This is a genomic window from Salibaculum halophilum (assembly GCF_002094885.1).
Lineage (GTDB): Bacteria > Pseudomonadota > Alphaproteobacteria > Rhodobacterales > Rhodobacteraceae > Salibaculum > Salibaculum halophilum.
In genome coordinates this window covers 1-55,865 of record NZ_MSIT01000010.1, presented here as the reverse complement: position 1 = coordinate 55,865, position 55,865 = coordinate 1, and the positions used below count along the sequence as shown (strand labels likewise).

The window sequence follows — 55,865 nt, the reverse complement described above, 5'->3', positions numbered from 1 at the left end:
CGCCGCCCGCGTGCGGCCCGAGCGCCGGGTGGCAGAATTCCGGAGACAGAAAACCCGGCGGCACCTGAGCGGTCCCGTCGGGCTTTCCATGCAAATCTCGGGTCAACACTTTCGCAGCATCGCAGTTTTTATAGCACAAAAATGCACCCAGCGGAAGTGCCGCGGCGCAGCATGCCGTTGGGCGGATTTTTCAATTTGAATTCAACGCTCTGAACGCACGCCGGGCCCGCGAATCGCGGGTCAGCCGCCCTCGCCCGGCTTTTCCGAGAAAAGCTCGATCTTGCCGGGTTTGCCGTCCATCTCCTCGGCTGTGGGCAGCGGGTCCTTCTTGGTGATGATGACCGGCCAGGCCTCGGAATACTTGCGGTTGAACTCCACCCATTTTTCCATTTCCGGCTCGGTATCGGGGCGGATCGCGTCGGCGGGGCACTCGGGCTCGCAGACGCCGCAATCGATACATTCGTCGGGGTGGATCACCAGCATGTTCTCGCCCTCGTAGAAACAGTCGACGGGGCAGACTTCGACGCAGTCGGTGTATTTGCAGGCGATGCAGTTGTCGTTGACGATATAGGTCATGGGTATCCCGAAACGTTCCTGCGGTGTAGCTAGTCCACCCCGGGGTCGTCTGCAAGCGGGCCGGCCCCGATCGCGCGTAGGAAAGCCGCGCGGTTTTCGCGGTCGCGCCGCGAGGGGCGCCCCGTTCCGCGCGGGCGGTCGGCACCGGACGCGCGTTCCGGCGCCGGGGCCGGGCTGAGGTCGTCGTAGAGCGCCTGCGCCTCAGGCGCGGGGCCGCGCCGCGTGCCGGCTGCCACGATGCGCACCACGCGCACCCGCTCGCCCTGGGCAAAGGTCAGCACCGCGCCGGGTCCAACCAGTCGGGCCGGTTTCGACACCGGCGTGCCGTCGACCCGCACCTTGCCGGCTTGTACCTGCCGGGCCGCCAGGCTGCGGGTCTTGAAAAACCGCGCCTGCCAGAGCCACTTGTCCAGCCGGATCGGCGACACGGCCGTCACTTGGTCTTGAGGCCCGACAGCGCCTGGGCAAAAGGATTGTCGGGGTCGATCTGCGTGTCTTTGCCCGCGGGTTTGGCGGCGGTTTTCTGCGCGCCCTTGCCCGCCGGCGTGCTGCCGGTCTGCGGTTTGCCGCGCTTGCCCTTGGGCGCGCCCTTGCGGCCCCCCGGCTTGCGGGGCTGCTGGCCGCGCCGCGTGCCCGCCCAGGTGAAGGTGTAATAGACCTCGACCTCCGCGGGGGCAGCCTCGGCGGCCGGCTGCTCGCCCGGCGGGGTCTCTTCCTCCGGAGCGGCGGGTATGTCCGGGGCGACCTCGGGGGCCTCGGGGGCGGTCTCGGCCACGGGCGCCACGCCCTCATCGGGGAGTTGCTCGGCCGCCGCTTCGGCCGTCTCGGGCCCGGGTTCGGCCGTGGCCTCGGTCCCCGTCCCGCTGCGCGGGTCCGGGGCCTCGGCGAGGGCGGCATCCACCGGCTTGACCTTCTCGCGCTCGCCCCGCTCGGCGCGGTAGCCCAGCCCCTCCATCAGGCCCGCGAACTGCTCCAGCGTCATGCCCGTGATCGAGAGCATGTCGGCGGTGGCCTCGAAGCCGCCGCGGGTGTCCTGGTCGCGCAGCATGTCGGCCAGCCGTTCCAGCATGTCGATGCGGATCGCGCGATCCCCGGCCGCGCGATAGCCCGACATGGCGTAGGTTCCCGGCACCGCGCCCGCGACCGTCGGCACCGTGACAAGCCCCGGTGGCGGCGCCTCGGGGAAGGTCTCCAGCCCCTTGGACAGCGACCACAGCACCAGCCGCAGCCGGGTCGGCGCGGGTTTCAGCAGCAGCGGCATGAAGATCGTGAACTGTCCAAAGCGCACCCCGTGCTTGCGCAGCGCGCCGCGCGCCTCCTGGTCGAGTGCCTTGACCTCGTCGGCGACCTCGCCGCGCGGGACCACGCCGAAGCCCTCGATCAGGCGGAAGGCAAAGCCCTTGGCCCGACCCTGCAGCGTGTCGTCCTTCTGCATCGCCAGCATCGGCTCGAACTGGGCGGCGATCTTGCGGTCGATGAAATGCTGCAGACGGCGCTGAACTTTCCCGGCCACCTCCTCGCCGGCCTCTTCATCAACGAATGGCGCCACCCGCGGCTTGAGCGCATCGTCGCCTGCCACCAGCTTGCCCACGGCCTGCTCGCCCCACATCAGCCCGCCCTGCTCGGTGAAATCGAGCGCGGTGTCGGGGGCGTTGTAGAACCGATCCGCGCGCAGGCTGAACTGCGGCTGCAGCGCCTGCAACGAGGCCTGCCGCAGGGTCTTGGCCGCGTCGGGGCTGGCGCTCTTGTCCTGGCGGAACCGAAATCCCTCGAGCCGGCCCGCGAACTGCCCCTCGACGGTGACTTCGCCCTGATCGTTAACCTCGGCCACGAGGCCCTCCTTCTGCTTGAGCCGGCGCAACAGCACGCTGGTCCGCCGGTCCACAAATCTTTGCGTCAGTGCGTCGTGCAACGCATCCGACAACCGGTCTTCTACCGCGCGCGTAACGCCGCGCCAATGCGATTCGTCCGCTACCCAGCCCTTGCGCTGCGCCACATACGTCCAGGTGCGGACATGCGCCAGCCGCTTGGACAGGGTGTCGATGTCGCCGTCGACCCGGTCGATGCGCTTGACCTGCCGCGCCAGCCAGTCGTCGGGCACCCGGCCGCCCGCGTGCAGATAGCCGTAGATGCGGGCCAGCATCTGGGCGTGTTCGCTGTGCGAGATGCCGCGGAAATCGGGGATGCGGCAGACATCCCAGAGCAGGCGCACCGATTTTCCGTCGCCGGCGCGGGCGCGCACCTCGGGGTCGTCGGCCAGCGATTTCAGCGCCAGCAGGTCGTCGCTGTCGCGCACCCGGGTCAGCCAGTCGTCCTCGGTGCGCGTCTCCAGCGACCGGATCAGCCGCTCGGGCGTGCCGAAGTCCAGCCGCGCGTTGCGCCATTGCAGCTTCCTGACGGGCCGGAACTGGTGGCTGGTGATGGCTTCGGCCACCGGGTCCTCGATGGCCGGGGCCTCGCCGGTGACGCCGAAGGTGCCGTGGTTCATGTGCCGGCCGGCGCGGCCGGCGATCTGGGCCAGCTCGTCGGGCAGCAACTGCCGCATGCGGCGGCCGTCGAACTTGGACAGCGCCGAAAAGGCGACATGGTCGATGTCCAGGTTCAGCCCCATGCCGATGGCATCCGTGGCGACCAGATAATCGACGTCGCCGTTCTGGTACATCGCCACCTGCGCGTTGCGCGTGCGCGGGCTGAGCGCCCCCATCACGACCGCCGCGCCGCCCTTCTGGCGCCGCAGCAATTCGGCTATGGCATAGACATTATCAACCGAGAAGCCGACGATGGCGGACCTTCCAGGCATCCGGCTTATCTTTTTCGAACCTGAATAGGTCAGCTCGGAAAACCGCTCGCGGCGCAGGACCTGCACGCCGGGCACCATCGCGGCGATGGCGCCGCGCATGGTCTCGGAGCCCATGAAAAGCGTCTCGTGCAGCCCGCGGGCGCGCAGCAGCCGGTCGGTGAAGACATGGCCGCGTTCGGGGTCGGCGGCCAGCTGGATCTCGTCCACCGCGAGGAAGTCGCAGCCCATCCCCTCGGGCATGGCCTCGACCGTGCAGACCCAGTACTGCGTCCGGTCGGGCACGATGCGTTCCTCGCCGGTGATCAGCGCCACCACCGAGGGGCCGCGCACCGCGACGATGCGGTCGTAGACCTCGCGCGCGAGCAGCCGCAGCGGCAGGCCGATGATGCCGGTGCGATGCGCGAGCATCCGCTCGATGGCGTAATGCGTCTTGCCGGTGTTGGTCGGGCCAAGGACCGCCGTGATCCGGGCAGGCTCGGGCATGGGTGGCCCCCTTGAGGGGAAGGGTCAGATCGTGGACCCTTCCAGCTGCACTTGCAGACGTTCGATGGCTTGCGCCAGGTCGGGCGAATTTGGGCTTATCTGTTCGATTTCGCGGTAAACCTCAAGCGCGTCCACGGGGCGGTCAAGCTCCTGCAGGATGCGCCCGAGGCCCCTCATCGCCCCGAAGTGGCGCGGGTTGAGCACCAGCGCCCGGCGCAGGTCCTCCAGCGCGGGGCCGTAGAGGTCCTGCGCGAAATAGGCGGTGGCCCGCGTGTGATAGGCTTCGGCGAAGTCGGGCGCGTGGTCGATCAGGGCCGTAAGGTGGTCGGCGGCGATCTTGGCCTCGCCGGCCTCCAGCGCCTCGCGCCCGCGGCGCAGCAGCAGGTCCATCGCCGGCGAGCCGCTTTTCGACCAGGCCTCGCGAATCTGTGCCTCGATCCGGGCGGCCTCGTCGGCTTCGGCGGTGGCGAGATCGGCAAAAAGGCCATCCAACCGGTCGGTCTGCGCCCCGGCAGGTGCGGAAAACCACACTGCCAGGCCAAATGCCGCGACGATATGTTTGAAGCCGTGCCGATCCGTGCGCATATCTGTCAATGTAACGCAGCGCGCGCCCGATGCCAGAGGCGGGCGGTCACATTCCAGCAAGAGGACCGACAGACATGAGCGACGTAATCTCCGAAGCCGTCACCGCCCTGAACGCCAAGATGGAGGGCGCCGATTTCGACGGCACCGCCAAGTTCGTCATCGAGGACGCGGGCGCGGTCATGATCGACGGCGACGGTGCGCGGGCCGCCGACGACGACGCCGACGTGACGCTGACCGCCAATGCCGAGACCTTCAAGGCGATCCTCGATGGCACCGAAAACCCCACCGCCGCATTCATGTCCGGCAAGCTGTCGGTGGACGGTGACATGGGGCTGGCCATGAAGCTGGCCGGCGTACTCGGTTGACACGACCTTGGCGCAGGCCCCCTACAACGCCCGCACGGCCCGCAACGCGACCGGCATCGCCCATTGGGTGACAGCCGTGGACGGGGTGCGCCTGCGCATCGCCCACTGGCCGCTCGAGGCGGCGCGCGGCACGGTCCTGATCTTTCCCGGCCGCACCGAGTATGTCGAGAAATACGGCCCCGCCGCCGCCGATTTCGCCGCCCGCGGCTATACCGCGCTGGCCATCGACTGGCGCGGGCAGGGACTTGCCGACCGGCTGCACGACGATCCGGGCGTGGGCCATGTGGCGCGATTCACCGACTACCAGCATGACGTGCGCGCCGCGCTGGACCACGCCCGCGCCCTGGGCCTGCCCGAGCCCTTTCACCTGCTGGCCCATTCCATGGGCGGTGCGATCGGCCTGCGCGCGGTGATGGACGGCGACCCGGTCGCGTCGGCCGTCTTTTCGGCGCCGATGTGGGGGATTTCGATCGCGCCGCCGCTGCGCCCCCTGGCCTGGGGGCTGAGCGCGCTCAGCCGGCCGCTGGGCCTGTCCGCGGCCGTGGTTCCCGGGCAAGAGGCCGAGACCTATGTCCTGCGCGCGGGCTTCTCGGGCAACACCCTGACCACCGACCCCGAGATGTTCGCCCTGTTGGCCGAGCAATTGCAGGCCGACCCGGCCCTAGGCCTCGGCGGGCCCTCGCTGCACTGGCTGAACGAGGCCCTGGGCGAGACGCGCGCCCTGTCGCGGCGGGCATCGCCCGACCTGCCCTGCCTGTGTTTCCTCGGAACCCGGGAACAGATCGTCGACACCGCCCGCATCCGCGACCGCATGGCCCGCTGGCCCGGCGGCGAGCTGGTGATGCTGGAGGGGGGCAAGCACGAGGTCATCCTCGAGAAACCCGACCTGCGCAACGCCTTGTTCGACCGCAGCGTCGCGCTGTTCGATGATCTCCGGCACCGCCCGGCCTGACCCTGCTTTACCGGGGCCGGCCCGGCGCTAGAACTGCCCCATGAGCGGGGTTCTGACCTTTACCGAGGCGGGCATCTACTGCCCGGCGGGCGATTTCTGGATCGACCCCTGGCGGCCGGTGCCCCGCGCCCTGATAACCCATGGCCATGCCGACCACGCGCGCGAGGGGATGGGCCGCTACCTGGCGACAGACGCCGCCGCGCCGGTGATGCGCCACCGGCTGGGCACGGAGATCGACCTGCAGACAACGCCCTACGCCGCCTCGACCCGGATCAAGGATGCGACCGTCTCCTTCCATCCGGCCGGCCACGTGCCCGGCTCGGCGCAGATCCGCGTCGAGGTGGGCGGCGAGGTCTGGGTCGTCTCGGGCGATTACAAGACCGTCGACGACGGGCTGTCCGAGGCCTTCGAGCCGGTGCCCTGCCACGCCTTCATCACCGAGTGCACCTTTGGCTTGCCGGTCTTCAACTGGACGCCGCAGGACGTTCTGGCCGACCAGATCAACGCCTGGTGGGGCGACAATGCCGCCGCCGGGCGGTTTTCCCTGCTGGGGGCCTACGCCCTGGGCAAGGCGCAGCGGCTGCTGCGGCTGGTCGACCCCGGAACCGGCCCGATCCTGACCCACGGCGCGGTCGAGAACACCAACGCCGTGCTGCGCAGCCAGGGCATCGCGCTGCCTGCGACAGAACAGGTCACCCCCGAGACCGACGCCAAGGCGCGCGCCGGGGCGCTGGTGATCGCGCCGCCCTCGGCGCTGGGATCGGCCTGGGCGCGGCGGTTCAAACCGCAGGCCAGCGCGTTTGCCAGCGGCTGGATGGCCCTGCGCGGGGTGCGCCGGCGGCGGGCGGCCGACCGGGGCTTCATCGTCTCGGACCATGCCGACTGGCAGGGCCTGAACGACGCCATCCGCGCCACCGGGGCCGAGCGCGTCTTCGTCACCCACGGCTACACCGGCCAGTTTCGCCGCTGGCTGGCCGACCAGGGCTATGACGCGCAGGTGGTCCGCACCGAGTTCGACGGCGAATCGCTCGACGGGAGCCAGGTCGAATGAAGGATTTCGCCCGGCTGTTCACCACGCTGGACCAGACCACCAGGACCACTGTCAAGGTCGCCGCCATGGCCACCTTCTTCGAGACGGCACAGGATGCCGACAAGCTGTGGTGCGTGGCGCTGTTCTCGGGCCGCCGCCCGCGGCGGGTCATCACCACGACGCGGCTGCGCGAATGGGCGGCCGAACAGGCGGGCATCCCGCTGTGGCTGTTCGAGGAAAGCTACCCGGTGGTGGGCGACCTGGCCGAGACCATCGCGCTGGTCCTGCCCCCGCCCGCCAGCGAAAGCGACTGGCCGCTGCACCACTGGATCGGCGAATTGCAGCGCCTGTCGAAACTGGACGAGGCCGCGCAGAAGGCCGGTATCCTCGCCGCCTGGGACAGCCTTGACCGGACGGAGCGGTTCCTTTTCACCAAATTGCTGACGGGCGGCTTTCGCATCGGGGTCAGCCAGAAACTGATGACCCGCGCGCTGGCACAGGCCACGGGCCAGGACGAGGCCGACCTGACGCACAAGCTGATGGGCGCCTGGACGCCCGAGACCACGACCTGGGCCGCCCTGATCGAGGCGCACGACCCCGGCGCCGACCTGTCGCGCCCCTACCCGTTCTACCTGGCCTACCAGCTGGAGGATGCGGACACGCTAGGCGCGCCCGCCGACTGGCTGATCGACCGCAAGTGGGACGGCATCCGCGGGCAACTGGTGCTGCGCGGCGGCACACACCACCTGTGGTCGCGCGGCGAGGAACTGATGACCGACCGCTTCCCCGAGCTGGGCCAACTGGTCGATTACCTGCCGCCGGGCACGGTGATCGACGGCGAGGTTCTGGCCTGGCGCGACGGCCCCCTGCCCTTCAACGCGCTGCAAAAGCGCATCGGCCGCAAGAGCGTGCCGAAAAAGCTGCTGGCGCAGGTGCCCGTGGTGCTGATGGCCTACGACCTGCTGGAACAGGACGGCGCCGATATCCGCGACCGGCCGCTGGACCAGCGCCGCGCGGCGCTCGAAGCGCTCACCGCCGATTTGCCCGGGGCGGCGCCGCTGCGCCTCTCGCCCGAGGTGACGGGCGAAAGCTGGGAGGCCCTTGCCGCGGTCCGCGCCGACTCGCGCGCGCACAATGCCGAGGGGCTTATGCTGAAACGGCGCGACTCGCCCTATCTGTCGGGGCGCAAGAAGGGCGACTGGTGGAAATGGAAGGTGGACCCGCTGACCGTGGACGCGGTGATGATCTACGCGCAATCAGGATCGGGCCGGCGGGCCAACCTTTTCACCGATTTCACCTTCGCGGTGCGCGACGGCGAGGGGTTCACCCCCTTCACCAAGGCCTATTCCGGGCTGACCGATGCAGAGTTCCGCGAGATCACCCAGTGGGTGCGCCGCAACACGCTGCAACGCTTCGGCCCCGTCCGGCAGGTGCCGCCCGTGCTGGTCTTCGAGATCGCCTTCGAGGGCATCCAGGAAAGCCCGCGCCACAAGTCGGGTATCGCCCTGCGCTTTCCGCGCATGGCGCGCTGGCGCCACGACAAGCCGCTGGCCGAGATCAACACCCTGGCCGACCTGCACGCCATGCTGGAGCGCTACGGCTAGCACTGGTCAAGCCGGGCCCGCACCCATAAGTAGGGGAAAACCCCAACATGGAGAGGCCCACATGACCAAGCAGCCGGTATTCGACGCCAACGCCAGCGGGGGGCGGCCCCTGGGCGACCTGCCCGAATGGGACCTGACCGATCTTTACGACGGCCCCGATGCGCCGGCGCTCAAGCGCGATCTCGACTGGCTGGAAGAGGCCTGCCGCAGCTTTGCCGCGGACTACGAGGGCAAGCTGGCCGGGCTGGACGCGGCACAGATGCTGGAAGCGGTGCAGCGCTACGAACAGATCGACATCATCGCCGGGCGTATCATGTCCTTCGCCGGGCTGCGCTACTACCAGCAGACGACCGACCCGGACCGGGCCAAGTTCATCTCGGACTGCCAGGACCGGATCACCAGCTTCACCACGCCGCTTGTCTTCTGGTCGCTTGAGATCAACCGCCTGGACGAGGCCGCGCTGCAGGGCCTGCTGGCCGCCGATGCCGACCTGGCCCGCTACACCCCCGTCTTCGACCGCATCCGCAAGATGAAGCCCTACCAGCTTTCCGACGAGCTGGAAAAATTCCTGCACGATCAGTCCGTCGTCGGGGCCTCGGCCTGGAACAAGCTCTTCGACGAGACCATCGCCGGGCTCGAATTCGAGATCGACGGCGAGAAACAGGGCATCGAGGCGACGCTGAACCTGTTAAGCGAACAAAACCGCGCCACCCGCGAGAAGGGCGCGCGCGAATTGGCCCGCGTCTTTGGCGAGAATGTCGGCCTCTTCGCCCGCGTTCACAACACGCTGGCCAAGGAAAAGGAAATCGAGGACCGCTGGCGCAGCATGCCCAGCCCGCAGGCGGGCCGCCACCTGGCCAACGACGTCGAGGCGCCGGTGGTCGAGGCGCTGCGCGACGCCGTCGTCGCCGCCTACCCGCGCCTGTCGCACCGCTATTACACCCTCAAGGCCAAGTGGCTGGGCCTCGACAGAATGCAGGTCTGGGACCGCAACGCGCCGCTGCCCATGGAAAGCGACCGCGTCGTCGACTGGGACGAGGCGCGCGAGACGGTGATGAGCGCCTACGCCGGCTTCGACCCGCGCCTTGCCGACCTCGCGCAGCCGTTTTTCGAGCGCGGCTGGATCGACGCGCCGGTCAAACCGGGCAAGGCGCCCGGCGCCTTTGCCCACCCCACGGTGAGCACCGCGCATCCTTACGTGATGCTGAATTACCTGGGCAAACCGCGCGACGTGATGACCCTGGCGCATGAACTGGGCCACGGCGTGCATCAGCGGCTTGCCGCGCAGCAGGGCGAGCTGCTGTCGGCCACCCCGCTGACGCTGGCCGAAACCGCCAGCGTCTTCGGCGAGATGCTGACCTTCCGCAAGCTGCTGGCCGAGGCCCCCAGCCAGGCCGAACGCAAGGTCCTGCTGGCCGGAAAGGTCGAGGACATGATCAACACCGTCGTGCGACAGATCGCCTTCTACGACTTCGAGTGCAAACTGCACGAGGCGCGCCGCGGAGGCGAACTGACCCCCGATGATATCAACACGCTCTGGATGTCGGTGCAGGGCGAAAGCCTCGGCCCGGTCTTCGACTTCATGGACGGCTACGAGTCCTTCTGGGCCTACATCCCGCATTTCGTGCATGCGCCCTTCTACGTCTATGCCTATGCCTTCGGCGACGGGCTGGTGAACGCGCTCTACGCCGCCTACGAGGCCGCGCCCGAGGGATTTCAGGAGAAATACTTCGAAATGCTCCGGGCCGGCGGCTCCAAGCATCACTCCGAGTTGCTTGCGCCCTTCGGCCTGGATGCCTCCGACCCGGCCTTCTGGGACAAGGGCCTGAACATGATCGAGGGCATGATCGACGAGCTGGAAGCCATGGAAGACTGACCCGACCGCCGGCGCGATGGACCCGTCCGGAGCCTCCGGCGGGGATATTTCAGGCCAGAAGAAGCACGGGGGACGCGCAAGGCCGTCCCCCGTGCGAAACGCACCTGTGCGTCTCCTGGCGCGGTCATCGGCGTCCCCGCCTGTACCGCAAATTCACCGTGGCGCGTCCGGGTTAACAAACCCTTGCATCTTCTGGCCAAAAATATCCCAGGGTGAATTGGCCGCAGGCCAAGAGGGGCAGCGCCCCTGATTCACCCGGCGATCCCTTGCGCCGCGATGTCAGTCCAGCTCTGTCCAGGGCCAGGGCTTCTCTTCGGAGGCGAAGGCCTGGTAGCGCGCCGCCTTGGCCACCCACATGCCCATCGTCGTGCCGAAATCGGCCACCCGTTCGTTGGGGTCCTTGTTGTTGACCAGCGTCAGCACGAACTGGATCAGCGCCAGGATACCGATGATCGTGCCGGCGAAGGACAGCATGACCCCGATGATGATCATGTAGACCAGCCGGGTGAAGAGATTCTCCGAGATCGGGCCGGCGGGGGCGCGCCGGGCGGTGTTCTCGGGCATCACGTCGTCGAATTCGTTGCGGTCGGCCATGGCGATTCCTCCTGTCGTGGGAGTTTAGCCGCGTTCGCCCTTTTCGAAAACAGAGTCGATCATGGCCTGGGTGCCGCGGGCGTCTTCCAGCGTCCAGGGATAGGCGGTGCCGTCGCGGACGCTGCGCCCGAAATTCTCGACCTGCAGCCTGTAGTGATTGTCCGAGGGGAACCGCTCGGTCCACTCGGCCGCGCCATTGCGGACCTCCAGCCGCGCCTCACCGTAGACGAGCGGGTTGAAGGGCGCCGTCAGCCGCAGCCAGCCCTGATCGCCCATGAAGAGCATCTCCTGGAAAGCATGCAGGCGCATCGAATTGACGAAATGCGCGGTGAAAGTCTCGAACCGGGCCGAGACCCGGGCCAGCACGTCCACGCCGTTCTCGAAGGCCAGGTCGGCATGGGTGATCTCGCGCGGCTCCTGCCCCGTCGCCCAGCGGGTGCTGCCGTAGGTGTAGACGCCGATATCAGGGATGCCGCCGCCGCCCTTGGCGGGATCGTTGCGCACGTTGCCCGGATCATCGGCGTTGTTGTAGCAAAAAACGCCCTCGACATGGGTCAGGGTGCCGATGGCGCCTGATTGCAGGATCGCGCGGGCGCGCTGCCATTGCGGGTGGTGGACGATCATGTAGGCCTCGGCCACGAGCAGCCCGGTCCTGTCGCGCAGGGCGATCAGCGCGTCGATCTCATCGGCCTTCAGGGCGATGGGCTTCTCGGTCAGCACGTGCTTGCCCGCCTCCAGTGCCTTGCGCGTCCATTCCACGTGCAGGTGGTTGGGCAAGGGCACGTAAACAGCGTCGATGCCGGGGTCGGCCAGCAGGGCGTCATAGCTGTCGTGAACCCGCAGCCGCGGCTGCAGTGCCTGAAACGGCGCGACCTTGCCGGGGTCCGAGGTGGCCAGTGCGGCCAGTTCGGCGTTGTCGGCCAGGTGGATGGCCGGGGCCATCTGCTCGCGGGCGAATTTGGCGGCGCCGAGTATGCCCCAGCGGATCGGTTCACTCATGTCGGTCCTCCCTCTCGGCCCCTTGTTAGCGGTCTAGAGGCCATTGGGAAAGAGACCAGGCCGCCGGAGGGTCGGTCGGTGACGGCTGCGGCCACTGCCGGGGTCGGTCACGCTCCGTCACAGCCTGTGCCCGGGATCAGGCCGCCGGCACCAGTCCGCGCTCGCGGGCCAGCTGTTGCATCTTTTTCTGCAGCTTTTCGAAGGCGCGGACCTCGATCTGGCGGATGCGCTCGCGCGAGACATCGTATCTAGACGACAGGTCCTCAAGGGTCACGCTTTCCTCGGCCAGGCGGCGCTGCATGAGGATATCGCGCTCGCGCGCGTTGAGCACATCCAGTGCCTCGGCCAGCAGTTCGCGGCGCGCGTCGAACTCGTCCTTCTCGGCGTAGTCTTCGGCCTGGTTTGCGCCTTCGTCCTCCAGCCAGTCCTGCCACTGCATGGAGCCTTCGCCCTCTTGCCCGACGGTCGCGTTGAGCGAAGCATCAGACCCCGAAAGGCGCTGGTTCATGCTGACGACCTCGTCCTCGGTCACGCCCAGATCCTGGGCGATGCGCTCGACGTTCTCGGGGCGCATGTCACCGTCTTCCAGCGCGCCGATGCGCGCCTTGGCCTTGCGAAGATTGAAAAACAGCTTCTTCTGGGCGCTGGTGGTACCCAGTTTGACCAGCGACCAGGACCGCAGGATGTATTCCTGGATCGAGGCGCGGATCCACCACATGGCATAGGTGGCAAGGCGAAAGCCCTTTTCGGGATCGAAGCGTTTCACGGCCTGCATCAGGCCAACGTTGGCCTCGGAGATGACCTCGGATTGCGGCAGGCCATAACCGCGGTAGCCCATGGCGATCTTGGCGGCCAGGCGCAGGTGGCTGGTCACCATCCTGTGGGCCGCCTCGGTGTCCTCGTGGTCGACCCAGCGCTTGGCCAGCATGTATTCCTCTTCCGGCTCCAGAAGGGGAAACTTGCGGATCTCCTGCATGTAGCGGTTCAGGCCCTGTTCCGGCGAGGGCGCCGGCAAGTTGGCATAGGTGCTCAGGTTCGTTGTCGTTTCCGCGTCGCTCATGTCGTGTCCCCTCCCGATGTTTATGGGGTTAACATGAATATGGCCACTTCGGCGGCCATTTCAAGGCTGATGTCGGCAGGTCTAGACCCTTCGACGCCGGGACGCAGCCGAAAACGGCGCGTATTTCACTGCTTTCACGCACATGAGACCGTGTTTCGCCGCGCATTCGCGAAAAATCCTAGGGGGTGTCGGCCCCTGCGCCGGGCGCAAGCGCGGCCAGAAGACCGACCATGTCCGGCGGCAGCGGCGCGGCAAAACGCAGCCGGTCGCCGGTGACCGGATGGACGAAGCCCAGCGTGGCCGCGTGCAGGGCCTGGCGGGGGAAGGCGTGCGCTGCGGCGGCGCCCGCGTCGCCCGCCGCCGAGATCGGCAACCGGCGCCGCCCTCCGTAGACCGGATCGCCGATCAGGGCATGGCCGACATGGGCCAGGTGCACGCGGATCTGGTGCGTCCGCCCGGTTTCCAGCCAGCACTCCAGCAGCGCCGCCGCCAGCGGCTGGCCCAGCGGCGAGATGACCCTCGCCCGGGTCACCGCGCGCCGCCCGCCCGTGCGCACCACGGCCTGTTTCTGCCGGTCGTGGGGGTGGCGAGCCAGCGCGGCCTGGATGCGCAGGACCCCGCCGGCCTCGAAGCTGGCGCCGCGTATCCCGCGCAGGCGCGGGTCGCCGGCATCGGGCACCCCGTGGCAGATGGCGCGATAGTGGCGGTCGACGTCATGCGCCTCGAACTGGGCCGCCAGCCCGTGGTGGGCACGGTCGGACTTGGCCGCGACCAGAAGGCCCGAGGTGTCCTTGTCGATGCGGTGGACGATGCCGGGCCGCCGTTCGCCGCCGACGCCTGAAAGGCTGTCGCCGCAGTGATGGATCAGGGCGTTGACGAGGGTGCCGCTGGGCGTTCCGGGGGCGGGATGGACGACCATGCCCGCGGGCTTGTTCACGACGATCAGGTCCGCATCCTCGTGGACGATGTCCAGCGGGATCGGTTCGCCGCTCATGTGGCTTTCGCTTGCCGCCGCCAGGGTCAGCGTCACCCGGTCGCCCGCCGCGACGCGGCCCTTGCCGCTGGTGACAACCGCGCCGTTGACCGCCACCGCGCCGTTCTCGAGCAGCCGCGCCAAGCGCGATCGGCTGAGCGCGGCCTCATGGGGCACGTCGCGCGCCAGCGCTTTGTCCAGCCGCGCGGGCGGGTCAGGCTGGATCGCGAAGGTGAGGCGGGTCTCGGTCATCGGGTCCTCGAAGGCCTCGGGCCGCCCGTGTCACGACAGGTGGGGCAAGGGGCGGAAAAGAGGTGAGATGGTACCGCCTCCCCGGCTCGAACGGGGGACCTCTAGATCCACAATCTAGCGCTCTAACCTACTGAGCTAAGGCGGCACTGACGCCGGGACTAGCCCCGCGACCCGGCAAATGCAAGGGGGTTTTCGGCGGCCGGGCACCGCTGCACTGGCCCCTTTCCCGGCCAAGTTTCGCACAGCTGCCGTTCCGCGCCACCCGTGCACAGCACCCCGTGTCCGGCACCGCTCGCCCCGGCCCCCCTCTTGCCAAAAAGGGGGCCTGCGGGTAGGTGCCGCCCAGCAAGGAGGCGCGACACCCATGGGCATCAACACCGAACGCGACATCGAGGCCAACCTCCAGATCGGACCCACCGACGCGGGCATGGTGCGGCTGTTCGTGGTCTCCGACGGCTTGGAAATCCCGATGGATTTCTCGCCCGAGGAGGCCGAGGAAATCGCCGAGGAAATCACTACCGCGGCCCGGGGTGCGCGCGCCCTGGCCAAGTGAGCCGAGCCGGGGGGCTTGCGCCGGCGCCGCGGCCTCGGGCAGGCTGACCGGGTGCGGACAGGCGGGCGGGTGAGATGCGCAAGTTCCTGAACACGGACTCCCTGACGGGCCTCGCCAATATCGTGCTGGGCGGGGCGATCACTTCGGCTGCCGTGGTGGCCGGCGGGGTGCTGCCCAGCGGGGCGATCCAGGCCTCCTTCGGGTTGAGCGAATTGATGGGGTCGGTCACCGCCCAGAGCCGCCGCGACATCGAGATCGTCATGGCCCGCATGCGCCGCCAGCTGGAAAAGGACTGAGAACGCTGGGCCGGGCTCGAGGGCGTCGCCGACGCGGGCCTGCGTGCCAGCGTCCTGCAAAGCTTCGACGATGTGCTGCCGCGGATCCGGCTGGACCCGGCGGACTTCGTGAGCCGGCGGTTCGACGCCGCGGCCATGGCCGATCTGACGCTGCGCCAGGCCGAGCGCGAGATGCCCCAGGTCTACGGCCCGGCACAGGCGCGCGGGACCGACGGGGCGCTGGCGCGCGAGGTTCTGTGGAACCTCAGCCACCGCACCTATGCGACGTTGGCCGCCGACCCCGCCTTTGCCACGCTGATTTCGCCGGCGCTGTGGTCGGGGGTCCTGTCCCAGACCGACCGCATCCTGGACGCGCAGCAGGTGCAGGACGGCCGTATCGCCCGCATGGAGGACCTGCTGCGCCAGGCCGTCAGCCGCGGCCCCGGCGGCCGCGACGCCCGCCGCAGCGGGATCGACGAGGCCGCGCTGATCGCGCTGGCCGCGCGCATCGCTGGCGAGGTGTCCGATGCCGACACGGCCCTGCGCGAACTGGAAGGCGCGGTGGAGATCGCGGTGGCAGTCCAGGCCCGCGGAGACGGCCCCGACGCTGTGCTGCGAGATGTGGCCGCGGCCTCGGCCCGGGGCGCGCACAAGACCGCCACCGAGCGGCTCGACGCCGAGCTCGACCGGCTCGAAACGGCGCACGTGGCGCGCAAGCGCGCCCTGCTCGACGACGCGCTGGACCAGGACAGGCTGCGGCGCGACGCGGGCGCGGCGGCCCGGCGTCATCTGGCGCTGGCCGGGCTGGAGGCCGGCGCGCCCCCCCGATTTCGACACCATTCGCGAACTGGCCATCGCCCGTTTCGCCGCCGGCCGTGACCGCGGCCTGCCGCTGGAGCTGGAGATCGCGGGCGCGCTGGCCGAGCACCTGCGCGACCACGCCGCCACCGCCGAAGAGCGCGGCGCGGCGCTCAACCTCGCCGGGGTGGTGCACCACACGTTGGGCGAACGCGCGGCCGGCCCGCGCCACCTGCTCATGGCCACCGCCAGTTTCGAGGAGGCCCTGTTTCACTGGGATCGCACCCGCCTGCCGGACCTCTGGGCCAGGGCGCAGATGAACCTGGCCAATTCCACCGTGGCGCTGGCGCTGCGCGAAGCGGGCAACGACCGGCTGGACCGGGCCATCGCCGCCTACCGCGAGACGTTGCGCGTGCGCACCCGCGAGGCCGGCCCGGGCGAGTGGGCGCGCACCCAGATGAACCTGGCCGGTGCCCTGCGACACCTGGCCGAGGCGACGGGCGAGGTGGCGCATCTCGAAACGGCCTTGTCGATCCTCGACGAGGCCCTTTGCGTGCGCACCCGCGCGGCCGATCCCCATGAATGGGCCATAACCGTGCTCAACCGCGCGATGGCCAACCGTGCCTTCGGCGCGCTGACCGGCAAGACGGCGCGGACCGAGGCGGCGCTAGCCGATCTCGACCGGGCCGAGGCGGTCTTCGAAGCGGCAGAGGCCACGTACTATCTTGGCTGCGCGGCCCTTGAACGGGGGCAGGGCCTGTCCGCCCTGGCCAGCCTGGTGCCCGATCACGCGGAGGCGCGGCTGACCGAGGCCATGGCAGCCCTCGGGCGCGCCGTGACCCGCTTCGGATCGGCGGGCTCGCGGGTGGACATGCTGGTCGCGCAGGGTCACCTGGCCCTGGCCCGCCTGCAGCAGGGGGGCATCGCCGGCGACCGCGCGCAAGAGGACGCCGCCCGGCGGGACCTTGCCACTGCCAGCGCGGCGCTGGTCGAGACCGGGCACCACCGCGGCGCCATGATGCTGGAGGCCCGCGCCCGGACGGGCCCCGGCGCCGCACCCGGCAGCCTGCCGCTGCGCGACGCCGGCACCTGAGGCGGGGTCCGCCAGTCAGGCCGGGCGACGGGCCCGCAGATGACCCGGGCGCAGTTGCCCCTGCGCGGCCAGCAGCGCGCGAATGCGGGCGTTCTCGACAGACCGTTCGGCGTCCGCGCGGCCAAATCGCGCGACGAAAGTCTCGAACAGCGGCCCTTTCAGCCGTTCATATTCGTCGTTTGCATAGGCGGCGAACCAGGCGTTGCGGTCCTCGGTCTCGATACCGGTGAACCCGGCCGCGCACAGGGCGGCGGCCGTCTCGTCGAGGGTGGCCATCTCGTAGGTCTCGTCGCCGTCGCTGGTCCAGGCGCGCATCTCGGGTGTCATCGGGGCGTCGGCGCGGAACCAGTCGGCCAGCACCAGCGCGCCACCCGGGCGCAGGACGCGGAACATCTCCTGAAGGGCCGCGGGTTTGTCGGGCAGATCGACGATGGTGTCCTTGGAAAACACCACGTCGAAGCTCTCCGCCGCGACGGGCAGCGGCCCGGGGGTGACGTGGTGAAAGGTCATCGCCTCCTGCAGGCCTTCGGCCCGGGCCCGCGCGCGGGCGGCCTCGATCGAGGCACCGTCGATATCCACGCCGGTGACATGCGCCGCGCCGTGGTCGCGCACAAGTAGCGCATCATAGCCGCCCAGCCCGCAGCCCAGATCGAGCACGGCGCGGCCCCGGGCGCTGACATCGCCCAGCATGCGGGCCAGTTCCGGGGCGCCGCCGGGCGACAACAGGCCGTCGCCCCAGCGCAGTTGCAGTTTTTCCAGCAGCGTGTCGGTGTAATAGAGGGCGTGTTCGGTCATTTGCGGCCCCCCGTCGCCCGGGTGGACGCCCGGTGGCGGCGGCCATCGCCCGACCCTTTCGAGAGGTGGCGCAGCGCGGGGTAACGGCCCCAGAGGCGTGTGGCTTCGAGGGAATTCGCAGGCGTGCGGTCGGTCGGTTTCATGTCTGTCCTCCTTGGTCTGCAGGTCCATGGGCGCCCAAGGATGCCGACAGACTAGGCCCGGCGGAGGCTTGACGACAAACGAGCATTGCTCGCACGATGCATTAGCTCAGTTCATCCGTTCGCCATGTCGCCGCGCCTGCCCAATCTCAACCAGTTGCGCGCCTTCGAGGCGGCCGCTCGTCTGGGTAGTTTCAAGGCCGCCGCCGAAGAGCTTTGCGTCACGCAGGCCGCGGTCAGCCACCGCATCAAGGGCCTCGAGGCGGACTTGGGCCGGGCCCTGTTCCGGCGCGGCACGCGCCATGTGAGCCTGCTGGAGGACGCCCGCCCGCTTGCCGCCGAACTGACCCGTGGTTTCGAACAGATCACCGCGGCCCTGGGCGATCTGCGCACCGGGGCCATGGCCGGGCGGCTCCGGCTGTCGGTCGCGCCCTTCTTCGGGAATCGCTGGCTGCTCCCGCGGCTTGCAGGGTTCGGCGATGCCCACCCCGATATCGAGATCGAAGCGGTGCTGTCCTTCGACATGGTCGATCTGGAAAAAGAGGATTTCGACGCGGCGCTGCGCTACGGGACCGGCGCCTGGCCGGGCCTTAGCAGCCGGCTGATCTATCGCGATTGCGTCGGCCCCGTCGCCGCGCCGGACCTGGTCGAGGGGATGCGCCTGCCGCTGTCCGTCTCCGACATTGCCGCGCTGCCGCTGGCCAGCACCGCCAGTTGGCCGGGCGACTGGCAGGACTGGTTCGACCGGGCCGGTCTGGCCCCGGAGCAGACACCGGTGCCGACAGTGCTGGACAACCGGGCGCTGGTCTTCGACGCGGTTCTCTCGGGCCACGCGATGGCCGTCTTCGACACGCGCATGACGGCCATGGACGAGGCCCGCGGCCGGCTGGTGCGCCTGCACCCGCTCACGGTCGAACGGCCCCAGGGCATCCACCTGGCCCAACCCGCACAGGCCCGTCAGGATTTGCGGCTCGAGGCCTTCGTGACCTGGCTGAGGCAGGAGGCCGAGGCGTGAGCCTCGGCGGCGCGCTCGGTCGACCGAGCGCGCACCCCGCTCACCCGTTGCACACAGGCGGGCATCGGAGCGGGCCGCGGGTCGTTCCGGGCGCGTAACCGGCGGGTGTTGCGCCGCGCGGCACCCCGGCGCGCCCCGCGCTCGGTCGACCGAGCGCGGCTCAGCCCACCTCGCGCAGGCGGGCGACGTAGCGGGCCATGGTGTCGACCTCGAGGTTGACGGCATCGCCCACCGCGACATCGCCCCAGGTCGTCACCGCCTTGGTGTGGGGGATGAAATTGATCCCGAAATCCGCGCCCTCGACCGCGTTCACGGTCAGCGAGGTGCCGTTGAGCGCCACCGACCCCTTGGGCGCGATGAACTTTGCCAGATCATCGGGCGCGCGCAGGGTGATGCGGGTGCTGTCCCCCTCGTCGCGCATCTCCACGACTTCGGCCACACCGTCCACGTGGCCCGAGACGATATGCCCGCCCAGCTCGTCCCCGACTTTCAGCGCGCGTTCGAGGTTCAGCCGCTTGCCGGGTGCCCAGCCGCCGCCGATGTTGGTGGCGCCGACGGTTTCGGCGGAAATGTCCACGTCGAACCAGGCGCGCGGCGCGCCGCCCTTGGCCACGACCGTCAGGCAGACCCCGTCGCAGGCGATCGAGGCCCCGATGTCGAGGCCCGCGATATCATACCCCGTGGCGATACGCGCGCGCAGGTCGCCGCGCTGGTCCACCTGGAGTATTTCCCCGATATCCGTGACGATGCCCGTGAACATGACTGCATTCCCTTTCCGACCCGCCTTGGCTAGACTCAACGGCGGGGCGGGGCAATCCCCGTCCTCGGCCCCGGCTGCCGCAACCGCGGCACGAAGGGGTCATATTGCAGCCGCAGCGGCCGGTTAGGACACGGACAGGCAAGTATGACAAGGCAAGCCCGCATCGTGACCGATCCGTCCCGCAAGACATTCCTGTTCCTGCAAGGCCCGCACGGACCCTTCTTCGACCGCCTCGGCCGCATGCTGACCCGGGCCGGCGCCGGCGTCTGGCGGGTGGGTTTCAACGCGGGCGACCGGGCCTTCTGGTTCGACAGCGGCAGCTACATCCCCTACACCGCCCCGGTCGCCGACTGGCCCGACCGGTTCCGCGCCCTCGTGGCAGAGAAGGGCGTGACCGACATCGTGCTCTACGGCGACACCCGGCCCGTCCACGCCCGGGCCATCGCCGCCGCGCGCAGCCTTGGCCTGATGGTGCATGTCTTCGAGGAAGGCTACATGCGCCCCTACTGGGTGACCTACGAACGCGGCGGCGCCAACGGCCATTCACGCCTGATGGACCTGTCGATAGCGGACATGCGCGCCGCCCTCGCCCGCAACGAAATGGACCTGCCCGAGGCGCCGGCGCAATGGGGCGACATGCGCCAACATGTCTTTTACGGGGCACTCTACCACTGGTTCGTGCTGTTCCGAAATCGCGCCTACCGCAATTTTCGCCCGCACCGCGACCTGCCCCTTTTGACCGAGACGCTGCTCTATACCCGCCGCCTGCTGCTGATGCCCGTCTTCGCGCTGGACCGGATCGCGGCGACCCTGCGGATCAAGCACGGCGGATATCCCTATCACCTGGCCCTGCTGCAACTGGAGCACGATTCCAGTTTCCAGCAGCATTCGTCCTTCGCCAGCATGGCGGACTTCCTCGAGACGGTGATCGCCGGATTTGCGCGGGGCGCGCCGCGCCATCACCATCTCGTCTTCAAGGCGCATCCGCTGGAAAACGACCAGTCCCCGCTCAAGCGGATCATCCGCGCGAGGGCCACCGCGCATGGCGTTGACGACCGCATCCACTACGTGCGCGGCGGCAAGCTGGCACAGCTTCTCGACCACGCGCGCACCGCGGTGACGGTCAATTCCACCGCCGCCCAGCAGGTGTTGCACCGCGGCATCCCGCTCAAGGTCTTCGGAGACGCCGTCTATGCCAAACCGGGTTTGGTCTCGGACCAGCCGCTGGAGGAGTTCTTCGCACGTCCCGGCCGGCCCGACCTGGCCGCCTACAAGGATTTCCGGCGGTTTCTTCTGGAAACCAGCCAGGTGCCCGGCGGGTTCTATTCGGCGCGCGGGCGGCGGCAACTGTTGCGCCAGGTGGTCGACATGATGCTCGACCCCGACGATCCCTACGAGGCGCTGCGTCTGGGCAAGGCCCCGCCGCGCCAGCAGCTGCGCGTCGTCAAGTAGTCGTCCGCCCGATCTAGCGGACCGATCACCGATCAACACAGGATGTTGCGCGCGCGTGCAGCGCCGCAACACCACCGGCGCCCCGGCAGGAAATTCTGGCTTTTTCGTCGATTTGCCGGTAATTTACGGGAAAAACCTGAGGCAGAACAAAAACAGGTCGAGGAGACCGGAGCAGTGAAACCCATCAGCTTGCGCCTTGCCAGGGGCGCGGCCGTTCTGGCCGCCGTCCTGCTTGCATCATCCTGCGGCCTGCCGCGGTCGGGGCCGAACAAGAACGAGATCTTCGCCGGATCGGTGATGCGCGAGGGCGATGCCTTTGTCCTGCTCGTCGATGACCGCATCAACCGAATCGCCAGCGTGACGCCCGCACTGGGCTTCTCGGAAAGCTTCCGCAACGCCGGGCAGCTGGGCAGCGACACCATCAGCCCGGGCGACACCCTCAGCCTGACGATCTGGGAAAACGTGGCGGACGGGTTGCTGTCAGCGGAAGGCCAGAATGCCACTGTGCTGGACGAGGTGCAGGTCGATGGGGCGGGCTTCATCTTCGTGCCCTATGCCGGCCGCATCCGCGCCGCCGGCAACACCCCCGAGGCAATCCGCCGGATCATTACCGAGAAGCTGGACGAACAGACCCCGGACCCGCAGGTGCAGGTCCGCCGCCTGGCCGGGGACGGGGCCACCGTCTCGGTCGCCGGCGTCGTCGGCGGCCAGGGCGTCTACCCGATCGAACGGCCGACGCGCACGCTCTCGGCCATGCTGGCCGCGGCCGGCGGCGTGACCGTGCCGCCGGAAATCGCACAGGTCACACTGACCCGCGGGGATCATACGGGCCAGATCTGGTTCGACGACCTCTACGACCATCCGGGCCACGATATCGCCCTGCGCGCGGGCGACCGCATCTTCGTGGAACAGGATCGCCGGTCCTTCACCGCGCTGGGGGCCACCGGCACCCAGAGCCGCGTTCCCTTCGAAAGCCAGACCATCAGCGCCATCGAGGCCATCGCTCAGGTCGGAGGCCTCAACCCCGCGCTGGCCGATCCGACCGGGGTCTTCGTGTTTCGCAACGAACCCGAACCCGTCGCCCGGCAGCTACTTGACCGCGACGACCTGCAAGGCAGCCAGCGCGTGGTCTACGTTCTGGACCTGACCGGCCCCAACGGGATGTTCATGGCACGTGATTTCGCGATCCGCGACGACGACACGGTCTATGTCACCGAGGCCCCCTTCAGCCAGTTCAACAAGACCATCTCAGCCCTGACCGGAACCCTCGGACAGGCCACGGGCGCGGCGAACACTCTCACCGGCAACTGAGGTGACCGCCCCCGGACCCGATAGCGCCGCGGGGGGCACCGCGCGGCGCCTTTTCGTCTACAACGGCGGATTTCTCACCAGGCCCCGCATCCGCCGCATCCTAACCCTTGCGGGCTACGACATCCGCCTGGGGCGGCCAGGCGCGGGCGACATGATCGGGGTCTGGGGCCGCTCGCCCACCAGCTGGCGCGGCGAAACCGTCGCCGAGCACACGGCCGCGCCTGTGCTGCGCGTCGAGGATGCCTTCCTGAGATCGGTTCGGACCGGGCGCGAGGGCGACCCGCCGCTAGGGCTGCTGCTGGATAGCCGCGGCGTCCATTTCGACCCCGCGCGGCCCTCGGACCTCGAGGTCCTTCTGGCCGAGCACCCGCTCGACGACACGGCCCTTCTCGACCGCGCCCGTGCGGGCATCACCGCGCTGGCCCGGGCGCATCTGTCGAAATACAACGCCTTCGATCCTGCGACGCCCTGCCCCGCGCCGGGCTATGTGCTCGTCATCGACCAGACCGCGGGCGACGCCAGCGTCACCGCCAGCGGGGCCGACCGCAACCGGTTCCTCGAGATGCTGGTCTGCGCGCGCGAGGATCACCCGGGCGCGCGGATCCTCGTCAAGACCCACCCAGAAACCCTGGCCGGGCACCGGGGCGGCCATTTCCGCGACGGCGATCTCTCCGCGGGCATGGAATTCTTCACCGATCCGGTCTCGCCCCATGACCTGCTCGAGGGGGCGGTCGCGGTCTACACGGTCTCCTCGCAACTGGGCTTCGAGGCGATCCTGGCCGGTCACAACCCGGTTGTGTTCGGCCAGCCCTTCTACATCGGCTGGGGCCTGACGCAGGATCGCGCGCCACTGGACCGACGCCGCCGGCGGCTGACCCGCGCGCAGCTTTTCGCGGCGGCGATGATCCTCTATCCGCGCTGGTTTGATCCCTGTCGCGACCGGCTGTGCCCCTTCGAGGACGCCGTGCAGTCGCTCGCGGCCCAGACCCGGGCGTGGCGCGAGGACCACGCCGGCTGGGTGGCCAGCGGCATGCGGCTGTGGAAAAGGGCACCGCTGCAGCGGGTCTTCGGTCAGCACCGCAAGGTGGCGTTCGAAGACCGCCCCGACCGCGCCGCCGCGCGCGCGCATCGTGACGGACGGCGGCGCATGGTCTGGGCCTCTGCGGCCGCGGGCCATGACGGCGCGGTCCGGGTCGAGGACGGCTTCCTGCGCTCGCGCGGGCTGGGGGCCGACCTGGTGCCACCCCTGTCGCTGGTGCTCGATGATCTCGGCATCTACTACGATCCGGCGCGGGACAGCCGCCTGGACCGCCTGATCGCGAACAGCCCCGACTTGCCGCTTTACGAAATCAGACGGGCCGAGCATCTTGTCCGGCAAATTATTGAGAAAAATTTATCTAAATACAATCTCGCTGCGGATGCACGCCCCCCCGACCTGTCCGCCGGGCGGCGCATCCTTGTCCCCGGCCAGGTGGAGGATGACGCCTCGATCCTGGCCGGGACGGACACGATCCGCACCAACCGCAGGCTGCTCGAGGCAACCCGCGCGGCCAACCCCGCCGCCGTGATCCTTTACAAGCCGCACCCGGACGTCGAGGCCGGCCTGCGCGCCGGGGCCGTGGCGGACGCCGGCGACATCGCCGACGCCGTGCTCGACCGCACCGATGCCATCGCCGCGCTCGAGGCGGTGAACGAGGTCTGGACCTTGACCTCGCTGCTGGGCTTCGAGGCGCTGCTGCGCGGCAAATCCGTCACCTGCCTCGGCACACCGTTCTACGCTGGCTGGGGGCTGACAGACGACCGCGCCATGCCTTGTACGCGCCGGGCGGCCCGGCCCACGCTGGCGCAGCTGGCCCACGCCGTGCTGATCGACTACCCGCGCTACCACGATCCCCTCAGCGGCCTGCCCTGCCCGGTCGAGGTCGTTGTGGACCGGCTCGCCACCGGCACCGTGCCGCGGCCGGGGCGCCTCAACCGCCTGCTGGCCAAGGCACAGGGGCTGTTGGCCGGCTACGCCGGGCTGTGGCGCTGAACCTGCCAGCGGTGCATCAGGTCCGGCCCGATGGGGCGGCTTTCCACCAGATCGAAGCGCGGCGCATCGGCCAGCGCCTCCAGCCCCATCGCGCCCAGGGCCGGGGTGCCCTCGGCCCCCAGCGCGACCCCGGCGGTGAAGCCCACGATCTCGTCAACCAGCCCGGCAGCCAGCAGCGCCGCGGCCAGCGTCCCGCCACCCTCGCAAAATACCGAGGTCAGCCCCGCCGCCCCCAGCTGGCGCAGCATGTTCGCGGGGTCGATCTGGCGTTGATCCACCGCGCAATCGAACAGCCGCGCGCCCCGGTCGCGCCAGACCGCGCGGCGGGCCGCGGGCGCCTCGCGTCCGTGGCACAGCCACAGCGGGGCCTGATCCAGGGTATCGACCAGACGACCCTCGGGCAGGTCCAGCCTGCGGGTGGCCACCACGCGCACCGGCTGCGGCATCGGCCCCAGCCCGCGCACAGTCAGCGCCGGGTCGTCAGCCCGCGCGGTGCCCGCACCGACCAGCACCGCGTCATGCCGCGCCCGCATCGCGTGGACCGCGCGCCGGGCCAGCGGCCCGGTGATCCAGCGGCTTTCACCCGTGGCCGTCGCGATGCGTCCGTCGAAGGAGGCCGCCAGCTTGAGCGTGACCCGGGGTCGCCCGGCCCGGCGGTTCATCAGGTATCCGGCCAAGTCCGCCTCGGCCCGGGCGCGCAGGACGCCGGTCTCGACCGCGACTCCGGCAGCGCGCAACGCGGCAATCCCGTTGCCCGCCACGCGGGCGTCGGGATCGCCCGCCGCCACGACGACACGCGCGACGCCGGCGGCGATAAGTGCCTCGGTGCAGGGCGGGGTCCGGCCGTGATGCGCGCAGGGTTCCAGCGTGACATGCGCAGTGGCGCCGCGCGCCGCCCGACCGGCCATGGCCAGCGCCTGCGTCTCGGCATGTGGCCGGCCACCATCGGCCGTTCGCCCGCGGCCCAGCACGCGGCCCCCCTTGGTGATGACACAGCCCACCGCCGGGTTGGGCCAGACCCGGCCCAGCCCGCGCCGCCCCAGCGCAAGCGCCTGGGCCATGTGGCGCGCGTCGGTCGCGCCGGTCACTCCGACGCCGGGCCTTCGGGGGGCGCCGCGGCCACCTCGTCCTCGGCCGCCTTGGCCTGGGGGCGCAGCTCGCTGACGAACTTGTCGAAATCGTCAGCGGCCTGGAAATTCTTGTAAACGCTGGCAAAGCGGACATAGGCGACGGTGTCGATCCGGGCCAGCGCCTCCATCACGATCTCGCCGATCTGCTTGGAGGGGATATCCGTCTCGCCCATGCTCTCCAGCCGCCGCACGATGCCGGAAATCATCTGGTCCACTCGTTCCGATTCCACCGGGCGTTTCTGCATCGAAATGCGCACCGAGCGTTCCAGCTTGTCGCGGTCGAAATCCTCGCGCCGCCCGTTGGACTTGATGACAACGAGGTCTCGCAACTGCACCCGTTCATAGGTGGTAAACCGCCCCCCGCAGGCCGGGCAGAACCGCCGCCGCCGGATCGCGACATGATCCTCGGCCGGGCGCGAGTCCTTCACCTGGGTATCGACGTTTCCGCAAAACGGGCAGCGCATGGGCCGTCCCCCTTCTCTTCTCGGCCTCTTCGGTCATGGGTCTCAAGCCCAGTTATCCACAGCTATCATAGGACACCCGCAAGGTTTTGGGTAGAGGGGAATTTACACCGCTAGATAAGCAGCGACCACGGGGTTTAAGACCGCGGACATTTGCTTAGATCAAAGTTGAAGCCAGAAAAAGAAAGGCCAAGACATGTCCGACAAGACCCTTTTCATCACCGGCGCCTCCACGGGCATCGGGGCCGAAACCGCCCGCGCCGCCGTGGCCAAGGGCTGGCGCGTGGCGCTCATGGCGCGCAGCGCCGACAAACTGGATGCGCTGGTGCAGGAGTTGGGCACCGAAAGCGCCCTCGCCATAACAGGAGACGTCACTAACTACGACGATCTCACCGCCGCCGTCACCGCCACCAGGGACAAGTTCGGCGCTATCGACGCCGTTTTCGCTAACGCGGGCATGGGCCTCGACACCCCGGGCGTGGCCGATGGCGACCCCGAGGAATGGCAAACCATGATGGACCTCAACGTCATGGGCGTCCTTTGGACGGTCAAGGCGACCTATGAGGCGCTGAAAGAGGCCAAGGGACATCTGATCCTCACCGGTTCGGTTGCCGGGCAAATCCACCTGCCGGGCTCGGTCTATGGCGCGTCCAAATGGTTCGTCCACGGCTTTGGCGGCAACATGAGCGAGGAAATGCGCGGCTGGGGCGGGCGCTGCACCGTCATCGCGCCGGGCATGGTCGATACCCCCTTCTTCGACGAGGCCAAGCCCGACAAACTCAAGCCCGAGGATGTGGCCCGAACCGTGATCTTCGCCTTGGAACAGCCCGAGCGCGCAGATGTCCGCAACCTGACGATCATGCCCACCGGCTGACCCTCAGGCCAGATGCGCCGCGACCTTCCGGGTATGCGGCGCATCGCGATGCTCAAACAGGTAAATCCCCTGCCATGTGCCCAACACAGGCACGCCACCACTGACCGGAATACTCAAACTCACTGGCAGCATCGCCGCCTTGATATGGGCGGGCATGTCGTCGGGGCCTTCCTGCACATGGGTCAGATAGGCCATGGCCGGATCATCCGCCGGCGGCACCAGCCGGTCGAAATACGCGAGCAGGTCGCGCTGCACTGCCGGGTCGGCGTTTTCCTGGATCAAGAGCGAACAGGAGGTGTGCTGGACGAAAAGCGTCAGCACCCCCGTGCCCCGTACCCAGCCGGCCACCTGCCCGGTGAATTCGTAAAGGCCGGGGCCATCGGTGCCGATGCTGAACCGGGTCTGCATGGGGTCTAGAAGATGCCGTCGCCCTGCTGGTCGATCATCTGCCGGCACTTCTGCACCGTGGCCTCGACGGCCTGGTCACGATCGCCCACAACATCGGCCCGGATCAGGCTGTGGGACTTGGTCTCGCCCGCCACCTCGCGCTCGATGCGGCCGGCGATGCGATAGCCGCCCTCGGCCTTCATCGGCTCGGCGAAGATGCGATAGCCGTTGTGCTCAACCGGTTCGGCCGCCTCGGTGGCCGCGCCGCCGCCGTCGCCGCCACCGAAGAGTTTCCTGAGAAGGGACATGCCGAGGCTCCTTTCCGGTCTCGAGTAAAGCAGGTCGGGGGCACCCTGTCCACGCCGACCGGCCCGGCGTTACTGATCCAGGAACGACCGCAGCTTGCGGCTGCGCGAGGGGTGCTTGAGCTTGCGCAGGGCCTTGGCCTCGATCTGGCGGATGCGTTCGCGGGTCACCGAGAACTGCTGGCCCACCTCTTCGAGGGTGTGGTCGGTGTTCATGCCGATGCCGAAGCGCATGCGCAGAACGCGCTCCTCGCGCGGGGTGAGCGAGGACAGCACCCGCGTGGTGGTGTCCTTGAGGTTGTCCTGGATCGCCGAGTCCAGCGGCAGCACCGCCTGCTTGTCCTCGATGAAATCGCCCAGCTGGCTGTCTTCCTCGTCGCCGATGGGGGTTTCCAGCGAAATCGGTTCCTTGGCGATCTTCATCACCTTGCGGACCTTTTCCAGCGGCATCTGCAGCTTGCCGGCCAGTTCCTCGGGCGTGGGTTCGCGGCCGATCTCGTGCAGCATCTGGCGGCCCGTGCGCACCAGCTTGTTGATGGTCTCTATCATGTGGACCGGGATGCGGATGGTGCGGGCCTGGTCGGCGATGCTGCGGGTTATCGCTTGGCGGATCCACCAGGTGGCATAGGTCGAGAACTTGTAGCCGCGGCGGTATTCGAACTTGTCCACGGCCTTCATCAGGCCGATGTTGCCCTCCTGGATCAGGTCGAGGAACTGCAGCCCGCGGTTGGTGTATTTCTTGGCGATCGAGATCACCAGCCGCAGGTTGGCCTCGACCATTTCCTTCTTGGCCGCGCGGGCTTCCTTTTCGCCCTTCTGGACTTGGGCGACGATGCGGCGGAACTCGGAGATGTCGACGCCGACGTACTGGCCCACCTGGGCCATCTCGGCGCGCAGCTCCTCGATCTTGTCGGTGTGCCGTTCGACGAGCGATTTCCAGCCCCGGCCCGAGCGGCTGGCCATGTCCTCCAGCCAGCCGGGGTCGAGCTCGCGGCCGCGGTAGGCCTCGATGAACTCGCGGCGGTTGATGCGGGCCTGGTCGGCCAGCTTCACCATCGAGCTGTCGATGGACATGATCCGGCGGTTGATGCCGTAAAGCTGGTCGATCAGTGCCTCGATGCGGTTGTTGTGCAGATGCAGCGAGTTGACCAGCTCCACGATCTCGGCGCGCAGGGTCTGGTATTTCTTCTCGTCGGCCGCGCTGAAAGAGCCGTCCTCGTTGATGGTCGCCGACATGCGGGCGTCCTGCATGGCCGAAAGCTTGGCGAAATCGTCGGCGATGGTGTCGAGGGTTTCCAGGACGCGCGGCTTGAGCGTCGCCTCCATAGCCGCGAGCGACATGCTGGCGGCGTCCTCGTCCTCGTCCTCGTCCTTGGCGATGGGGTTGCCGTCAGCGTCGAGCTCGGGGCTGTCGTCCTCCTTGGCCTCGGGTTTGGGGGCGGACTCGGGTTCGACGACGGGGGCGGTGTCGGCAGTGCCCTCGTCAAGCTGGTTGCCGAAGGTGGTTTCCAGGTCGATGACGTCGCGCAGCAGGATTTCCTCTTCCAGTAGCTCGTCACGCCAGATGGTGATCGCCTGGAAGGTCAGCGGGCTTTCGCACAGGCCCGCGATCATGGTGTTGCGCCCGGCCTCGATGCGCTTGGCGATGGCGATCTCGCCCTCGCGCGACAGCAGTTCCACGCTGCCCATCTCGCGCAGGTACATGCGCACCGGGTCGTCGGTCCGGTCGAGCTTTTCCGAGCTCGATCCACCCATGGCGACGTCGCGCCCGCCCACGGTGGCGACCTCGGTCGAGGTGGATTTCTCGTCCTCGCCCTCGGCGACTTCCTCGCTTTCCTCTTCCTCGGTGACCTGGATGCCCATCTCGTTGAGCATCGACATGACATCCTCGATCTGGTCGGAACTGACCTGGTCGGGCGGCAGCACCGCGTTGAGTTGATCGTAGGTGATGTAGCCGCGGTCCTTGGCCTCTGCGATCATCTTCTTGACCGCGGTCTGGCTCATGTCGATGGCGATGTCGCCATCCGCGCCGGTCTCGCTGCGATCCTCGGTGTCCTTGGCTGCCATGCGTGTCCCCTCTGGCTGTCGCGCAGTGATTCGGATGATTCGCGTTGGTCGAATCAATCCGCCACCCGCGCGATTCGCAATGCCCTCGCGCCCCGTTTTCGGCGCTCTGTTGCCCCGTGTCCCCCGGGGCCGCCCCCGTAAGCCTGCCACGGCGTACGGGTACCGACCGACTTAGCGCGGCCCGCGCCCCTTGGCAAAGTCGATCTTGCTTAACAATTCATCAAAGGCGCTGCGTTCATCCCGTTTCATGCGGGCCCCGTTGGGGCCCGTGTCGTATTCGGCCCGGTCGTCATCGTCCTGTTTGCCGGCGCGGTTCATGGCCGCGCTGGACTGCGCCAGCCGCGCTGTCAGCCGTTCATCGGCCACGTCGGTGGCCAGGTCCTCCATCGCGTCCTCGACCTCCTGCGGGTGGCCGCGGCGCGCGTTGAGCTTGGCCAGTTCCTCGGCCAGGCACATGGTGGCGACCTCGCCGTTATCCGGCTTGCGAACCGCCGGCGTTATGGCGACGTGGGCCTGCGCGAAGAGCTTTTCAAGTGGCTCGGCGCCGATCATGTCGGTCACCTCCTGCGCGACGTCCGGCCCATCGGCGCGCAGCAGGGCATCGCGCAGCCGGGCATGGTCGGGCGTGACACAGACCAGCCGCTCCAGTTCGTGCAGGAAATCGGGCAAAAGGCCGGGGTTGCGGATCAGCGTGGCAAGGATCACCGCTTCGCGCAGCTGGTCCTCGACCGGGCCGCCGGTAGCCAGAAGCGAGGCCTTGCTGTCGGGCATGGGCGGGGCGATCTTCCACTCGGGCAAGGCCCCGCGGCCGCCCGGACGCCAGGCGCGGCGGCGCGCGCCCTGCCCCGGCCCCTTGCCTTGCGCCGGGCCGAAAAGCTGCCAGCGCAGCTCCTTGATCGCGGCGCCGTAATGGCTGCGGATGGAGGGGTCGCGGATCTGCTGGATCCGGTCGCGCAGGGCCTTGTCCAATGCCGCACGGCGTTCGGGACTGTCGAAGGATTTGCCCTCGATCTCGCGCTGCCAGAGCAGCTGCACCATGGGCAGGGCCGCGTCGAGCTGCTTGCGCAGACCGCCCGGCCCCTGCGCGCGCAGCAGGTCGTCGGGGTCCATGCCCTCGGGCATCATGGCAAAGCGCAGCGACTGGCCCGCCTGTAGCAGCGGCAGCGCCAGGTCCATCACCCGGCCCGCCGCGCGCTTACCGGCGGTGTCGCCGTCCAGCGTGATCACCGGCTCGGGCGCGATGCGCCAGATCATCGCCAGTTGCTCTTCGGTGACGGCGGTGCCCAGCGGCGCGACAGACGCCTCGAAGCCCGCTTCGGAGAGCGCGATCACGTCCATGTAGCCCTCGGCCACGATCAGCGTCTGGCCCTTGCCGGCGGCCTCGCGCGCGCGGCGCAGGTTGAACAGGCTGCGCGACTTGTCGAACAGCTCGGTCTCGGGCGAGTTGAGGTATTTGGCGTTATCCGAAGGGTCGAGCGCGCGCCCGCCGAAGGCGATGCAGCGCCCGCGCGCGTCGCGGATGGGAAAGATGATACGGTTGCGGAACACGTCGTAGGGATCGCGGCCGCGGTCGCTCGTCCGGGCCAGCCCGGCGGCGACGATCAGCTCATTATCAACCCCCTTGCCGGCCAGGTGATCGCGCAGGTTGGACCAGCCCGGCGGGGCCAGGCCGATCTCCCAGCGCTCCAGCGCCGGGCCGGTCAGGCCGCGCCCGGCCAGGTAGTCGCGCGCCGCGGTCCCGGCCTGGGTGTTGAGCTGCAACCGGAAGAACTGCACGGCCAGGTCCATGACCTCGGCCAGCCGCGTGCGCCGATCGGCCTTTTCCTGCGCCGCGGGGTCGCGTTCGGGCAGGCTCATCCCGGCCTCGCCGGCGAGGATTTCCACCGCCTCCATGAAGCCGACATTCTCGGTCTCTCGGACGAAGGAAATGGCGTCGCCCTTGGCGTGACAGCCAAAGCAGTAGTAATAGCCCTTCTGGTCGTCGACGTGAAAGCTGGCGGTCTTTTCCTGGTGGAAGGGGCACGGCGCCCACATGTCGCCCTTGGCCTGGTTGGACTTGCGGTTGTCCCACATCACCTTGCGGCCGACGACCCGGGCAATGCTCAGGCGGCTGCGCAATTCATCAAGGAAACCGGGCGGCAGGCTCATGGAGCGAATATAGGCCCGGCCCGGCCCGACTGCGAGTCCCGATCAGGGCCGCGGCCCCGTGGGCGGCGGCGTCACCACGCGCCGCGCCCGCGCCTCGCGCCACGAGATGAAGCTGACGGCGGCGACGATGACCACCCCGCCCAGGATCACCCAGGGGTCGACCCCCTCGCCGAAGACCGCCGCGCCGAGGATCACCGACCAGACCAGCTGCAGGAAGGTCACCGGCTGCGTCACGGTCAGCGGCGCGGCGGCGAAGGCCAGCGTCATGGTGTAATGCCCGGCGGTGGCGAAACAGGCGACCGCGAAAAGCCATAGCAGCTGCGCGCCCGTGACCGGCACCCAGACGGCCCAGGCGAAGGGGGCCAGCCCGATGGTGACGGTGATCGAGAGCATGCCGACGATCACCGCCGCCGAGACCTCGCCCGACAGCCGCTTGGTGATCATGTAGCCCGCCGCGAAGGCCATCGCGGTAAAGACCATCGCCAGGTGACCCGCGTTCAATTCGCGCAGTCCCGGGCGCAGGATCACGAGCGCGCCGATCAGCGCCATGACAACGGCGGCCAGCCGCCGCGGCGGCAGGTCCTCGCCCATGAACAGCGCCGCCCCCAGGGTGACGTAGACCGGGTTCATATAATTCATCGCCGTGACCTCGGCGATGGGAATGCGCGTCATCGCGTAGAACCACAGGATGACGGCCACGGTGTGCGCCGCCCCGCGCAGGGTGAAAAGCCGCAGCTGCCGAAAGGTCAGCCGCGCGCGCCGTATCGGCCGGATCATCGGCAGCACGAAGACCAGCCCCAGCAGGTAGCGCAGAAAGGCCGACTGCGCCGCCGGGATGGCATCCCCCACGTGCTTGACCAGCGCGGTGACGGCGACGAAGTTCAAGCCGGTGAGGATCATCCAGACGATCCCCGCAAGGGGGCGGTGCTGCTGTGGCATCGTGCCAGATGATCCGACTCCGGCGGGGGTGGCAAGGGGGCTTTGCCCCCTCTGCCCCACGGTATTTGACACCCAAAGAAACCCGGTGCGTGCTGGAAACGGGTACCGGATTTCGCGCCCGCAGGTGCTGTCCTCGGGTGCAGGATGGGTCGCCTGACACCGAGGTGGGCGGCGCCGTCAGTGCCCGAACAGCAGACCGGCCGCGATGGCCCACATGACGCCGCCGATCAGGGCCTCGAGCCACTGCCAGGCCCGCGGCCGGGTCATCAGCGGGGCGAGCAGCCGCGCGCCGTAGCCCAGCGCGAAGAAGAAGACGAAGGAGGCCGCCACCGCACCGGCCCAGAACGCCGGAGCATGGTCGGTGTGGCGCGCGGCCACCGCGCCGATCAGCACCACGGTGTCGAGGTAGACATGCGGGTTGCCCCAGGTGATCGCCAGGCAGAACAGCACCGCGGCCCGCCGGCTGGTCGCGGCGCCACGCGCTGGGTCCAGCGCGGCACCGCCGATCCAGGCGCGGCGAAAGCTCAGCGCGCCGTAAACCAGCAGGAACGCCGCCCCCAGCCAGCGCATCAGAGGGGCCAGCCCCGGCAGCCAGGCGGCCAGCGCGGCAAAGCCGAAGACGCCCAGGCTGATCAGGATCGCGTCCGAGACGGCGCAGGTCAGCACGATGGGCAGGACGTGTTCGCGCCGCAGCCCCTGGCGCAGGACAAAGGCATTCTGCGCCCCGATGGCGAGGATCAGGGACAGCCCGAGGCCGAAGCCGGTGGTGAAGGCGGCGATCATCCCCCGCGCCTAGCCCGGCCGGCGCCGGCGGGCAAGCCGCCCCGCCGCTCAGCCCGCCGGGGGCTGGGGGTAGTGCCGGGCCGTGGCCTGCCTCTCTGCCCAGTCGAGGCCGAATTCGTCCGCCAGCGCCCGCGCCTCTTTCTGGCAGCGGGTGGTATCCTGCCCCGCCGCCGCGCGCACCAGCAGGCAGGAGATCAGCCAGCCCGCCGAAGTGCGCAGGTCGGGGTGGTCCGGCTCGGCCTCGAAGGCCCGGCGCCGGATATCCACCGCCTCTTGCAGTAAGGCCTCGGCCGCGTCGGCCCGCCCAGCCCGCAGCCACTCCGCCCCGGTGTTCATTGCACCGATGGCGATTCGGGTGTCGCCAGTGGGCAGGGTCTTGCGGTCGATCGCAAGCGCCGCCGCGTAAAGCCGCGCCGCTGCCCCGCCGCGCCCCTGCGTGCGCCGCAGCGCGCCAAGGTTGTTCAGACTCGCCGCCACCGGCTCTGCCCACCGCCCGTGCAGCCGGCGGCGCAGGGCCAGCCCCCGCTGCGTCATCTTGATCGCCTCCGGCAGGTGGTCCCGCTGCCCCGCCTGCGCCATGGCGTGCAGGATATGGCCAAGCTGATCGTAGCTTGCGGCGAGGGTCGCGCTGCCGGGCTGGTGCGTCTCTTTCAGGTCAACCGCCACCCGCATCTCGGCCACCGCGCCCGCCCGGTCGTTCGCGTTCAGCCGATGCAGCGCCAGGTTGTGCCGCGCCGCCGCAAAGTTGGGGTGATCCGCGCCATAGAGCGCCCTCGCAAGCTCGACCCCAGCCTTGGCCAGGTCCAGCCCGCCCTCATAATCAGCGATCGCGTTCACGAACAACCCGGCCTGGTTCAGCAGGAAGCCCAGCGCGTCCCCCCGCGGTGCCACGCCCGTAGCCCAAAGCGCGCGGACATGCGGCGTCAGCCGGCGGCAGAGGGGCCAGTTGGCGCTGTCCTGCACGTCATACGGATACACTGCCGCCAGCAGCTCGGTGGCGGTGCGCGCCGCGCCATCCTCGGCCTGCAGCGCGCGCAGCGCCGCGGCGGTCATCCGGTGCATCGTGTGCCCCCCGTCCGCCCGGCCGGGGCGGGCCAGCAGCGAGGCATCGACCAGCGCCTGGAACGCCGCCGCGACGCGCGCGGGGTCGGAGACCAGCGCGCCCGTCTCGTCCGAGACATCTTGTTTGACAGCATCCCATTGCGCCCCGTCCGGCGCGCCGGTCAGCAGGTCGGGGGTCAGCCCCTCGGGCGCCCAGTGGGCCAGCACCCCGGCCACCGCCCTTGCGTCGGCACCCAGGCTGTCATGGCTCAGCTTGACCGCGCCGATCACGCTGTCGGGGTAGGCGTCGTTCTTTGGGGCCTGCGCGATCACCTCTGTAATGCGCGTCTGGTAGGTGGCGAAGGCGTAGCCCTCGGTGCGGATCAGCGCGCCGGCCACCACCAGCGCCAGCGGCAGCCCGCCCAGCGCCGCGGCCAGATCGCGCGCGCCGGCGGCGTCGTCGCGGCGCCCCGCCGCCTCCATCAGCACGCGCACCGCGGCGCTGTCCTCTGTGTCGTAGTCCAGCGCGTGGGCCTGCACCGCCGCGAAGCCGGCCCAGCCGGTGGCCGCCCGCGTGGTGACGATCAGGTGCCCCGGCGGGACGAGGTTCTGGATGGTGGCGTAGTCGGGCGCGTTGTCGTAGATGGCCAGCCAGTCGCGCCCGTCCTGCCCCATGGCGGCGATCACCGCCTGCCCCTGCTGCACCAGCGTCAGGTTGTCGAGCGTCACGCCCAGGTGCGGGGCCAGCCCGGCCAGCGCCTCGGCCAGCGCGCCCTCGGTCTCGGCCGTGGCCCAGACGATGCCGGTGTAGCGCTTGGCGTAAACCTCGGCGTAGTGGCGGGCCAGCGTCGTCTTGCCGACGCCGCCCTGCCCCTGCAGCACCGCGCCCGGGTTGACGATCGCCGCATCGCCCTTCTCGGCCAGTCCCGTGCGAAGGTCGGCCAGTTCCTGCCCCCGCCCCCACACCGCACGCGTCAGCGGCGGCAGGCCGTGGTCAATGCGAGGCGGCCTTGCCGGAAAGAGCCATCGGGCGGCGCGCCACAACCGGCCGGGAACGCCCAGCAAGAACGCGAGCACCGCCACTGCGGCAGACAGAATGATCCAGCCTTCCAGCGGTAACCATGATTTAAGGATCTCGATCAAACCGGCCTCTTGAAACTGCCGGTTGTCATGACACCACATCCCCGCCGGGGTTTCCAGACGCCGGACTGGCGGGCGGGCCTCGCGTTCCGACCACCGGCCCTATTCGGCGGCGTAGGCCTCCAGCACCGCGTCGGGGGCCTCGAAATTGGTGGTCACGTTTTGAACGTCGTCGTCGTCCTCCAGCGCCTCGACCAGTTTCATCACCTTCTGCAGGCCTTCGAGGTCCACCGGCGTGGTGGTCTGGGGCCGCCAGACCAGCTTGGTCGACGTGGCCTCGCCCAGCTGGTCCTCCAGCGCGGTGGAGACATCGTTGAGGTCGGTATCCACGCAGAGGATGACGTGCCCGTCCTCGGTGGTTTCGCAATCCTCGGCCCCGGCCTCGATCGCGGCCATCATGACCGTGTCGGCATCGCCGGCCTCGGGCGGGTAGAGGATCTGGCCCTTGCGGTCGAACATGAAGCTGACAGAGCCGGTCTCGCCGAGGTTGCCGCCGTGCTTGGAAAAGGTCGAGCGCACGGTCGAGGCGGTGCGGTTGCGGTTGTCGGTCATCGCCTCGACGAGCACGGCCACGCCGCCGGCGGCGTAACCCTCGTAGCGGATTTCCTCGTAATCCTCGGCATCGCCGCCCTGCGACTTCTTGATGGCGCGGTCGATCACGTCCTTGGGCACCGATTGCGACTTGGCCTCCTTGACGGCCAGGCGCAGGCGCGGGTTCTTCTCGGGGTCGGGGTCGCCCATGCGGGCGGCGACGGTGATCTCCTTGGCGAGCTTGGAGAAGAGCTTGGACCGCGCGGCGTCCTGGCGCCCCTTGCGGTGCTGGATGTTTGCCCATTTGGAATGGCCGGCCATGCTGTCCCCCGACGGTGTCTGCTGTCTGGCCGCCGTCATACCCAAGCCGGCGGCGCTGGGCAATGGCACGCGCCGACCGGCGCGGTCACGACCCGCGGGATGCCGCTTTCGGCCTATCGTCGCGAGCCGGGCGCCGTTACGCTCGGGCGAGGATCACGCGAACGGGAGGGAGGACCCCATGCAGATCTACCCGACACTCCAATTGCAGGACGGCCGCTGCGTCTCGCTCAGCCGGGGCGCGCTGGACAACCCGGCGATCTGGCATGTCGACCCGGTCGAGGTTGCGCGAGATTTCGCCGAGAAGGCCCGCTGGGTCCATGTCACCGATTTCGATGCCGTCGCCCGCGGCGAGACCGACAACAGCGCGCTGATCGAACAGATCATCCGCACCGTGCCCGGCTCGGTGCAGCTGGGCGGCGGCATGCGCACCATGGATCGCATCACCCGCTGGATCGACGCCGGCGCCGCCCGCGTCGTCATCGGCCAGACCGCGCTGGTCAATCCTGACCTGGTCAAGGAGGCCGCCCTTGCCTATCCAGACCAGATCGTGCTGGCGCTGGACGTCTACCAGGGAAAGGTCATGTCCCGGGGCTGGCGCGACACCACCGTCTTTGACCCGCTCGACGTGCTGGGCTGGTTCGAGAATGACGCGCTCGCGGCCATCGTCGTCACCGACATCGACGCCGACATCGAGGAGACCGAGGCCTCGGTCTCGCTCGTCACCCGGGTGGCCGAGGCGTCGCGCACGCCGGTCATCGCCCGCGGCACGATCAGCAGCCTCGACGACATCAGCCGGCTGAAATACGTCCCCCAAATCGCGGGCACGGTTATCGGCCGGGCGCTGTTTTCCAAGGCCATCGACCTGCAGGAAGCCGTGAATCTGGCCGCGCCGGAACCCGAGGAGACCGTGGCGCCCTTCGTCTGAGCGGGACGCGACAGGCGATTGCCGCCGCCGCGCGGGGGCAATAGGGTCCGCGCATGACGACGGACCAGGCCCTTCTGTTCGCCCTCTTCGGGGTGATCTTCGCGCTGCTGCTCTGGGGGCGTATCCGTTACGACATCGTCGCTTTCGGCGCGCTGATGGTCGCCGTGGCGGGCGGGCTGGTCGAGGCGCAGGCCGCCTTTTCCGGTTTCGGCCACCCGGCCACGATCATCGTCGCGCTGGTGCTGATCGTCTCGGCCGGGCTGGTGCGCTCGGGCGCGGTCCACCTCATCACCCGGACCATGATCGACAGCACCCGCCGCCTGGGCGCGCATATCACCATCATGGGCGGGATCGGCGGGGTGCTGTCCGCCTTCATGAACAACGTGGCCGCGCTGGCGCTGCTGATGCCGGTGGACATCCAGACCGCGCGCCGCGCGGGGCGCAGCCCGGGCCAATCGCTGATGCCGCTGAGCTTTGCCACCATCCTGGGCGGCATGGCCACGCTGATCGGCACACCGCCCAACATCATCATCGCCTCCATCCGCGAGGACCGCCTCGGCGCGCCCTTCGCCATGTTCGACTTCGCCCCCGTGGGCGCGGTCGTCGCCCTGGCCGGGCTGGCCTTCGTGGCGCTGATCGGCTGGCGCCTGATCCCGGCGCCGGACGCGGCCACCGCCGGGGCCGTGGCCGACAGCTATGCCGATTACCTGGCCGAACTGATCGTGCCGACCGACAGCAAGCTGATCGGCCAGCGCCTGGGCGAGCTGTACGAGACGGCCGAGAAGAACGACGTGGCTATCCTCGGCCTGATCCGCGACGGCAAGCGCCGCTACGGCGCCGCGGCCAACGCGGTGCTGCGCGGCGACGACATCCTTGTGCTGGAGGCCGCGCCGGGGCCGCTCGACGAATTCCGCAGCGCGCTCTCGCTTAAGTTCACCACCAAGGATCACGCCGACAAGCTCGAGGCCGCGGGCGACGGGCTGGCGCTCATCGAGGTCGTGGTCCCCGAGGGCGCGCGCATCGCCGGCAAGACCGCCCAGGCGGTCGGGCTGCTCTGGCGGCACCAGACCGTTCTGCTGGGCATGTCGCGCAAGGGACGCGCCATCCGGACCCAGATGCGCAAGACGAAGGTCCAGCCCGGCGACATCCTGCTGCTGCTGGCCCCCTCGGCCCGGGCCGCGGACGTGGCCGATTGGCTGGGCTGCCTGCCGCTGGCCGACCGCGGGCTTTCGGTGACCGCCGACAGCAAGATGTGGCTGGCCATCGCCACCTTTGCCGCGGCCGTCGCGGCGGCCGCCTTCGGACTGGTCGACCTGCCGGTGGCGCTGGGGATCGTGGTGACGGTCTATGCCCTGACGCGCATCGTGCCGCTGTCCGAGATCTACGATCACGTCGAATGGCCGGTGGTGGTCCTGCTGGGGTCGATGATCCCGCTGGGCGGCGCGCTGGACCAAGCGGGCGGCACCGCGCTGATCGCCGAGGCCCTCACGGGGCTGGCCGCGGACCTGCCGGCCTGGGCGATCCTCGCCCTGCTAATGGTGGTGACCATGACGCTGTCGGACGTGCTCAACAACACCGCCACCACCATCGTCGCCGCCCCTGTGGGTATCGAGATGGCGCGCACGCTGGGGGTGTCGCCCGACCCGTTCCTGATGGCGGTGGCGGTGGCCGCCTCCAGCGCCTTTCTCACGCCCATCGGGCACAAGAACAACACGCTGATCCTCGGGCCCGGCGGCTACGGGTTCGGGGATTACTGGCGCATGGGTCTGCCCCTTGAAATCCTGATCGTGGCGGTGTCTATCCCGGCCATCCTGATCGTCTGGCCGCTGTAATCCATGCCCAAGCCCTTCCTGATCCTGCAACTGCGCCCCGAGACCGAGGCGAGCGACGACGAATTCGCCGCGCTGCTGCGCAAGGGCGGGTTGCGCCGGGACCAAGCCCACCGCGTCCGGCTGGACCGCGAGGCCCTGCCCGCGGGCCTGGACCTGTCCGACTATGCCGGCGTCATCGTCGGCGGCGGGCCGGGCTGCGTCAGCGACGCGCCAGGCGACAAGTCGCCCGAGGAGGCGCATATCGAGGCCGCCTGCCTGTCGCTCATGCCCGAGATCACCGACCGCGACATCCCCTTCATGGGCTGCTGCTACGGCATCGGCATCCTCGCGCATCACCTCGGCGCCGAAGTGTCGAAAGCCCGCTACGGCGAACCCGTGGGCGCCGTGACCTGCCGTGTCGTGGGGGATGACCCGCTGCTTGACGGTCTGCCGGGCGTTTTCGAGGCCTTCGTCGGCCACAAGGAGGCCGTGCAGCACCTGCCGCTGGGCGCGGTGCACCTGCTGGAAAGCGGCCCCTGCCCGTTCCAGATGATCCGGCACGGGCGAAACGTCTATGCCACCCAGTTCCACCCCGAGGCCGATGCCGGCGTTTTTGAGACCCGTATCCGCATCTACAAGGACCGCGGCTATTTCCCGCCCGAAACCGCCGACGACCTGATCGCCATGTGCCGCACCGCGGATGTGACCGTGCCCGAACGCATCCTGCGGAACTTCGTCGCCCGTTATGGCTAGGCGCGCCGGGCGATCCGCCGGTCGCGCTGCCCGCGTGCCAGCAGCCACAGGTTGCTAACCACCATGGCGCCCAGCACGATGGCCCCGCCGATCAGCGTCCGCGGGCCCGGGTCCTCGCCCAGCACCCACCAGACCAGCAGCGGGCCAAAGACGGCCTCGAGCAGCATCAGCAGCCCGACATCGGCGGCCGGCAGGTAGCGCGGCCCGGTCGTCAGGCAGGCAAAGGCCACCGGCACGACCCAGAGCCCCATCAGCCCCATCCAGACCCGGTCGCCTGCGGGGATCATCACCGTCGGCGCCAGAACGGCCGCCGCTGCCCCTGCCAGCAAGGCGCCGACCCCCATGGCGGGTACCATGGACCGGCCCTTCTGGAACCGCGCGATCGAGAAGGTCACCGCGATCGCCATCGCGGCCCAGAGCGCGGCAAGGTCGCCGCCGATCCGGCCGCCGCCTGCGCCCAGCGACCCGCTGGCGATCACGGCGATGCCCACCAGCGTGGCGGCGATGGTCAGCACCGTGCGCAGGCCCACGGCCTCTTTCAGGACAAAGCGCGCGATCAGCGCCGCGAAAATGGGCGAGGTCGCCAGCAGGAACAGCGTGTTGGCCACAAGCGTGTGCGTGGCCGAATAGACGAAGGCGATATTGCCCGACCCGTAGACCACTGCCATGGCGACATCCGCCCGCGTCGGCCGCATGAGGGGGCGCAGGCCGCGCCCGCGCGTCACCACGGCAACGCCGACCAGCACCGCCGCCCCGCTGAGCGTGCCGCGCCAGAACAGCTGCGCCCAGTGGTCGGCCGCGATCAGCCGGATCAGCAGCGTGTCGGGCGAGATCACCAGCACCCCGAACAGGGTGATCAGGAACCCGCGCAGGTAGTTGGACATCCCCGGCGCCGTCATAGCGGGAACACCCGCGGAATCACCGCCGAGGCCAGCAGGCCGACGCTGAGGTTGAGCGGAATGCCCACACGCAGGAAATCGGTAAACCGATAGCCGCCGGGGCCGTAGACCAGTGTGTTGGTCTGGTAGCCGATGGGCGTGGCGAAACTGGCCGAGGCGGCGATCATCACCGCCACCACCAGCCCGCGCGGGTCGATCCCAATGGCCTGGCCCAGGCCGATGGCGACGGGGGTGACGACCACGGCGACGGCGTTGTTCGACACCAGTTCGGTCAGCACGCTGGTCAGCAGGTAGATGGCCCAGACGATCAGGAACGGCGGCAGGGTCTGCAGCGCCGGCGCGATGGCATCGACGATCAGTTCCACCGCGCCCGAAGCCTGCAGCGCCGCGCCGATGGCCAGCATGGCGAAGATCAGCGCCAGCAGCCGCCCCTCGACGAAGGAAAACGCCTCCTCGGCGTCGATGCAGCCCGTCACCAGCACCACCGCCACGGCCACCACCGCCAGCGGCAGGATCGGCGCCACGCCCGCCGCCGCCAGCGCCACGATGGCCAGCAGCGCCCCCACCGCGATGGGGGCATGCCCGCGGCGGAATTCCTTGGCCGAAGGGGTGGAGACATCGACAAGCTCCTGGTCGTCGGCCAGGCGCTTGATGTCCTCCGGCGTGCCCTCGAGCAGCAGCGTATCGCCCACCCGCACGGTCAGGTCGTCCAACTGGCGGCCGATGTTCTGGCTGCGCCGGTGCACGGCCAGCACGTAGACGCCGTAGCGGCGGCGCAGGCGCAGCGCGCCCAGCCGGCGGCCCACCATCTTGCAGCCCGGGGTGATCAGCGTCTCGACCGTCTGGGTTTCCACCGCGCTGACCTGGTCCACCCGGCGCAGCGACTTGTTGCGCTGCAGGCTGAGCAGCTCGGTCATGGCGGTCCGCAGGACAACCCGGTCACCGACCTGCAGTTCGACCCCGTCGAGGTTGCGCCGCAGCGAGGTATCGCCGCGAATCACGTCGATCAGGCGCACCCCCTCGCGCTTGAACAACTGCACGCCCAGCACCTCGCGGCCGATCAGGTTGCTCTCGGGGGGGATGACGGCCTCGGTGAAGAACCGCATCCGCGAGCGGTCGGACAACAGGTTGGCCATGCTGTCGCGGTCGGGCAGCAGGCGCGGCGCGATCAGCGTCAGATAGACCAGTCCCCAGCCCACCACCACCAGCGCCACCGGCGTGACCTCGAAGATGGTGAAGGGGGCCAGGCCCTGTGTGCGGGCCACACCGTCCACCAGCAGGTTCGTCGAGGTGCCGATCAGCGTCAGCGTGCCGCCCATGATCGCGGCATAGCTCAGCGGGATCAGCAGCTTGGAGGCCGACAGCCCGAGCGTGCGCGCCAGCTGCACGAAGACCGGGATCATCACCACCACCACGGGGGTGTTGTTCATGATCGCGCTGGCCAGCAGCACGAAAGCGAAGACCAGCACCATGGTCTGGCGCGGGTGGCTGCGCACCCGCCGGTCGGCCAGCGTGGTCAGCGCGTCCAGCGCGCCCGTGCGCACCAGCGCACCCATGACAAGGAACATCGCCGCGATGGTCCAGGGCGCGGGGTTGGACAGCACCGCCAGCCCGGCGTCCTGAGGCAGGATGCCGGTGGCCAGCATCAGCGCCACGCCGGCGATGGCCACGACTTCGGTGGGATAGGTCTCGCGCGTGAAGGCCACGAACATGCCCAGAACGATCGCCAGGGTCAGGATCGCGTCGACGTTCGGGCCAAGTCCCAGAAGGTCGATCATTCCGGGCCCGCGGGCGTCAGCCGTCCGCCCTCGCGGACCGGGGCGACCCGCGTCGCCTTGCCGGTGCGGTCGTCGGTTTCCACGTATAGCCCCGAGAGCGTGGCCGCGCCGATCGCGGGCTCGAACCGCGCCTTCGGCATGCCGGTGATAAAACGGCGCAGGGGTTCGTCCTTCTGCATGCCGATGACGCTGTCGTAATCGCCACACATGCCCGCGTCGGTCTGGTAGGCCGTGCCCCCGTTCAGGATCTGGGCATCGGCCGTGGGCACATGCGTATGGGTGCCGACGACGACGCTGGCGCGGCCGTCACAGAAATGGGCCATCGCCATCTTCTCCGAGGTCGCCTCGCCGTGCATGTCGACCAGCGCGGCATTGACCGCGCCGCCCGGGGGATGGGCCTTGAGAACGGCCTCGACGGCCGAGAACGGATCGTCGAAGGGCCGCTTCATGAAGACCTGGCCCAGTACCTGGGCCACCAGGATCCTGCGCCCGCCGGGCACCTCGAAGACCCGCGCGCCGCGGCCGGGCGCGGCCTTGGCGTAGTTCAGCGGCCGGATGATGCGCGGCTCGGACTCGCAGACCTGCAGCATATCCTTCTGGTCGAAGGCATGATCGCCCAGGGTAATCACATCCGCCCCCGCGTCGAGAAGCAGCCGCGCGTGATCGCCACTCAGCCCCATGCCGTTGGAGGCGTTCTCGCCGTTGACCACGACGAAATCCAGCCGCAGCCGGTCGCGCAAGCCCGGCAGGCCCTCGCTGACCGCCCGGCGACCGGCCCGGCCCATGACGTCGCCAAGAAAAAGAACTCTCATGCCCGCCTAGAGACCAAGCCGCGCCAGCAGAGGCAAGCGTTTTCAAAGGGTGTGGCTACGCCACGCAGGTTTGTTTCGGCGTCGGCTGCGCCGCCACCTGCGGGCTCAGGGGGCTTTCCGCCCCCTCTGCCTTCGGCATTCACCCCCGACGGTATTTGAACCCCGAAGAAACTGCGGGGCGGCATCTTCTGGCCGGAAATATCCCGGGGTGAATTGGCCGAAGGCCAAGAGGGGCAGCGCCCCTCACGCCCCGTCCGGCACGATCACGCCCTCTTCCGTGATGATCAGGTCGAGCGGCTGGTCTGTGGGCTCCAGCGGCAAGTCGGACTGTTCCTGGGCGGCATAGGCAAAGCCGATTGCCTGGGTGGGACGCTGGGCGCGCAGGGCTTCAATGGTGCGGTCGTAGAAGCCACCGCCGTAGCCCAGCCGCCCGCCCCGGCGCGAGAAGGCGACCAGCGGCACGATCAGGACCTCGGGCTCGATCCAGGCACCGGTTTCGGGGATCCGGGCGCCGAAGTCGCCCTCGATCATGGGGCACCCCGGGGTCCATTCGCGGAACTGCAGGCGCTGGCGCTGCCCCATGATCACCGGCACGCAGACCGGGCCGTGGGCGGCCGCGTCTTCCATGGCAGGGGTCGGGTCGATCTCGGTGCGCATGGCCATGTAGCCGGCCAGCGGCACGCCGCGGTGCTCGGCCAGCGCCCGGCGCAGGTGCGCGGCCGTGCCCGCGCCGCTGTCGTGGGCCCGCTTGCGGGCGGCGAAGGCGGCCTTGCGCGCCGCGGCCTTGCGCGCCTCGAGCGTCACAGCAGGATCACCGCGGCCAGCCCGAGGAAGGCGAAGAAGCCGACAACGTCCGTCACCGTTGTCACAAAGGCCCCCGAGGCCAGCGCCGGGTCGATGCCCATGCGGTCGAGCAGGATGGGCACCACCGTGCCCGCCAGCCCGGCCACCACGAGGTTGATGACCATGGCCAGGGCAATAACCACGCCCAGCAGCGGCTGGCCGAACCAGGCCCATCCGACCGCACCCATGACCAGCGCAAAGATCAGCCCGTTGATCAGGCCGACCAGCATCTCGCGGCGGATGACGCGCAGCACGTTGGCGCCGGTCAGGTCCTTGGTGGCGATGGCGCGCACCGCCACCGTCAGCGATTGCGTGCCCGCGTTGCCCCCCATCGAGGCGACGATGGGCATGAGCACCGCCAGCGCGACCAGCCCGGCGATCACGTCCTCGAACAGGGCGATGACGAGCGAGGCGAGGATCGCCGTCACCAGGTTCACGGCCAGCCAGGGCAGCCGCCGCCGCGTGGTCGCGCCCACGCGATCGGACAGGCTGCCCTCGCCCACGCCGGCCAGGCGCAGGATGTCCTCTTCGTGTTCCTCATCGAGCACGGCCATGGCGTCGTCGATGGTGATGATGCCCACCAGCCGGTCGTCGGCGTCCACCACCGGGGCCGAGATCAGGTGATACTGGTTGAAGGCATAGGCCACGGCCTCTTCGTCCTGGTCGATGCGGAAGGTCCGAAAGCTGTCCTCGGTCAGCTCGGTCAGTTTCGTGGCGCGCGGCGCGCCCAGCAGCCGGCCGAGGGCGACATAACCCTCGGGCTTCATGCGCGGATCGACCAGCACCACGTGGTAGAACTGTTCGGGCAGGGCGTCGTGACTGCGCAGGAAGTCGATGGTCTGGCCCACGGTCCAGTGGACGGGCGCGCGCACGACCTCCACCTGCATCAGTCGGCCGGCGGAGTCCTCGGGGTAGCTGAGCGCGGTTTGCACGGCGAGCCGGTCGGGCGCCTCGAGCGCGTCCAGCACGGCCTCCTGCCGGCCGCTGTCCATGTCCTCGACCAGGTCGACAACGTCGTCCGATTCGAGATCGCGCACGGCAAAGGCGAGGGCCTCGGGGGGCAGCGCGGCGATGACGTCCTCGCGCAGGGTCTCGTCGAGCTCCGACAGGACATCGCCGTCGACACCGTGATGCCACAGGTCCAGCAGGGTGGCGCGATCGCGGTCGTCGATCTGTTCCAGCAGGTCGGCGATGTCGGCGGGGTGCAGCGGCGAAAGGGTCTCGTCCAGCGCCTGCCGGTCGCCCGCCTCCACCGCCGCGAGGATCGCCGCGACCATGCGGTCGGTCAGCTGGTCGGCCTCGCCCTCGATGATCTCGGTGGTGTCGGACATTATGCCCCCCGTCGCCAATGGCCGGAGCATAGAGAAAGCCCGCCGGCCCTCAAGCCCTCTCCTGCGGCGGTTTCGCCTCGAACCGAAAGCTCTCTCTTGCGCGCGGGTGATGGACCCCGCTGCCGGCCCTGTCTAGTTTGGATCGCATGCGTGACGAACTGCTTCTCGGCCAGGTGCTGACCTTCTCGGATGACCCGTTCAGCGCGGGCTGGCAGGCGGCGGCGCACCACAGCGCGCGCGGCGGCGTCCTGATCCGCGCGGGGCGCATCGCCGCCACGGGCGCGGCCGACGACCTGCGCCGGACCCACCCCCACGCGCCGGTGAGCGATTACGGCGAGGCGCTGATCCTGCCGGGCTTCGTGGATGCGCACATGCATTACCCCCAGACGGGCATGATCGCCAGCTGGGGCAAGCGGCTGATCGACTGGCTGAACACCTATACCTTTCCCGAGGAGATGCGCTTCGGCGACCCGGGGTATGCCCGGGCGCAGGCGGACCTGACGCTGGACCTAGCCCTGGCGCATGGCACCACGACGCTGGCCAGTTTCTGCACCGTCCACCCCGAAAGCGTGACCGCGGTTTTCGAGGCGGCCGAGGCGCGCGGCATGGCTGTGGTCGCGGGCAAGACCTGCATGGACCGCAACGCCCCCGACGCGCTGCGCGACACGGCCCAGACCGCCTATGACGACAGCAAGGCGCTCCTTGAAACCTGGCACGGGCGGGGCCGCGCGACCTATGCCATCACGCCGCGGTTCTCGCCCACCTCGACGCCCGACCAGCTGGCGGCCCTGGGCGCGCTCTGGGCCGAGCATCCCGACTGCCTGATGCAGACCCACCTGAGCGAACAGACCGACGAGGTCGCCTGGGTGCGCGCGCTGTTCCCGCAGGCGCGCGACTACCTGGACACATATGAGGCGCACGCGCTACTGGGCGCGCGCGGGCTTTACGGCCACGCCATCCACCTGGAGGCGCGCGAGATCGACCGGCTGGCGGAGGTGGGCGCGGCGGCGGTCCATTGCCCGACATCGAACACCTTCATCGGCTCGGGGCTGTTCGACACGGCCGGCCTCAAGGCGCGCGGAATACCGGTGGGCCTGGCCACGGACACCGGCGGCGGGTCCAGCTTTTCCATGCTGCGGACCATGGCCGCGGCCTACGAGATCGGCCAGCTGCGCGGCACAGCGCTGCACCCGGCACATCTGCTGTGGCTGGCGACCGAAGGCGCGGCTCGGGCGCTGCACATGGGCGGACAGATCGGCACGCTGGCGCCCGGTGCCCATGCCGATATCTGCGTGCTCGACTTGGCCTCCACCCCGGCCATCGCCCAGCGCAGCGCACGCGCCGAGGATATCTGGGAGGCGCTCTTTCCCACCCTCATGATGGGCGACGACCGCGCCGTGCGGGCAGTGAGAGTGGCCGGCGTGCCGCTGCAGGGTGCTGTATCGACAGCCCCGGGATCAGCCTGACCGTTGCGCCCGCCCCGGCACGTAACTGGCCTGCAGGGGCGATGTTAACGCAAAAGGCCGCGCTCTCGCGGCGCGGCCCTGTCGGTGCGGATGCGGCAGGATCGCTTACTTGATCTTGCCTTCCTTGTACTCAACGTGCTTGCGCGCGACCGGGTCGTATTTGCGCACCACCATCTTCTCGGTCATGGTGCGGGCATTCTTTTTGGTCACGTAGAAATGCCCGGTCCCCGCGGTGGAGTTCAGGCGGATCTTGATGGTGGTCGGCTTCGCCATTGTCGTCTCTCCTGGTCCGCGGGCCACAGGGGCCGCGCGTGAAATTCGATAGAAGCCTGCCTTCTACCGGCTTCATGAGGCGAGTCAACCGCCAAAGCGGGCGACCTCGGCCCCGATCCGCGCTGTCCGGGCGCATGACCTGGATCAAGGCGCGGCCCCGCGACGCCCGGCATCGTTCCCGCGAAACGCGACAGGAGGACGGCATGGCCGACAACGTGATCTGGTTCGAACATCTGCGCCGCGGCGACGTGGCCAAGGTGGGGGGAAAAAACTCCTCACTGGGGGAAATGGTGCAGGAGCTGGGCGGCCGGGGAATTGCCGTGCCTGGCGGCTTTGCCACCACATCCGACGCGTATCGCGCCTATATTTCCCACAACGACCTGGGCGCGCGCATCGCCGCCGAGATGGAAGCGCTGACCGCCCACAAGATCACCCTGGCCGAGGCGGGCACCCGCGTCCGCGCCATGATCGTGGGCGGCGACTGGCCCGCGCAGGTGCTGGCGGATATCCGCGCGGCCTACGTCGAGATGGCCCGCCGCACCGGGCAGGACGCGCCCTCGGTCGCGGTCCGGTCCTCGGCCACCGCCGAGGACCTGCCCGACGCCTCCTTCGCGGGCCAGCAGGAAACCTTCCTCAACGTAACAGGCGAGGCCGCGCTGCTGGCGGCCTGCAAGCGCTGCTATGCCTCGCTCTTTACCGACCGGGCGATCAGCTATCGCACCGTCCAGGGCTTCGACCACATGGAGGTGGCGCTGTCGATCGGCGTGCAGCAGATGGTGCGCGCGGACACCGGCGGGTCGGGGGTGATGTTCTCGCTCGATACCGAATCCGGCTTCGACAAGGTCGTGCTGATCAACGCCGCCTGGGGGCTGGGCGAAAACGTCGTGCAGGGCGCGGTGACGCCGGACGAATACATGGTCTACAAGCCGCATTTGGCCAATCCCGATCTGTTGCCCATCGTCGAACGCAGCCTCGGCGCGAAAGAGATCAAGATGATCTACGCCGAGGACGGCAAGGCGGTGAAGAACGTGAAAACCTCGAAGGCCGAGCGCGGGGCATTCGTCCTCTCCGAGGCCGAGACGGTGGCGCTGGCCCGCATGGCCGCCACCATCGAGGATCACTATGGTTGCCCGATGGACATGGAATGGGCGCGCGACGGCGACACCGGCGAGCTGTTCATCGTCCAAGCCCGGCCCGAAACCGTGCAGAGCCGCGCCGGCGCCGGCGCGCTCAAGTCCTACGAGATCGCGGACAAGGGTCCGGTCCTGACGACGGGCCTGTCCGTCGGCGGGGCGATTGCCAGCGGCCCGGCCTGCCTGATCGAAAGCCCCGCCGACATCGAGAATTTCATCGACGGCGGCATCCTCGTCACCGGCACCACCGATCCCGACTGGGTGCCGATCATGAAACGCGCCAGCGCCATCGTCACCGACCACGGCGGGCGCACCAGCCATGCCGCGATCGTCAGCCGCGAACTGGGACTGCCGGCCATCGTCGGCACCGGCGACGCCACCCATGTGCTGCACGACGAACAGGTGGTCACGGTGTCCTGCGCCGAGGGCGAGGAGGGCTATGTCTACGACGGCCGTGCCAGCTTCCATGTCGAGGAGATCGACCCGGGCCAGATGCCCGAGACGCAGACCAAGGTGATGTTCAACATGGCCAATCCCGCGGCCGGGTCGCGCTGGTGGCGCCTTCCGGCCGATGGCGTCGGGCTCGCCCGGATGGAATTCGTGGTCAACAACGCGATCAAGGTGCACCCGCTGGCGCTGACCCGCTTCGAGCAGGTCACGGACGCCGCTGCCCGCGACCGAATCGAGGCGCTGACCGCGGCCTACCCGACCAAGCCCGACTACTTCATCGACCAGCTGGCAACGGGCCTCAGCCGCATTGCCGCCGTCCACTACCCCGACCCCGTCATCGTGCGCATGTCGGATTTCAAGACCAACGAATATGCCGCGCTGCTGGGCGGGGCGGGGTTCGAGCCGGACGAGGAGAACCCGATGATCGGCTGGCGCGGGGCCTCGCGTTACTACTCGGAGGACTACAAGGACGGTTTCGCGCTGGAATGCGCGGCCATCGCCAAGGCGCGCGGCCTCAAGGGGTTCGACAACATCATCATGATGATTCCCTTCTGCCGCTCGCCCGAGGAAGCCGACCGCGTTCTGCAGGTCATGGCCGAGAACGGGCTGGAACGCGGCCGCGACGGCCTGCAGGTCTACGTGATGTGCGAGATCCCCGCCAACGTGATCCTGGCCGAAGAGTTCGCGAAACGCTTTGACGGCTTCTCGATCGGGTCCAACGACCTGACCCAGCTGACCCTCGGCGTGGATCGCGACAACGAGAACCTTGCCCATGTCTTCCGCGAACGCGACCCGGCGGTGCAGCGGATGATTCAAGAGGTCATCACCCGCGCCCACGCGGCCGGGGCCAAGGTCGGGTTCTGCGGGCAGGCGCCCTCGAACGACCCGGAGTTTGCGGAATTGCTGGTGGGATACGGGATCGACTCGATCTCGGTCACGCCGGATGCCTTCCAGGCCGTCAAGAGGAACGTCGCGAAAGCGGAGGGGAAATAGGCGCAGCGACCGGCTGGCCGACGCCAACCGCCCCTGCGCAGGCGTTCAGTCGCACCTCCGTGCGATTGAACGGGCGCGAAGGGCCTGTAAGCCGGATTCTGTTCCCCGGGTTGCCCCGGTTTGATGACCATTCCTCTGGGGGCACCGTTGCCGATGCCCTCTGGCTGCCAACCCGGATCCCGAGGGCCAAGGCGGCCCCTGCGGCGGTCTGCCAAACGGCAGCTCTCCCGCGGCGGGATCCCTATTCGGCATTGCTCCCGGTGGGGCTTGCCATACCGGCGATGTTGCCATCCCCGTGGTGGGCTCTTACCCCACCGTTTCACCCTGGCCGCGCGCTGCGCGGTGGTCTGTTCTCTGTGGCGCTTTCCGTCAGGGCCGGCGCGAACACCGGCCCCGCCCGGGCGTTACCCGGCACCGTGCCTTGATGGAGTCCGGACTTTCCTGGACCGAGCCGAAGCCCGGCCCCGGCCATCCGGCCCTTCGCGTGCGCGACACCTAGGCACTGGCCGGCCCCCGGTCAACGGGAAAGCGACCGGCAAGCTCGGCGGCGAGCGCACAGTCCAGGCCATCGAGTGGTCCGTCGTGCCCTGCGCGATGCCGCAACCGGAACGCGGCCAGCAAGGCCGCGTCGCTTGCCGGGGCGGTATAGCCGATCCGGCGCAAGTCGCGCCGGAACCCGCCCCCGTCGAGGGGGGCAGGCGCGCCCGCGCGCGCCGGCGCCGCCGCCAGGCCCGACCGGGCGAGACGGGCCCAGTCAAAGCGTGGGCCGGGGTCTATCTTGCGCCCGGGCGCACAGTCGGAATGGCCGATCACGCCCTCGGGCGGAATGGCCCAACGGGCCAGTATCCCGGCGAGCAAACCCTCCAGCGCGTCCATCTGCGCCGCGCCGAAGGGCGCGGTGCCCGAATTGGCCAGTTCGATCCCGATGGCGTGCGAATTGACGTCGGTGATCGCTCCCCAGGCCCCGGCCCCGGCGTGCCAGGCGCGCTTGTCCTCGGGCACGAGGGCGTCGACCGCCCCCGCCCCGGAAACAAGGTAGTGCGCCGAAACCTGCGACTCCGGGGTGCACAGCCAGTCGCGCGCCGCGCCGCAGTCGGCCATCGCGGTGTAGTGCAGCACCACCAGCACGGGCCGCGCCCCACCGCGCCGGTCCCCGAAATTGGGCGAGCGGGCCACCGCGCCTATCAGTTGCCGCCAGCCAGAGTGCGGAACGGGCTCGGGTCCCAGCCGCAGGCGAAGCCGTCGCCGTCGGGGTCAAGACCCAGCCGGTCGCGCTGGGGCCCGCCCCGGGCCAGGAAATCGCGCTGCGCGGCGTCGGGCGTGTTGTACTTGGCGCAGTTGCGCTGAAAGCGGCTCTCGCTGAACAGCCCCGCGCGGGAATAGACCGGCTCGCCCTTGTCGTTCGGCGCGTCGAGCGCGAACTGCACGATATTGGGGCCACCGTCGCGCGGGCGTTGCGGCAGGGCCGTCGGCTCAACCACCTCGTAGGCGGCGGCCTGGCGTTCGCGGCGCTCGGCGTCGCTCTCGATGGTTTCGCGCGCGGTGACGGCCTCGAAATCCTGCTCGTCCGAAATCCCGGGGTTGGCGGCGAGGTCACTGGCGGCAGGCACGTCCGACCCGCCCTCGGGCTGGGCCTCCGCGCCCTCTCCGATACCGGCATCGGCCAGGTCCGTGGTCGATATCGCCGCATCGGCATCGCCGCCAGCGGCCCCGGCACTGGCGTCAGCATTGCCGCCATCCGGCATCGCCGCCTCGGCGCGGGCCTCGCCGCGCAGGGCGGCCTCGCGCCGCGCGCGCTCCAACTCGTAAGCGCCATAATCGGAAAACCCGACGCCGCGGCCACTGTCGGGGATTTCGGGGCTACAGCCGATCAGCGCGGCCAGTGCCATCCCTGCCGCCAGTCTCCTGCCCGTTGTCATCGCCATACGCCTTTTCCCAATCCGGGTCGGACCCGCTCGTCTACCACCAACGCGCCGGTTTGGCCACGAACCCGGCCGCCTGTTCCAGCGCGTAGGCGGTATTCAGCAGATCGCCCTCTTCCCAGGGCCGTCCGATCAGTTGCAGACCCAGCGGCAGACCCTGCGCGTTCAGCCCGGCCGGCACACTGATCCCCGGCAGACCGGCCAGGTTCACGGTGACGGTGAACACATCGTTGAGATACATCGCCACCGGGTCCGCCTCGGCCATCTCGCCCAGCCCGAAGGCGGCCGAGGGTGTGGTGGGCGTCAGGATCGCGTCGACACCCTCGGCAAAGACCGCCTCGAAGTCGCGCTTGATCAGGGCGCGCACCTTGCGGGCGCGGTTGTAGTAGGCGTCGTAGAACCCGGCCGACAGGACGTAGGTACCGACCATGACGCGGCGCTTGACCTCTGGGCCGAAGCCCTCGGCGCGGGTCTTCTCGTACATCTCGGCGATGCCGTCGCCCTCGTCCAGCGCGGCGCGGTGACCGAACCGCACCCCGTCATAGCGGGCCAGGTTGCTGGAGGCCTCGGCCGGGGCGATCACGTAATAGGTGGGCAGCGCGTACTGGGTGTGCGGCAGGCTGATATCGACCAGCCGGGCGCCGGCGTCTTCCAGCATCGCACGGCCTTCGGCCCAGAGCGCCGCGATTTCGTCGGGCATGCCCTCCATGTGGTATTCACGGGGGATGCCGATGGTCTTGCCGCGGATGTCGCCGGTCAGCATGGCCTCGAAATCGGGCACGGGCCGGTCGGCGCTGGTGCTGTCCTTGGGGTCGTGCCCGCACATCGCCTGTAGCAGGATCGCCGCGTCGCGCACGTCCTTGGTCATCGGCCCGGCCTGGTCGAGCGAGCTGGCAAAGGCGACGATCCCCCAGCGCGAGCAGCGCCCGTAGGTCGGCTTGATCCCGGTGATCCCGGTAAAGGCCGCCGGCTGACGGATCGAGCCGCCGGTGTCGGTGCCGGTCGCGCCAAGGCACAGGTCGGCGGCCACGGCCGCGGCCGACCCGCCCGAGGAGCCGCCCGGCGTCAGCCTGCGGTCACCCACCGTCCAGGGGTTCACCGCATCGCCGTAGACGGACGTCTCGTTGGACGAGCCCATGGCAAACTCGTCCATGTTGAGCTTACCCAGCATGACTGCGCCGGCCTCCAAGAGGTTCCGGCTGACGGTGCTTTCGTATTCCGGCTTGAAACCATCCAGGATCTTAGAGGCCGCCTGGCTGGCCACCCCCTTGGTGCAGAACAGGTCCTTGATGCCCAGCGGGATGCCGTTGAGGGCGCCGCAGTCCGGGCGCGCGTCGGCCGCCCGGGCCTGCTCGAGCGCCAGGTCGGGCGTGTCGTGGACAAAGGCGTTCAGCGCGCCGGCCGCGTTGATCTCGGCCAGGCAGGCCTCGGTCAGTTCGACGCTGGTCACCTCTCCCTTGCGCAGCGCCTCGCGGGCCTCGGCGATCTTCAGTTGGCTCAGCTCGGGCATCACTCGACCACCTTGGGCACGGCGAAGAACCCTTCGCGGGCATCGGGGGCGTTGGCCAGCACCTTGTCCTGTTGGTCGCCGTCGGTGACGACATCCGCGCGCCGCGTGAGGCGCTGCGGGGTTACCGACGTCATCGGCTCAACGCCGTCCACGTCCACCTCCTGCAGCTGCTCGATGAAGCCGAGGATCGCGTTGAATTCCCCGGCCAGCGCGGGCAGCTCGTCCTCCGCGACCCGGATGCGGGCGAGATGGGCCACCTTGCGGGCGGTTTGCGTGTCGATGGACATGGGGGCGCACTCCCTTTTTGCGGTGCGGCCCGCTTTAGCGCCCCGCTGCGCGGCCTTCAAGCATGTGGCGGCGGTATATCTCGATCATCCAGCCCAGCATCACGGCATTGAGAAGATGCCAGAACAGATGCGTGCCCACGGGAAAGGCGGCGCAGAGCGCCTCGTCGAGGCTGCGCGCGGTGATCGACAGGCTCAATAGTGCCGCCCCCACCGCGAAGCCACGCACGAGCGCCGGGAACCTGTGGCGCAGGATCGCGCCGTAGATCACCAGCAGGATCGGCACCGTCCAGTAGAAGGACGACACCCCGAAGAAGGGCACGTCGCGCAGCACCACGGTGACCCCGGCCGCGTAGGGCAGGAACCCGGCCGTGGCCAGCCCCGCCGCCCAGCCGGGCCAGGCCAGCACGTCGCGGTGCACCGCGAAAAGGTAGAGCAGGATGAACCCGAGGATCGGCAGCGTATCGGCCATGGCCGCCCATACCGTGGCCAGCGTGTGGAACAGGAAACTGCCGATGCCGATGGCGAAGAGAACCCCCGCCAGCGCCCGGGCCATTGGCACCCCGGCGCTGCGGTGCCACATGATGAGCGCCGCCACCAGGAAGGCGAGGTTCGTCAGCGCGTTCACGGGCTCGGCCCAGAAGCTGAAATCGAGCCGCTCGCAATAGCCGTCGATCTGGTCGGTCAGGTCCATGGTGCGGCTCCGTAATGTCGCTCCACGAAAACTAGCGTGAACGCGGAACAGACCCAAGCACGAGAAACCGCGACCCACGGCGCATCACGGATTTAGCGCGCGGGCGGCGCGTCGACGCGCCGCGACGCGTTTTCCTTAAAACGCGTCGCCGCCCCGCCGGTCGGCGAAGAAGGCGCGCAGCAACTGAGCGGCCGCCGTCGCGCCGATGCCGTCGTAGACCTCGGGGGCGTGGTGGCATTGCGGATGGGCGAAGACCCGCGCGCCCTGGGCCACGCCGCCGGATTTCGGGTCTGCCGCGCCGTAGTAGAGCCGGGCGATGCGGGCAAAGGAGATCGCCGCGGCGCACATCGGGCAGGGCTCCAGCGTGACGTAGAGATCGCAGCCCGCCAGCCGGTCGCGGCCCAGCGCGGCGCAGGCGGCGCGGATCGCCAGAACCTCGGCGTGGGCGGTGGGATCGGCCAGTTCCCGCGTGCGGTTGCCCGCGCGGGCCAGGACCGTACCGTCGCGCACCACCACCGCACCCACCGGCACCTCGCCGCGGGCGGCCGCGGCGCGGGCCTCTGCCAGGGCGGCGTCCATGTGGCTGCGAAAGGGCATGACCCTTGATCGGGCGGCAGGCCCGGCTTGGCAAGGGCGCGACACGCGTTTTTTGCCAGGATGAAGACGCGACAAGGCGCGGGGCGATTGCCTAGCACGCCGCGGGCCACTAAGCCCGTGGCCATGTCCGATCCCGCGTCCCCGTCCGGCGAGCGTATCGCCAAGGTTCTTTCGCGCGCCGGCGTCGCCTCGCGCCGCGCGGCCGAGCGCATGATCGCCGCCGGTCGCGTCGCCGTGAACGGCACGCGCATCGACAGCCCCGCGCGCAACGTGACCCCGGCCGACAGGGTCACGGTGGATGGCAAGCCCGTATCGGAGCCCGAGCCGCCGCGCGTCTGGCGCTATCACAAGCCCGCCGGGCTGGTGACCAGCGCCCGCGACGAGCGGGGCCGCGAGACGATCTTCGACGCCCTGCCCGCGGACATGCCGCGGGTCATGAGCGTCGGCCGTCTGGACCTGAATTCCGAGGGCCTACTGCTGCTGACCAATGACGGCGGGATCAAGCGCCGCATGGAACTGCCCAGCACCGGCTGGCAGCGCCGCTACCGGGTGCGGGTCAAGGGCACACCGGACGAGGCCGCGCTGGACAGGCTGCGGGCGGGCATCACGGTCGAGGGCGTGCACTACCAGCCCATGACCATCACGCTGGACCGCACGCAGGGCGCCAATGCCTGGCTGACAGTGTCGATACGCGAGGGCAGGAACCGGGAAGTGCGCCGCGCGATGGAGGCCATCGGCCTGGCCGTGAACCGGCTGATCCGGGTCAGCTACGGCCCCTTCCAGCTGGGCAGCCTCACACCCGGCGCGGTGGAAGAACTGCGCCCGCGCGTGGTGCGCGACCAGCTGGGGCTGGACGCGGAAACCACGCGCGGGCGCAACCGCAAGCGCCCG

53 protein-coding genes, 1 tRNA gene and 1 other RNA gene are annotated in these 55,865 nt (G+C 69.3%); 20 read left to right on the top strand and 35 right to left on the bottom strand.

Going from position 1 to position 55,865, the window contains the following annotated elements:
* Positions 1–240: 240 nt before the first annotated feature.
* The 4 genes from fdxA to BU124_RS08595 are packed head-to-tail and all read right to left on the bottom strand — an operon-like array spanning position 241 to position 4,444.
* On the bottom strand, positions 241–576 hold the full coding sequence (gene fdxA, locus BU124_RS08610) for a ferredoxin FdxA (RefSeq protein WP_084862716.1): 336 nt from the start codon (positions 574–576) through the stop codon (positions 241–243).
* Between the two features lie 29 nt (positions 577–605).
* Complete coding sequence (locus tag BU124_RS08605; protein ID WP_084862714.1) at positions 606–1,013, bottom strand: RNA-binding S4 domain-containing protein; 408 nt, start codon at positions 1,011–1,013, stop codon at positions 606–608.
* Positions 1,010–3,859, bottom strand: a complete 2,850-nt coding sequence (locus tag BU124_RS08600; protein ID WP_084862712.1) for a helicase-related protein — start codon at positions 3,857–3,859, stop codon at positions 1,010–1,012. The genes BU124_RS08605 and BU124_RS08600 overlap by 4 nt, the downstream gene beginning before the upstream one ends.
* A gap of 24 nt (positions 3,860–3,883) precedes the next feature.
* The gene (locus BU124_RS08595; RefSeq protein WP_084862710.1) at positions 3,884–4,444 is read right to left on the bottom strand and encodes a tetratricopeptide repeat protein; all 561 of its coding nucleotides are present in this window, start codon (positions 4,442–4,444) and stop codon (positions 3,884–3,886) included.
* A gap of 74 nt (positions 4,445–4,518) precedes the next feature.
* On the opposite strand from BU124_RS08595, the gene BU124_RS08590 reads away from it, so the two are divergent.
* The 5 genes from BU124_RS08590 to BU124_RS08570 all read left to right on the top strand — a co-directional run bounded on the left by BU124_RS08590 (position 4,519) and on the right by BU124_RS08570 (position 10,271).
* A complete protein-coding gene (locus tag BU124_RS08590; protein ID WP_084862709.1) occupies positions 4,519–4,809 on the top strand; it encodes an SCP2 sterol-binding domain-containing protein in 291 nt (96 codons plus the stop codon).
* A 7-nt stretch (positions 4,810–4,816) separates the two neighbouring features.
* The gene (locus BU124_RS08585; RefSeq protein WP_084862706.1) at positions 4,817–5,761 is read left to right on the top strand and encodes an alpha/beta hydrolase; all 945 of its coding nucleotides are present in this window, start codon (positions 4,817–4,819) and stop codon (positions 5,759–5,761) included.
* A 40-nt stretch (positions 5,762–5,801) separates the two neighbouring features.
* Positions 5,802–6,812, top strand: a complete 1,011-nt coding sequence (locus tag BU124_RS08580; RefSeq protein WP_084862704.1) for a ligase-associated DNA damage response exonuclease — start codon at positions 5,802–5,804, stop codon at positions 6,810–6,812.
* Complete coding sequence (locus BU124_RS08575) at positions 6,809–8,395, top strand: ATP-dependent DNA ligase (RefSeq protein WP_084862701.1); 1,587 nt, start codon at positions 6,809–6,811, stop codon at positions 8,393–8,395. Before BU124_RS08580 ends, BU124_RS08575 begins: the two co-directional genes overlap by 4 nt.
* A 61-nt stretch (positions 8,396–8,456) precedes the next feature.
* Positions 8,457–10,271: a M3 family oligoendopeptidase gene (locus tag BU124_RS08570; protein ID WP_084862699.1), complete on the top strand. Its 1,815-nt coding sequence runs from the start codon at positions 8,457–8,459 to the stop codon at positions 10,269–10,271.
* A 279-nt stretch (positions 10,272–10,550) separates the two neighbouring features.
* Here BU124_RS08570 and BU124_RS08565 read toward each other — a convergent pair whose 3' ends face one another.
* From BU124_RS08565 to BU124_RS08545, 5 genes are all read right to left on the bottom strand, one after another.
* Complete coding sequence (locus BU124_RS08565) at positions 10,551–10,865, bottom strand: DUF4389 domain-containing protein (protein ID WP_084862697.1); 315 nt, start codon at positions 10,863–10,865, stop codon at positions 10,551–10,553.
* 24 nt (positions 10,866–10,889) lie between these two features.
* A complete protein-coding gene (locus tag BU124_RS08560) occupies positions 10,890–11,864 on the bottom strand; it encodes a Gfo/Idh/MocA family protein (RefSeq protein WP_084862695.1) in 975 nt (324 codons plus the stop codon).
* Between the two features lie 136 nt (positions 11,865–12,000).
* Entirely contained in the window at positions 12,001–12,897 is an 897-nt protein-coding gene (gene rpoH / locus BU124_RS08555) for an RNA polymerase sigma factor RpoH (protein WP_084862845.1), read from the bottom strand.
* A gap of 205 nt (positions 12,898–13,102) precedes the next feature.
* Positions 13,103–14,149 (bottom strand): RluA family pseudouridine synthase, encoded by a 1,047-nt coding sequence (locus tag BU124_RS08550; protein WP_084862693.1) that lies wholly within the window; start codon positions 14,147–14,149, stop codon positions 13,103–13,105.
* Positions 14,150–14,217: 68 nt separating this feature from the next.
* A tRNA-His gene (locus BU124_RS08545) sits at positions 14,218–14,294 on the bottom strand.
* A 219-nt stretch (positions 14,295–14,513) separates the two neighbouring features.
* Here BU124_RS08545 and BU124_RS08540 point away from each other — a divergent pair.
* The 4 genes from BU124_RS08540 to BU124_RS08525 all read left to right on the top strand — a co-directional run bounded on the left by BU124_RS08540 (position 14,514) and on the right by BU124_RS08525 (position 16,868).
* Entirely contained in the window at positions 14,514–14,702 is a 189-nt protein-coding gene (locus BU124_RS08540) for a DUF6324 family protein (protein WP_084862692.1), read from the top strand.
* Between the two features lie 74 nt (positions 14,703–14,776).
* Positions 14,777–14,998, top strand: a complete 222-nt coding sequence (locus BU124_RS08535; RefSeq protein WP_084862689.1) for a hypothetical protein — start codon at positions 14,777–14,779, stop codon at positions 14,996–14,998.
* Between the two features lie 108 nt (positions 14,999–15,106).
* Positions 15,107–15,856, top strand: a complete 750-nt coding sequence (locus BU124_RS08530; protein ID WP_143529928.1) for a hypothetical protein — start codon at positions 15,107–15,109, stop codon at positions 15,854–15,856.
* 106 nt (positions 15,857–15,962) lie between these two features.
* Positions 15,963–16,868, top strand: a complete 906-nt coding sequence (locus BU124_RS08525) for a hypothetical protein (RefSeq protein ID WP_084862685.1) — start codon at positions 15,963–15,965, stop codon at positions 16,866–16,868.
* Between the two features lie 15 nt (positions 16,869–16,883).
* Here BU124_RS08525 and BU124_RS08520 read toward each other — a convergent pair whose 3' ends face one another.
* Positions 16,884–17,663: a class I SAM-dependent methyltransferase gene (locus BU124_RS08520; RefSeq protein ID WP_179141890.1), complete on the bottom strand. Its 780-nt coding sequence runs from the start codon at positions 17,661–17,663 to the stop codon at positions 16,884–16,886.
* Positions 17,660–17,806 carry a hypothetical protein gene (locus BU124_RS14770; RefSeq protein WP_179141889.1) on the bottom strand — a complete coding sequence of 49 codons (147 nt, stop codon included), beginning with the start codon at positions 17,804–17,806 and terminating at the stop codon, positions 17,660–17,662. The genes BU124_RS08520 and BU124_RS14770 overlap by 4 nt, the downstream gene beginning before the upstream one ends.
* A gap of 124 nt (positions 17,807–17,930) precedes the next feature.
* Between BU124_RS14770 and BU124_RS08515 the strand changes: the two genes are divergently transcribed.
* Positions 17,931–18,818, top strand: coding sequence for a LysR substrate-binding domain-containing protein (locus tag BU124_RS08515; protein ID WP_084862682.1), 888 nt, complete (start codon positions 17,931–17,933; stop codon positions 18,816–18,818).
* Positions 18,819–18,978: 160 nt separating this feature from the next.
* On the opposite strand, the gene BU124_RS08510 is transcribed toward BU124_RS08515, so the two are convergent.
* Positions 18,979–19,578, bottom strand: a complete 600-nt coding sequence (locus BU124_RS08510; RefSeq protein WP_084862680.1) for a riboflavin synthase — start codon at positions 19,576–19,578, stop codon at positions 18,979–18,981.
* Between the two features lie 144 nt (positions 19,579–19,722).
* Between BU124_RS08510 and BU124_RS08505 the strand changes: the two genes are divergently transcribed.
* The 3 genes from BU124_RS08505 (at position 19,723) to BU124_RS08495 (ending at position 24,373) form a co-directional block, all read left to right on the top strand.
* Positions 19,723–21,030 (top strand): capsule biosynthesis protein, encoded by a 1,308-nt coding sequence (locus BU124_RS08505; RefSeq protein ID WP_084862679.1) that lies wholly within the window; start codon positions 19,723–19,725, stop codon positions 21,028–21,030.
* Between the two features lie 174 nt (positions 21,031–21,204).
* Entirely contained in the window at positions 21,205–22,341 is a 1,137-nt protein-coding gene (locus BU124_RS08500) for a polysaccharide biosynthesis/export family protein (protein ID WP_245831652.1), read from the top strand.
* A 1-nt stretch (position 22,342) separates the two neighbouring features.
* Positions 22,343–24,373 carry a capsular polysaccharide biosynthesis protein gene (locus BU124_RS08495; RefSeq protein WP_084862675.1) on the top strand — a complete coding sequence of 677 codons (2,031 nt, stop codon included), beginning with the start codon at positions 22,343–22,345 and terminating at the stop codon, positions 24,371–24,373.
* On the opposite strand, the gene ribD is transcribed toward BU124_RS08495, so the two are convergent.
* On the bottom strand, positions 24,352–25,434 hold the full coding sequence (gene ribD, locus BU124_RS08490) for a bifunctional diaminohydroxyphosphoribosylaminopyrimidine deaminase/5-amino-6-(5-phosphoribosylamino)uracil reductase RibD (RefSeq protein WP_084862843.1): 1,083 nt from the start codon (positions 25,432–25,434) through the stop codon (positions 24,352–24,354). The genes BU124_RS08495 and ribD overlap by 22 nt on opposite strands.
* 23 nt (positions 25,435–25,457) lie before the next feature.
* Positions 25,458–25,967 carry a transcriptional regulator NrdR gene (nrdR, locus tag BU124_RS08485; protein WP_084862673.1) on the bottom strand — a complete coding sequence of 170 codons (510 nt, stop codon included), beginning with the start codon at positions 25,965–25,967 and terminating at the stop codon, positions 25,458–25,460.
* A gap of 193 nt (positions 25,968–26,160) precedes the next feature.
* Here nrdR and BU124_RS08480 point away from each other — a divergent pair, with 193 nt between their 5' ends.
* Positions 26,161–26,838 (top strand): SDR family oxidoreductase, encoded by a 678-nt coding sequence (locus BU124_RS08480; RefSeq protein WP_084862671.1) that lies wholly within the window; start codon positions 26,161–26,163, stop codon positions 26,836–26,838.
* Positions 26,839–26,841: 3 nt separating this feature from the next.
* On the opposite strand, the gene BU124_RS08475 is transcribed toward BU124_RS08480, so the two are convergent.
* From BU124_RS08475 to BU124_RS08440, 8 genes are all read right to left on the bottom strand, one after another.
* Complete coding sequence (locus BU124_RS08475) at positions 26,842–27,246, bottom strand: secondary thiamine-phosphate synthase enzyme YjbQ (protein WP_084862669.1); 405 nt, start codon at positions 27,244–27,246, stop codon at positions 26,842–26,844.
* 5 nt (positions 27,247–27,251) lie between these two features.
* On the bottom strand, positions 27,252–27,533 hold the full coding sequence (locus BU124_RS08470; protein WP_084862666.1) for an HlyU family transcriptional regulator: 282 nt from the start codon (positions 27,531–27,533) through the stop codon (positions 27,252–27,254).
* Between the two features lie 69 nt (positions 27,534–27,602).
* Entirely contained in the window at positions 27,603–29,597 is a 1,995-nt protein-coding gene (gene rpoD, locus BU124_RS08465; protein WP_084862664.1) for an RNA polymerase sigma factor RpoD, read from the bottom strand.
* Between the two features lie 171 nt (positions 29,598–29,768).
* Complete coding sequence (gene dnaG, locus BU124_RS08460; RefSeq protein WP_084862663.1) at positions 29,769–31,745, bottom strand: DNA primase; 1,977 nt, start codon at positions 31,743–31,745, stop codon at positions 29,769–29,771.
* A gap of 42 nt (positions 31,746–31,787) precedes the next feature.
* On the bottom strand, positions 31,788–32,684 hold the full coding sequence (locus tag BU124_RS08455; RefSeq protein ID WP_245831650.1) for a DMT family transporter: 897 nt from the start codon (positions 32,682–32,684) through the stop codon (positions 31,788–31,790).
* A gap of 177 nt (positions 32,685–32,861) precedes the next feature.
* Positions 32,862–33,467, bottom strand: a complete 606-nt coding sequence (locus BU124_RS08450) for a LysE/ArgO family amino acid transporter (RefSeq protein WP_084862662.1) — start codon at positions 33,465–33,467, stop codon at positions 32,862–32,864.
* A gap of 48 nt (positions 33,468–33,515) precedes the next feature.
* Positions 33,516–35,474 (bottom strand): tetratricopeptide repeat protein, encoded by a 1,959-nt coding sequence (locus tag BU124_RS15140; RefSeq protein ID WP_179141888.1) that lies wholly within the window; start codon positions 35,472–35,474, stop codon positions 33,516–33,518.
* A 276-nt stretch (positions 35,475–35,750) separates the two neighbouring features.
* On the bottom strand, positions 35,751–36,500 hold the full coding sequence (locus BU124_RS08440; protein WP_084862657.1) for a YebC/PmpR family DNA-binding transcriptional regulator: 750 nt from the start codon (positions 36,498–36,500) through the stop codon (positions 35,751–35,753).
* Between the two features lie 178 nt (positions 36,501–36,678).
* On the opposite strand from BU124_RS08440, the gene BU124_RS08435 reads away from it, so the two are divergent.
* Genes BU124_RS08435 through BU124_RS08425 form a run of 3 tightly spaced genes read left to right on the top strand, consistent with a single transcriptional unit; the run spans position 36,679 to position 39,989 of the window.
* Positions 36,679–37,425 carry a 1-(5-phosphoribosyl)-5-[(5-phosphoribosylamino)methylideneamino]imidazole-4-carboxamide isomerase gene (locus BU124_RS08435; RefSeq protein ID WP_084862655.1) on the top strand — a complete coding sequence of 249 codons (747 nt, stop codon included), beginning with the start codon at positions 36,679–36,681 and terminating at the stop codon, positions 37,423–37,425.
* 53 nt (positions 37,426–37,478) lie between these two features.
* Positions 37,479–39,257: an SLC13 family permease gene (locus tag BU124_RS08430; protein WP_084862652.1), complete on the top strand. Its 1,779-nt coding sequence runs from the start codon at positions 37,479–37,481 to the stop codon at positions 39,255–39,257.
* 3 nt (positions 39,258–39,260) lie between these two features.
* Positions 39,261–39,989: a glutamine amidotransferase gene (locus tag BU124_RS08425; RefSeq protein WP_084862650.1), complete on the top strand. Its 729-nt coding sequence runs from the start codon at positions 39,261–39,263 to the stop codon at positions 39,987–39,989.
* Here BU124_RS08425 and BU124_RS08420 read toward each other — a convergent pair.
* The 5 genes from BU124_RS08420 to mgtE all read right to left on the bottom strand — a co-directional run bounded on the left by BU124_RS08420 (position 39,986) and on the right by mgtE (position 45,652).
* Positions 39,986–40,888 carry a DMT family transporter gene (locus BU124_RS08420; RefSeq protein ID WP_143529926.1) on the bottom strand — a complete coding sequence of 301 codons (903 nt, stop codon included), beginning with the start codon at positions 40,886–40,888 and terminating at the stop codon, positions 39,986–39,988. The genes BU124_RS08425 and BU124_RS08420 overlap by 4 nt on opposite strands.
* Entirely contained in the window at positions 40,885–42,666 is a 1,782-nt protein-coding gene (locus BU124_RS08415; protein WP_084862645.1) for an SLC13 family permease, read from the bottom strand. Before BU124_RS08415 ends, BU124_RS08420 begins: the two co-directional genes overlap by 4 nt.
* Complete coding sequence (locus BU124_RS08410) at positions 42,663–43,478, bottom strand: TIGR00282 family metallophosphoesterase (protein ID WP_084862643.1); 816 nt, start codon at positions 43,476–43,478, stop codon at positions 42,663–42,665. Before BU124_RS08410 ends, BU124_RS08415 begins: the two co-directional genes overlap by 4 nt.
* A 243-nt stretch (positions 43,479–43,721) precedes the next feature.
* Positions 43,722–44,282: a 5-formyltetrahydrofolate cyclo-ligase gene (locus tag BU124_RS08405; RefSeq protein WP_084862641.1), complete on the bottom strand. Its 561-nt coding sequence runs from the start codon at positions 44,280–44,282 to the stop codon at positions 43,722–43,724.
* Entirely contained in the window at positions 44,279–45,652 is a 1,374-nt protein-coding gene (gene mgtE, locus BU124_RS08400; RefSeq protein WP_084862639.1) for a magnesium transporter, read from the bottom strand. Before mgtE ends, BU124_RS08405 begins: the two co-directional genes overlap by 4 nt.
* Positions 45,653–45,798: 146 nt before the next feature.
* On the opposite strand from mgtE, the gene guaD reads away from it, so the two are divergent.
* Positions 45,799–47,118 carry a guanine deaminase gene (gene guaD / locus BU124_RS08395; RefSeq protein ID WP_084862637.1) on the top strand — a complete coding sequence of 440 codons (1,320 nt, stop codon included), beginning with the start codon at positions 45,799–45,801 and terminating at the stop codon, positions 47,116–47,118.
* Between the two features lie 105 nt (positions 47,119–47,223).
* On the opposite strand, the gene rpmG is transcribed toward guaD, so the two are convergent.
* Positions 47,224–47,391 carry a 50S ribosomal protein L33 gene (rpmG, locus tag BU124_RS08390; RefSeq protein ID WP_039682682.1) on the bottom strand — a complete coding sequence of 56 codons (168 nt, stop codon included), beginning with the start codon at positions 47,389–47,391 and terminating at the stop codon, positions 47,224–47,226.
* Between the two features lie 203 nt (positions 47,392–47,594).
* Between rpmG and ppsA the strand changes: the two genes are divergently transcribed.
* Complete coding sequence (gene ppsA, locus BU124_RS08385; RefSeq protein WP_084862634.1) at positions 47,595–49,967, top strand: phosphoenolpyruvate synthase; 2,373 nt, start codon at positions 47,595–47,597, stop codon at positions 49,965–49,967.
* A gap of 71 nt (positions 49,968–50,038) precedes the next feature.
* Here ppsA and rnpB read toward each other — a convergent pair.
* The 7 genes from rnpB to BU124_RS08350 all read right to left on the bottom strand — a co-directional run bounded on the left by rnpB (position 50,039) and on the right by BU124_RS08350 (position 54,974).
* Positions 50,039–50,451: RNase P RNA component class A (rnpB, locus tag BU124_RS08380), an RNA gene on the bottom strand.
* An 11-nt stretch (positions 50,452–50,462) separates the two neighbouring features.
* Complete coding sequence (locus tag BU124_RS08375; RefSeq protein WP_179141887.1) at positions 50,463–51,143, bottom strand: N-acetylmuramoyl-L-alanine amidase; 681 nt, start codon at positions 51,141–51,143, stop codon at positions 50,463–50,465.
* A gap of 8 nt (positions 51,144–51,151) precedes the next feature.
* A complete protein-coding gene (locus tag BU124_RS08370) occupies positions 51,152–51,856 on the bottom strand; it encodes a hypothetical protein (RefSeq protein WP_245831649.1) in 705 nt (234 codons plus the stop codon).
* 70 nt (positions 51,857–51,926) lie between these two features.
* Positions 51,927–53,399: an Asp-tRNA(Asn)/Glu-tRNA(Gln) amidotransferase subunit GatA gene (gatA, locus tag BU124_RS08365; protein ID WP_084862632.1), complete on the bottom strand. Its 1,473-nt coding sequence runs from the start codon at positions 53,397–53,399 to the stop codon at positions 51,927–51,929.
* Positions 53,399–53,686, bottom strand: coding sequence for an Asp-tRNA(Asn)/Glu-tRNA(Gln) amidotransferase subunit GatC (gene gatC / locus BU124_RS08360; RefSeq protein ID WP_084862630.1), 288 nt, complete (start codon positions 53,684–53,686; stop codon positions 53,399–53,401). The genes gatA and gatC overlap by 1 nt, the downstream gene beginning before the upstream one ends.
* 34 nt (positions 53,687–53,720) lie before the next feature.
* On the bottom strand, positions 53,721–54,377 hold the full coding sequence (locus BU124_RS08355; RefSeq protein WP_084862628.1) for a ceramidase domain-containing protein: 657 nt from the start codon (positions 54,375–54,377) through the stop codon (positions 53,721–53,723).
* A 135-nt stretch (positions 54,378–54,512) separates the two neighbouring features.
* Positions 54,513–54,974 (bottom strand): nucleoside deaminase, encoded by a 462-nt coding sequence (locus tag BU124_RS08350; protein WP_084862626.1) that lies wholly within the window; start codon positions 54,972–54,974, stop codon positions 54,513–54,515.
* A gap of 123 nt (positions 54,975–55,097) precedes the next feature.
* Here BU124_RS08350 and BU124_RS08345 point away from each other — a divergent pair.
* On the top strand, positions 55,098–55,865 hold a 768-nt coding region (locus BU124_RS08345), incomplete at its 3' end, for a pseudouridine synthase (protein ID WP_143529925.1).

Bases quoted from the DNA above. Each gene is read 5' to 3' on its own strand.
- BU124_RS08595 (WP_084862710.1), bottom strand. From the start codon at position 4,444: ATGCGCACGGATCGGCACGGCTTCAAACATATCGTCGCGGCATTTGGC.
- BU124_RS08540 (WP_084862692.1), top strand. From the start codon at position 14,514: ATGGGCATCAACACCGAACGCGACATCGAGGCCAACCTCCAGATCGGA.
- ribD (WP_084862843.1), bottom strand. From the start codon at position 25,434: ATGGCCCAGGCGCTTGCGCTGGGGCGGCGCGGGCTGGGCCGGGTCTGG.
- BU124_RS08565 (WP_084862697.1), bottom strand. From the start codon at position 10,865: ATGGCCGACCGCAACGAATTCGACGACGTGATGCCCGAGAACACCGCC.
- BU124_RS08435 (WP_084862655.1), top strand. From the start codon at position 36,679: ATGCAGATCTACCCGACACTCCAATTGCAGGACGGCCGCTGCGTCTCG.
- BU124_RS08505 (WP_084862679.1), top strand. From the start codon at position 19,723: ATGACAAGGCAAGCCCGCATCGTGACCGATCCGTCCCGCAAGACATTC.
- rpoD (WP_084862664.1), bottom strand. From the start codon at position 29,597: ATGGCAGCCAAGGACACCGAGGATCGCAGCGAGACCGGCGCGGATGGC.
- BU124_RS14770 (WP_179141889.1), bottom strand. From the start codon at position 17,806: ATGAAACCGACCGACCGCACGCCTGCGAATTCCCTCGAAGCCACACGC.
- BU124_RS08450 (WP_084862662.1), bottom strand. From the start codon at position 33,467: ATGATCGCCGCCTTCACCACCGGCTTCGGCCTCGGGCTGTCCCTGATC.
- BU124_RS08425 (WP_084862650.1), top strand. From the start codon at position 39,261: ATGCCCAAGCCCTTCCTGATCCTGCAACTGCGCCCCGAGACCGAGGCG.
- BU124_RS08600 (WP_084862712.1), bottom strand. From the start codon at position 3,859: ATGCCCGAGCCTGCCCGGATCACGGCGGTCCTTGGCCCGACCAACACC.
- BU124_RS08410 (WP_084862643.1), bottom strand. From the start codon at position 43,478: ATGAGAGTTCTTTTTCTTGGCGACGTCATGGGCCGGGCCGGTCGCCGG.
- dnaG (WP_084862663.1), bottom strand. From the start codon at position 31,745: ATGAGCCTGCCGCCCGGTTTCCTTGATGAATTGCGCAGCCGCCTGAGC.
- nrdR (WP_084862673.1), bottom strand. From the start codon at position 25,967: ATGCGCTGCCCGTTTTGCGGAAACGTCGATACCCAGGTGAAGGACTCG.
- gatC (WP_084862630.1), bottom strand. From the start codon at position 53,686: ATGTCCATCGACACGCAAACCGCCCGCAAGGTGGCCCATCTCGCCCGC.
- BU124_RS08415 (WP_084862645.1), bottom strand. From the start codon at position 42,666: ATGATCGACCTTCTGGGACTTGGCCCGAACGTCGACGCGATCCTGACC.
- BU124_RS08470 (WP_084862666.1), bottom strand. From the start codon at position 27,533: ATGTCCCTTCTCAGGAAACTCTTCGGTGGCGGCGACGGCGGCGGCGCG.
- BU124_RS08570 (WP_084862699.1), top strand. From the start codon at position 8,457: ATGACCAAGCAGCCGGTATTCGACGCCAACGCCAGCGGGGGGCGGCCC.
- BU124_RS08590 (WP_084862709.1), top strand. From the start codon at position 4,519: ATGAGCGACGTAATCTCCGAAGCCGTCACCGCCCTGAACGCCAAGATG.
- BU124_RS08475 (WP_084862669.1), bottom strand. From the start codon at position 27,246: ATGCAGACCCGGTTCAGCATCGGCACCGATGGCCCCGGCCTTTACGAA.
- ppsA (WP_084862634.1), top strand. From the start codon at position 47,595: ATGGCCGACAACGTGATCTGGTTCGAACATCTGCGCCGCGGCGACGTG.
- BU124_RS08440 (WP_084862657.1), bottom strand. From the start codon at position 36,500: ATGGCCGGCCATTCCAAATGGGCAAACATCCAGCACCGCAAGGGGCGC.
- BU124_RS08515 (WP_084862682.1), top strand. From the start codon at position 17,931: ATGTCGCCGCGCCTGCCCAATCTCAACCAGTTGCGCGCCTTCGAGGCG.
- guaD (WP_084862637.1), top strand. From the start codon at position 45,799: ATGCGTGACGAACTGCTTCTCGGCCAGGTGCTGACCTTCTCGGATGAC.
- BU124_RS08550 (WP_084862693.1), bottom strand. From the start codon at position 14,149: ATGACCGAGACCCGCCTCACCTTCGCGATCCAGCCTGACCCGCCCGCG.
- rpmG (WP_039682682.1), bottom strand. From the start codon at position 47,391: ATGGCGAAGCCGACCACCATCAAGATCCGCCTGAACTCCACCGCGGGG.
- BU124_RS08520 (WP_179141890.1), bottom strand. From the start codon at position 17,663: ATGACCGAACACGCCCTCTATTACACCGACACGCTGCTGGAAAAACTG.
- BU124_RS08370 (WP_245831649.1), bottom strand. From the start codon at position 51,856: ATGGCACTGGCCGCGCTGATCGGCTGTAGCCCCGAAATCCCCGACAGT.
- fdxA (WP_084862716.1), bottom strand. From the start codon at position 576: ATGACCTATATCGTCAACGACAACTGCATCGCCTGCAAATACACCGAC.
- BU124_RS08430 (WP_084862652.1), top strand. From the start codon at position 37,479: ATGACGACGGACCAGGCCCTTCTGTTCGCCCTCTTCGGGGTGATCTTC.
- BU124_RS08580 (WP_084862704.1), top strand. From the start codon at position 5,802: ATGAGCGGGGTTCTGACCTTTACCGAGGCGGGCATCTACTGCCCGGCG.
- BU124_RS08535 (WP_084862689.1), top strand. From the start codon at position 14,777: ATGCGCAAGTTCCTGAACACGGACTCCCTGACGGGCCTCGCCAATATC.
- BU124_RS08355 (WP_084862628.1), bottom strand. From the start codon at position 54,377: ATGGACCTGACCGACCAGATCGACGGCTATTGCGAGCGGCTCGATTTC.
- BU124_RS08350 (WP_084862626.1), bottom strand. From the start codon at position 54,974: ATGCCCTTTCGCAGCCACATGGACGCCGCCCTGGCAGAGGCCCGCGCC.
- BU124_RS08420 (WP_143529926.1), bottom strand. From the start codon at position 40,888: ATGACGGCGCCGGGGATGTCCAACTACCTGCGCGGGTTCCTGATCACC.
- BU124_RS08510 (WP_084862680.1), bottom strand. From the start codon at position 19,578: ATGTTCACGGGCATCGTCACGGATATCGGGGAAATACTCCAGGTGGAC.
- BU124_RS08480 (WP_084862671.1), top strand. From the start codon at position 26,161: ATGTCCGACAAGACCCTTTTCATCACCGGCGCCTCCACGGGCATCGGG.
- BU124_RS08560 (WP_084862695.1), bottom strand. From the start codon at position 11,864: ATGAGTGAACCGATCCGCTGGGGCATACTCGGCGCCGCCAAATTCGCC.
- BU124_RS08455 (WP_245831650.1), bottom strand. From the start codon at position 32,684: ATGCCACAGCAGCACCGCCCCCTTGCGGGGATCGTCTGGATGATCCTC.
- mgtE (WP_084862639.1), bottom strand. From the start codon at position 45,652: ATGTCCGACACCACCGAGATCATCGAGGGCGAGGCCGACCAGCTGACC.
- BU124_RS08575 (WP_084862701.1), top strand. From the start codon at position 6,809: ATGAAGGATTTCGCCCGGCTGTTCACCACGCTGGACCAGACCACCAGG.
- gatA (WP_084862632.1), bottom strand. From the start codon at position 53,399: ATGCCCGAGCTGAGCCAACTGAAGATCGCCGAGGCCCGCGAGGCGCTG.